This window comes from Bacillus cereus group sp. MG1 (assembly GCF_040460035.1).
GTDB classification, from domain to species: Bacteria; Bacillota; Bacilli; order Bacillales; family Bacillaceae_G; genus Bacillus_A; species Bacillus_A cereus.
This window is the reverse complement of sequence record NZ_JARVGY010000003.1, coordinates 227,631-285,301: the sequence shown is the minus strand read 5'-3', so window position 1 is coordinate 285,301 and position 57,671 is coordinate 227,631. Positions and strand designations below refer to the sequence as shown.

The following is a 57,671-nucleotide window of genomic DNA, read 5'->3' as shown; positions in this document are numbered from 1 at the left end:
CTTCTAAAGCAGCAAAGCAACGAGCTACAATCTCTTCATCTCGCTCCATACCTTCTACTTTACCCTCAGCAATCAACTCTCTAACAGCCGCAACCGGCTTCCCTGAAGCTTCTCCAAAATTCCGTTCAACAAATCGCTCATCTAATAAAATCGATTGTAATCCAACTGCCGTTGCGATTTCATTAGCCGTTTCTTGCGCTCTAATTAACGGGCTACTTATAATGATATCCCACGTTTCTTCTTGTAAAGCAGCTGCACTTTGACTCGCTTGCTTCTTACCAACTTCATTAAGCGGAATATCTTCTCGCCCCTGAATAATTTCTTGAAAATTCCAATCAGTTTGTCCATGTCGTACTAAACAAATTTCCGTCATGCTGCAACTCCTTTTTAAATAATCAACTTCTATTGTAACAAAAGTTCTGCATGACGGACATATTTTTCACTTCCAATTAGGTTGCGTTTTGTTGCTTCATATACTGAAACATATCAATCATGATCGAAGCAACGGCCAATTGATTTTGAAACTTTTCCACTTTATCTGGTATCGTTTTTTTGAAATGTTGCATCGCCGCTAACTCAAAAGCCTCTTTTTCTTCAGGATTTCGTGTTAATTTTCTATACCAGTACGGTTGCTCTCTAATATAACGAGATAAATCCTCATCAGCCTTTATAAACTCCATAATTTCTGCTCTCATCATCTTTCCCCCTAATCCTTTTGAAAGAAAAACGGGTTATTTTCTGAAGTACTTTGCTCTTGCTGCGTACGGTTACCTTGAAATTGCTGAATAACTTGTTGCACGCTCCCAATTGCACTCGTCACATTGGCTAAATGGTTCTGCATTTGTTCCACGTCCAACTTTTTAAAAAAAGAAAGCATTTGCCCCATCACATCAGCAGTTTTTTCCTCTTCAGTTCGATTATCTTTTTCTTTTTTATTTTCTTTTACCGAAGAAAACGCAGGCGCTCCATCCGGTCTATAAGTTGCCCATATTGGATCTTCTTCACCAAGTAAGTACCATTCTTCATAAAATTGTTGCCATGTTTTGTGACCACTTCTAACCTCATGAACCATTTTAGGGTGATGGTTTACAAATTCTTTAAACTGTTGAACCGATGGATGTAACGGTCCTTTTGTTGTTGGCATAATCCTCACCTCTCCATGTATATCTACTATATAGTAAGAAAAAAAAGGCGCATGGTTCGCCTATTTTTAGACGATTCATGCACCTTTTTTTCTGCTATTTGCATACGGTCAGATTCCCACCTACAATTCAGTGAATACGAAGTAACTAATTAGGTGATGTAACACCCCACCGCTTACAGTTTCGCTTTATTTTCGAATAAAGTTTTGTGTATAAAATTTATCGTATACACCAACACCTAATCCTGTAAATTGTTCATTTAATAAATTCTTTCTATGCCCCTCACTATTTAACCAACCTTGCACTGCCGCAATTCCATCACTATGTTGCGCCGCTATGTTCTCACCAGCAAGTTGAAATCCTACTTTCCCGCGCTGCAAACGATCTCCTAGTGTACCTAATGTAGGTGAGTCATGAGAAAAATAATTATTGTCTTTCATATCTTTACTGTGACCAACAGCAACATCTGCTGTTTCCTGATCCCATGTTAATAATGGTAATTTATGACGACTTCGAATGATATTTGTTAAATCAAAAATTTGTTGCATATTCCCATTTTCTACTTGTTTTATTTTTTCTGGAGTCAATGGTTGTTCTGCTATTAATTCACCTGAATAAACGAGCTGATACGGTCTTTGGCGTAATAAAGTTTCATCATCCATATAACGAACACCAACAAGCTCATGTGTAAATTGATCAAAATACAATTGCGCCCATCCATCTTCTACAGGTATTAACGGTTGTTCCATGACTTCGGTATCAGATAGCTCAAATTGATAACTATTTTTCCCTCTTTTTAATGAAATTTCATGCGAAAGCGGACTTTTTTTATATACTTCTTCATATTTTTCATTTATATAATAAGGTGGAACCTTAACTTGTTCACCAGCTGCGTATGCCGTTACAACTTTACGTTCAGAAACTCCAAATTGAACATACTGAGTTAAATCCTGGTTGTATACCCACCATTCATATCCGTATGCAGATGGCTCTATTCGAGAGGGTTCTCCCCACTTCGCTAATAGGTTTTCAGAGTCTTCACCAATCATATTTAAAACAGTGTCTGAGGAGTCTTCCTTAATTTGCTTTTTCTTTTTCACAATTTTATTTTCTTGCTTTGATTGAGATGGGGTTAATATATATTGTGAAACGAGTAATTTCCCGTATAAATCAACAGCTAAAATTAAAAATGTAATCATTACGATACGCAATAATTTCTTCAAACGATATACCTCCTGAACAAAACATAAAATTGAGATATACACAAATCCTTTTCTTTCTTTTTGTGTGTACCGTACTCTTTTCACTATATCATATTTTTGTGAAAAAAGTCTGGATTATCCCTTTTCTCTCAATATGAATTGCACTTTCTTATTATTCATACTATTATAAAAATAATGGTGTAACATTAAAAAAGGAGGTATTATATGCAATTTACAAATACGAAATTTAATGGAGCCGTCGTTGAATTAACTCTTTTAACTGAAATCATGGAAAACAACCACTTCGTACTTGCCGGACAGTGGGATTATGAACGAGTTACATACGATTATAAATTTGAAATATTAAAGGATGTTTATTATTTACGAGTGCAAGGAGTTGCTGTTGAAGGTGACATTGGCAGTAGACACGCTGAAGTAAAACTACTCCCCCCCTTATTAGGAAAACATTATTATCCTCACGGCGTTGAATATGGTGATGATGAGACTTTCCCAACGAATGTACTTCAAAAAAGCGAACAACTCCTACAAAATGTCGAAAAAGAGTTAAAAGAATTTCAAATTATTGATTAACAAAAACAAGCGCATCAATATGATGCGCTTGTTTTATTTCCCTTCCCTAAGAATGAATCGTTTTTTTTACTGGATATCCATAAATAGATCCATCTTTTACTTTAATCTCATCTTCCCAGGGGACCTTATATTTACCTTCAGCTAAATCTTTTACAAACGTATATGGATTTTCTTTCACCCCACCAGGAGTTGCTACATATCCTCTTGAACCTAAATTATATATATTATTTTCCAATCCCCATCCTAATCTAGCCTGATCTGCTAGTTCTGGATATACTTCAGCAGTAACAATCTCCCAAGGATTTCGATGACCCTGTACTAAAGTAGTCCCATCAAAATTACATACTTGTCCTTCACCAAAGTAATAAAATACACCATCATAACCCGCTAAGTTTACCGACAATGTATACATTAAATTTTGCCATGCATTTGAACGATTCGTTAGCATCCATTGTTCACTAACTTGTGTACTATATCCAGAAATACGAATTAAGACATTTGCACCTTTATAGGCCGCTTCACGAGCTACTTCAGGGAACATGCCATCATGACAAATACAAACAGCTAATTTACTTCCTCCAGGTCCATCACAAACAGGTAAGCCTAAATCTCCAGCTTTCCAAGGCTCGACTGGCACCCAAGGATTTAGCTTACGATACTTCAAAATCATTTCACCTTGTGGATCAATAATAACTGCTGTATTATATGGCTCTCCACCATCAGGATTTTTCTCCATTATTGAAAAAACACCATATACTTTAGATTCTTTACATGCCTCAGCAAATAAGTCTGTTTCTGGCCCAGGCACTGTGCATAAAAATTCTTCTGTAGTCCATTTTTTTGTATTGAGCCCTTGTGTACTATATTCAGGAAATACTATCAATTCTAAACCAGGGTAACCTGATTTGGTCGAATGAATTGTTTTTATGATTTGTTGAATTTGTTTATCAATGTCTGCACGCGATTCTACTACTGGTACTGGATATTGAATTAGTGCTGTCAAAAAACCACTAATCGGCTTTACCATACTTCCACTACTACCCATTTAAACTCCCCCTTAAAATAGTTCGTGTTTATTAAAGATAACAATATATATTTGTAACTCTCTAAAAAACTTGCACTACATATGGAATTATTACGCATGAAAGCTAGTAGTAAATTTTATCTCCACTTTTAGTACACGCCTACACTAACTTAACATAAAAAGTTAGAAAATTCAATCTTTTTAAGGTAGCTAAAAAAGAAAAAGCGCATGGAATCCCATACACTTTTTTACTTAATCTGTAAATACGGCGGCAATTGTTGCAACTGCTCCTTATCCTTTTCACGTTCTCTACGTGCCCATCTAAAGAATACATAGCCTATAATTGTACCGTACACTATTTCCTGGACAATTTTCATTATGATACCACCAGTTTGCTGATCTTGTACGACTGGCATCCAGTGCAAAAATTCTGGTCCCGTTATATTTAAATCTGATAAAGTGCCCGCTGGTACACATAGTTCCATCGCTTTCATCCAAGCAGCCGGATCCGTATACGTTGCAAATAACGGGGCTGTCGCAAAAATGATTAACGCACATGCAGGCGTTAATAATATGCCGTTAGCAAACATATAACCAAGTTTCTTTATATCACTTAACGTTTGATATTCTGGTAATGGATTTAACATCGGCCACCACATCATGATTGCTGTAAAAAACAATATAGCGAGACAAATAGGATGAGCTATTTGACTTTGTTTTACTGTATCAAAAACAACTGGTAAATGATAAAAAGAAAACAGGCCGTTAAATACAAACAACGCAATAAGTGGTTTAGCAAATGCCTTTAATATAATTTGAACGAACTTAAAAGAAGTAATGTAACGATATAACCAAATTGGTATACCAAGCAACAGTAACGGTGGAACTGCAATATACATGACTGCCATTTCAAACATATGAGCACTAAATATAATATGGCCAATTAAATCAATAGGCCCTCCCTTTACAAAATATAAAAGAACAATACCAGTCGTAAAATAAAAAATTTGCTTCTTACTTACCTTCGTCGCATTTTCAAATCGCATTCTATATGGTCCAATAATTAAGAAGTACCCAATAAGAATCGAAAGCATAAATAATAAAAAGATTGGACTCCATAAAGCCTGAAAACCAAATATCCACAAGTTACTCATTTTCACACCTGCCTTCGTAAGGTTATCTCATAATATGAAGAGGGAGCTGTGACAACACAAGCTCCCTTATTTTTCACTTTTCAAATCCACACAATTGTCATAAAAGCTAAAATTGTAATTAACCCTATTAGCAGACCAGAGTAAAGAAAGAAACTTGCTGCTTCATGTCCTTTATGACTCATATGCATAAAATAATACAATTGAAAAATTACTTGTACCACTGCTAATAGTAAAATAAACGGTACAGAGAAAATCGGACTAAAAGTTTTTGGATACGCTACTGCTACAAATGCAACTAATGTTAAAAAAATCATTAATGCAAACGTAATAACTTGATGCCTCATTTCCTCCGCACTTTTTCTCTTCCGATAAACAAGATCAACTTTAGGATTATTCGTTTGCTTTATCGCCATTGTTTATCCCACCATTCCCATTAAATATACTACAGTGAAAATAAACACCCAAACTACGTCAATAAAGTGCCAATAAATCGATGCAACATAAAACTTCGGTGCATTGTATAAATTTAGACCTCTCTTCGCATTTCTAAAGATTAATGTTAAAATCCAACATAACCCAAACAATACGTGGAGTCCATGTGTACCAACAAGAGCATAAAACGCAGAGCCAAAGGCACTACTTCTCATAGTATGCTTAAATTCATGTGTATAATGATAAAACTCATATATCTCAAATCCTAAAAACCCTAAACCTAGCAATACTGTTACTAGTAACCAAAGCTGCATTTTCTTAAAGTTAAAGTTTTTCATGTGATACATCGCATATACACTCGTTAAGCTACTCGTTAATAAAAGCATCGTCATAATGAAAACGAGTGGCATTTGGAACATCTCTTGAGATGTTGGTCCACCATTTGTAGAATTCTTTAACGCTAAATATGTTCCGAATAAGGAAGCGAACAACACTGTTTCGCCTCCAAGAAATAGCCAAAAACCGACAAACTTATTTTTCCCTTCAAGGGTTGCTTTTTCAGGCTCTGCTGGAAATGTTTCATTCGTTAATTTTTCATCTACATGCATTATGCCTTGCCCCCCTTATCCTCTAAATCTTCTTTATGAATATGATACCCATGATCATCAATTACTGAACGTAGGAACATTGTGCCAAATGTAATGATTAAACCAATAATTGCTACTAATAACCAGAACTTATCTTTTCCGCCCTGCATATACATCGCACCAAATGCCGCTATAAACAATCCGAAAGAAATGACAAATGGTGAAAACGAAGGATTTGGCATATGAATATCACCAACTGGTTCCGCTGCTGTCATTTCTTTATTACCTTCACGTTTTTCAATCCAAAACGGATCTAATCCGCGAACAAATGGTAATTGTTTAAAGTTATATTCTGGTGTCGGTGCTGGCATTGTCCATTCTAATGTACGTGCATCCCACGGATCACGACCAGCTTTTTCTTTTGATACTGTTGTTTTAATTACATTGAATAGAAGAACAATCGTTCCAAGAGCCATAAACACCGCTCCGATGGAACTAATCATATTCCCCATTTCCAACCCTTGCCCTTCAAGATATGTGTAGTAACGGCGTGGCATACCAATCAAGCCAAGGAAATGCTGAATAAAGAAAGTTAAATGGAAGCCGATAAAGAATAGCCAAAACGTTATCTTTCCTAATGTTTCATTTAATACTTTATTAAACATCAGTGGCCAATAATAATGAGCTCCTGCAAGTAAACCAAATACAACACCGCCAACGATTACATAATGAAAATGTGCTACTACGAAATAGTTATCATGAAATTGATAATCAGCTGGTGCAGATGCTAGCATAACCCCTGTAACTCCACCCATTACGAATGATGGAATGAAAGCTACTGCCCACATCATTGGTGTCGTAAAACGAATACTTCCGCCCCACATTGTAAAGAGCCAGTTGAATATTTTGATACCAGTCGGAACCGCAATCGCCATTGTTGCAACTGAGAAAATAGCATTAGCAACTGGACCAAGTCCAACAGTAAACATATGGTGCGCCCATACCATAAATCCTAAAAATCCAATTAATACAGTCGCAAACACCATCGATGAATAACCAAACAATCGTTTTTTCGAAAATGTTGCGAAGATTTCTGAGAATATTCCGAAAGCTGGGAGTATAAGAATGTATACTTCTGGATGACCGAAAATCCAGAATAAATGCTCCCATATAATTGTATTCCCGCCCAATGCCGGATTAAAGAAACTTGTTCCAAATAAACGATCTAACATTAAAAGTCCTAATCCTACAGTTAACGGCGGAAAAGCGAATAATATAAGCGAAGATGTTACAAATGTTGTCCATGTAAACATCGGCATACGCATATACGTCATTCCTGGAGCGCGCATATTAATAATGGTTACAAGGAAGTTAATTCCTCCAATTAATGTACCAATACCTGAGATTTGCAAGCCGAGTACATAGAAATCAACACCATGACCTTTAGAGGCTAAAGCTAAAGATGCATAAGATGTCCATCCTGCATCAGGTGCTCCACCTAAAAACCAACTTAAATTTAAAAATACTCCACCAAAGAAAAATAACCAAAATCCGAGTGAATTCAAAAACGGGAACGCTACATCACGTGCACCAATTTGAAGTGGTACAGCGGCGTTCATAAATGCAAACACGAGTGGCATAGCTGCGAGGAAAATCATTGTTGTACCGTGCATCGTTAATACTTGATTATAAGCATCCCCAACAAGAAAAGCGTTGTTAGGAATCGCTAATTGAAGGCGAATAAATAGAGCTTCTATTCCGCCTATTACAAAAAACAATCCACCTGCAATTAAATAGAGAATGGCAATCTTTTTATGGTCTACTGTCGTTAAATAATCCCATATGACAGCACCCATCCCCTGTTTTTTTGCTACAGAACTCACGTTTTCAACCTCCCCTTCGCGAATAGTCCCTCTTTACTTTTCAACTTTTAACGTTTGTAAGTATGCATTTAATGCATCAATTTGATCATCCGTTAAGTTGCCATATTTGCCAGTCATTTTGTTTCCTGGCTTCATATTTTCAGGATCTTTCAGCCATTTTTTTAAGTTTTCTTCATTGTTTTCGGCAATACCGGCAACCATATCGCGATCCGCAAAGTTTGCTAAGTTTGGTGCGATACGAGCGGAAGGTGGTCTACTATCATTAGATCCAACTGCGTGACAACCAATACAGCTTTTATTAAATATTTCTTGGCCCTCTTGCGCCTTTGTTGAAGCTACTTCTTTCTTCCCATCAATCTTCTTCATATCAGCAAGCCATTTTTTGTACTCGCTTTCATCTAAAGCTTTCACTTTAAATTGCATTAAAGAATGTGATGGGCCGCAAAATTCTGTACAAAAACCATTATAAGTGCCCGATTTATCTGCCTTTAACCACATTTTGTTCACATTGTCTGTATTTGTATCCATTTTCCCTGCTAAAGATGGAACCCAAAATGAGTGTTTAATATCGGCACCCTTCAAATTTAAATACACTTTCTTACCTGTGGGGATGACCAAATCTTGCGAAGTTACTATCTTTTCTGATTTATAAGAAAATTCCCACCAATAAAGATTCGCTGTTACATCAACAACGATAGTATCTTTATCAATATTCTTTTTCTCCATCGCACTTACATCAGCAAGTTTGAATGTATATGTAACTGTTGGAACAGCTAAGATTAGTAAAAGAATAATCGGAATAACTGTCCATATAATTTCTAGCTTGTGATTCCCTTCAACTTGCTCTGGAATATAATCTTCCTGACCTTTCTTTTGTCGGAAACGCACAATTACATATAAGAAAATAATAGTAACTACTAGTACTACTCCTACCATGATTGCACTCGCCAGTAGAAGTAAATCATATTGCATTTTTGCTACTTCTCCTTGCGGAATTAAAGTAGATTGAAAGGCTTTACCGCATCCCCCTAACAGTAAAGCCAGCAGTGAAACGAACGAAAGCAGTCGCCACTGTTTCTTCATACAAACAACCCCCACTTTCCTTGTGAATTAGATTGTACTTTATAGTTAAGTAAAGTAAATCTCAACGTAAAGAAATCCAATTATGTCGTTGTCTTAGAAGAATGTAACTACAATCATTGATACAAATAAGATTGTTAAATAATTTAGGGAATAAACAAACATTTGCACGGACCATTTGATGTCATCTTTCTTACGGAAGCCATAAAATCCTAAAACGATCCATCCGATGTTAAGCAGTGTTGCAATTACCATAAATGTTATCCCTAGTCCACTCATATAAAATGGTAGTGGTAATAAACATACTGTCCAAATCATAATTTGGCGTTTCGTAATTTCAAATCCATGAACTACAGGAAGCATTGGAATTCCTGCATTTCGATATTCATCAACACGTTTCATTGCTAATGCAAGGAAATGTGGGATTTGCCAAATAAACATAATTAAAAATAACATCCAAGCAATTGGATGGCCTAAAGATGGATCGATTGCTGCCCATCCAATTAAAGGAGGAACTGCACCAGATATACTACCTACAACAGTATTTAGTGTATACTTTCTCTTTGTCCATAAACTATATAGAACAACATATGTGAAAGCACCAATAAATCCCATTAAGACTGCCATTGGTGTTGTTAATAATAAAAATACAAAACCAAGAAGTAATATGACTAGTCCAAATGTAAGTGCAAATCCTGGTTTATACTTTCCAGTAACCGTTGGACGGGTCTTTGTTCTTTCCATTAATGGATCGATGTCTCGATCAATGTAGTTGTTTAAACAACATACCCCTGCCATAATTAATCCTGAACCAACGATTGTAAAGAATAACTTATCCAGATTGTCCATTACACTTAATCCATTAAAGTGTAATGCCAACCAAAATCCTGTAAATACAGTAAGTGTATTTGAGTTTACAATCCCCATTTTAACGAGTGCTTTTAAATCTTGTAACCGAGTTGTTTCCGGTACACTTGTAACAGCGGACTCATCATGCAGCTCACTTGTTGCATGGTTCATCACTCTAACCCCCTCTTAAAACTTTCATCTTTCTTTTTGCGCCTATTTCAAATGAAATAATTCGCTTCTATATAGCAATATTATTACAGTAGAAACATTGTTAACCCATTCTACTACTAATCTACGCCCATACTCCAATATATTAAATCATATTTCCCGAACATTTTGTGAAGAAAACATGAACTTTTTGTGTCGAATATAAAAAACTTCATTCTGACTTGTCCTTATCATAACATGATGTTACCTTCTATAATAAACTATTTTGTCCTATTTAACACGTATTCTCCCCATTTCTTTTCAAAATAGCCTATTTTTCACCCAAAATTTTCCTTGCGAACCCTGTTTTTACACCTATTTTCTCTCCCTTTCCTTCCCCCTCCATTTCTTTGCTATTTTATTATTTTTTATATATCATAGGAACTAGCGCGTTTTATTCTATACATAATGGAATGAAAATATTTCGCAATAACTTCATAGCAGAAAGATGGTGAAAGAGATTGCAACGCTTTATTAAATGGTTAGCAGTCATTACAAGCCTTGATTTATTAATAGTTTTATTAGGAGGCGCTTTAGTTACAAAAACAGGTTCTGGTCAAGGTTGTGGTAAATCATGGCCACTTTGTAACGGTGAATTTGTTCCATCTAATTTATCAATGGAAACTATTATTGAACTTAGCCACCGATTAACATCAGGATCAGCTGGAATTCTTGTCACTCTACTTTGTATTTTGTCCTGGAAATATTATAAACATGTGCGTGAAACAAAAACGTTAGCAATTTTATCCTTCGTATTTTTAGTTGCACAAGCATTAATGGGAGCAGCAGCAGTTGTTTGGGGACAAATGCCAGCTGTACTTGCTATCCATTTCGGTATTTCCTTAATTTCATTTGCTTCTGTCATTTTATTAACGTGTCTTATCTTTGAAATTGACCAAAAATTTGATGCACGTTCACTTATTATGGACAAAAAAATGAAATTTCATATTTATGGTGTAACAATTTACAGTTATATCGTCGTCTACACAGGTGCTTTAGTACGTCACGAACGAGCTAGCTTAGCCTGTCCAGACTTTCCTTTATGTAGCAAAAACAGACCTATGCCAACTCAACTACATGAATGGGTTCAAATGGGCCATAGAGTTGCAGCGATGTTAATTTTCGCTTGGATACTATACGCGATGATTCTCGCTATTCGCCATTACAAGCAGCAATCTGTAGTATATTGGGGATGGATTATTTCATTTATCCTTGTTACACTTCAAGCTGTAGTAGGAGTTTTAGTTGTATTTACAAACGCTAGTTTAGCAATGGCATTGTTACATTCTCTATTCATTTCTTGCTTGTTTGCCGTACTATGCTATTTAGTTATGCTGGGAACAAGAAGTAAAGTGAATGCCAAAGAAGCCGAATCAACTTCTAAACAAACAAAATAATTTAAAACTAAAATCCCTTGCCAATTCGGCAAGGGATTTTTTGCAATAAGAAAAGAGCTGTATTTACACAGCTCTTTTCTTATTTTAGTGATCTAATTCAATAAGTAAATCACCCGTTTGAATCGCATCACCATCGTTAACATATACTTTCTTCACTTTACCATTGAACGGCGCTTGAACTGTCGTTTCCATTTTCATCGCTTCTGTAATTGCCATAGAATCGCCTTTTTTCACTTCGTCGCCTTCTTTTACAACTACTTTAATTACCGTTCCTGGCATCGTTGCACTAATATGATTTGGATTCTCACGGTTTCCTTTCACACGTTGTGCAACTGTTGCTTTTACACTCTCGTCTTTCACGATAATTTCACGTGGTTGACCGTTAAATTCCAAGTAAAGAACACGGTTTCCATCCGACTGAGGTTCTCCAATTGATACTAGTTTAACCATCAATGTTTTACCCTGTTCAATTTCTACATCAATTTCTTCACCTAGTCTCATACCATAGAAGAACGTCGGTGTATCAAGTACAGATACATTTCCATAAAGCTCAGCAACTTTTTCATAATCCATAAATACTTTTGGATATAAAGCATATGCTACTACATCAAAAATCGTTACTTCGCGTCCAAGTTTATGGAATAATTCTTCTTTTAACGCTTCGAAATCTACTGGCTCTAGTAATTCACCTGGTCTTACTGTTAATGGCTCTTTCCCTTTTAAAATAATCTTTTGTAATTCTTTCGGGAAACCACCGTACGGTTGACCTAAATCACCAGAGAACATTTCAACAACAGACCCTGGGAAGTCCATCGCATGTCCACGCTCTAAAACATCTTGTTCTGTTAGATGGTTTTGAACCATAAATAATGCCATATCACCAACAACTTTTGATGATGGTGTTACTTTTACAATATCTCCAAACATGTCATTCACACGGCGGTACATTACTTTCACTTCATCGAAGCGATCTCCTAAACCAACCGCCTTCGCTTGTTGCTGAAGATTACTATACTGCCCACCCGGCATTTCATGCATATATACCTCTGTATGAGGCGCATTCATACCACTTTCAAACGGTGCATAGTATTTGCGTACATCTTCCCAATAGTGAGATAGTTTTTCTAAAGAATCTATATTAACATCTGGTTGTCTTTCGTTTCCGCCTAACGCATAGTATAGCGTGTTCGCACTTGGTTGTGACGTTTGACCAGCCATAGAACTCACTGCTACATCGACGATATCAACACCTGCTTCAATTGCCTTCGTATACGTTAATATACCATTTCCACTCGTATCGTGCGTGTGCAGATGAATTGGAATCGACACTGTCTCTTTTAATGCAGAAACTAAATCATATGCTGCATTTGGTTTTAGTAAGCCCGCCATATCTTTAATACCTAAAATGTGAGCTCCTGATGCTTCTAACTCTTTTGCTAAATTTTTATAATAATTTAAATCATATTTACTACGCAGTGGATCATGAATATCCCCTGTGTAGCACATTGTTGCTTCTGCAATTTTACCAGTGTCTCGTACAGCGTCAATTGCAACTCTCATGCCTTCCACCCAGTTTAAACTATCAAAAATACGGAATACATCAATGCCTGCTTGAGCAGAACATTCCACAAATTTTTGAATTAAATTATCTGGATAGTTTTTGTATCCAACTGCGTTTGAAGAACGAAGTAACATTTGGAATAACACGTTCGGCATTTTTTCACGAAGATCTAGTAATCGTTCCCATGGATCTTCTTTTAAGAAACGATACGCAACATCAAACGTTGCACCGCCCCACATTTCCGCTGAGAATAGGTTCGGTAACATTCTCGCTGTTGGCTCCGCAATTTGATGTAAATCTTTTGTACGAATACGAGTTGCAAGTAATGACTGGTGTGCATCACGGAATGTTGTATCCGTTAAAAGTACACGTTTTTGATCCTGTACCCATTTTACTAATCCGTCCGCTCCACGCTCGTCCAAAATTTGTTTCGTTCCATTTTGGATTGGCTCTGAATGTTTTAAACATGGAATACGAGCATCTGGGAATATTGGTTTTTCTTTTTTCCCTACTCCTGGGAAACCATTTACTGTTACTGTACCAATGTAATTTAACATTTTCGTTCCACGGTCTTTACGTTTCGGGAACAAGAACAATTCAGGTGACGCATCGATAAATGAAGTATCATATTCTCCTGATAAGAAGTTTTTATGCTTTACTACATTCTCTAGGAATGGAATATTTGTTTTAATACCACGAATACGGAATTCTTTTAAGTTACGTTCCATTTTTGCAGCAGCTTGCTCAAAAGTAAGTGCCCAAGTTGTAACTTTTACAAGTAAAGAATCGTAGTACGGTGTAATAACTGCACCTTGGAAGCTATTTCCTGTATCAAGACGCACACCAAAACCACCACCTGATCGATACGCCATAATTTTTCCTGTATCCGGCATAAAATTATTTAGCGGATCTTCAGTTGTTACACGAGATTGAATTGCAAATCCATGTACAACTACTTCCTCTTGCTTCGGAACACCTACCATTTTGCTATGTAATGAATGTCCATCCGCTATTAAAATTTGTGATTGAACAATATCTACTCCCGTAATCATTTCTGTAATCGTATGTTCTACTTGAACACGTGGATTTACTTCAATAAAGTAAAACTCATCATCTTTTACAAGGAATTCTACTGTTCCTGCATTTAAATAGTTTACATTTTTCGTTAACTTCACAGCAGCATCACAAATACGCTGACGCAGATCATCTGAAAGTGATACACTCGGTGCAATTTCTACAACTTTTTGATGACGACGTTGTACAGAACAGTCACGCTCGTATAAATGAACAACATTGCCTTCTTCATCTGCTAAAATTTGTACTTCTATATGTTTAGGTTTTTCAACGAATTTTTCGACGTAAACTTCATCATTACCAAAAGCTGCTTTCGCTTCTGATTTCGCTCGATTATATGATTCTCCTAATTCCTCACTAGTACGCACAATACGCATACCACGACCGCCACCCCCAAGGGATGCTTTAATAATAATCGGGTAATCATACTTTTCAGCAAATTTTTCGACTTCTTCTAATGAATTTACTGGACCATCACTACCAGGTATAACTGGAATTTGTGCTAGCTGCGCTTGTGTTCTTGCTTTCACTTTATCTCCAAACATATCTAAATGCTTACTTTTCGGACCGATAAAGATAATTCCTTCTTCTTCACAACGTTTAGCGAATTGAATATTTTCTGACAAGAAACCATATCCAGGGTGGATTGCATCTACATGATTACTTTTTGCAATCTCAATAATGCCTTCAATATCTAGATAAGCATCAATTGGTTTTTTTCCTTCCCCAACTAAATAGGACTCATCGGCTTTATAGCGATGATAAGAACCACTATCCTCTTTAGAATAGATTGCAACTGTTTTTAATCCAAGTTCCGAACAAGCTCGAAACACACGAATTGCAATCTCTCCACGGTTAGCTACCAATACTTTTTGAATACGTTGCAGCTTTGTCATGATTTTCCCCCTCTACTTTCCTACCACTCTAGAGATAAAATATATACACACCTTAAAAAGCGTGAAGTTCTTCACTTTCCACATTATATTATACTTAGAAAGCTTCACTTTATTTTTATCCATCATACCTTATTTTCTAACAAATGATAAGTTTTCTGTGCAATTTGTTTCACAAAAATAGTATAGCATACCTCTTCCTTTTCTAACAACTTAATTGTATATCACATTTAACTTAATGTGATATACCTTTTAACTGAAAGAGAAATTAGTACATCATATTTAAAACTACTTAAAAATAAAAAACACATCATGCTCTAAAGCACAATGTGTTTTTATTTTACAACTACAAGATGTGGTCCATTTTGTTCTCTTTCTTTCATTACACCATTCTGTTGTTTCTCTTGTCGTTTCACGTGACTAGCAATATTAAGTAGTATTCCCATTGCAAGTAGATTAGCTATTAAAGAACTTCCACCATAACTAATAAACGGTAAAGGCACTCCAGTAAGCGGTATTAATCCAGACATACCACCAACATTAACAAAAGTTTGTACTCCTATTAAACTTGCAATTCCGATTGCAATTAAACTTCCAAAAGGATCGTTACATTTTTGAGCAATCCTGAATGAACGAATAATAATAAGTAGCAAGCAAATTAAAATAATAGCTACACCAATAAAACCTAATTCTTCAGATATAATAGCCATAATAAAATCTGTTTGAGGTTCTGGTAAATAACCATATTTTTGCACACTATTTCCTAATCCTCGACCATTTAGCCCTCCTGAAGCAATTCCAATAAAAGAATTTACTAATTGGAATCCATCATTCTGAGGATCATTGAATGGATCAAGAAAAACTGAAAAACGTGCCTTTTGATATCCACTTAATTTATAATTAGCCAAAAAATATAGAGCTGGAATCCATACTATAGAAGTTAAAACAATTCGTTTAATCCATAAATTAATCCTTACTCCTGAACAAAGAAACATAATCCCTACTGTTCCTGCAATTAACAAATCGGTACCTAAATCATTTTGCTTTAAAATTAAAAACATTGCCATTCCAACAAAACCAAGTGTAAGTCCCGACCCTTTAAAAACAGGTGTATTTGTTTCTTGTCTCCTTGCAAAAAAGCGAGCTAATATAATAATAATCGATAATTTAACAAATTCAGCGGGCTGTATACCTAATATCCAACCTTTTGCACCATTTATTTCCTTACCAAAAATCAAGGCTGCTGCTAGTAAAGCAATACTCCCTAGCCCCATCGCCGATAAAATTATTCGTTTTCTCCAAAACTTATAAGGTAACAAAGCTACAATTACTAACAATACCGTTCCAATAGCTAAAGTTATTAATTGTTTTTTAAAAAAGTAATTTGCCGGCCAGTTATGCCTCGAAATCGCAACAATGGAACTAGAACTATATACCATTATTACTCCCAGCACACATAAGATAACAAGAGGAAGTAATAATGAATAATCCATTGATTTCCATACTTTTTTCATTTCATTTCCTCTTTCTGTTTCAATTTAATTATTGTTGTATTCCATATGTACATTGATTCTTCCTGCTTTATTATACAAATAAAAAGCTCAAACTAATTTAGTTTGAGCCCCCTTATTTGAACCCGTTATTGTTGTTTGTTTGTAAATGCTTCATGAAGTGCAGATAACTCACGTTCGAGCTCACCTAACATTGCTTTCCCTTGTTCTTCTGCAATAAGACCAAGGCGAACCGCAAAATCGACCTCGCGGGATAGTCCAAACATTTGTGTGTCTAACACTTCTTCATATAATGGACATTGCGGCATTGTAAGATGGTCCATTTGCACCTTAATAAGTCTTAAAATCTTCTCTGCATCCGCTTGTAGAAGGGCTAGTGCCTTTTCCTGATGATTTGCTACTGTCTCAGACGCCAAATTGATTCCCTCCGTTTCCGTCCTACTCTCCTCTATCCTATCTATTAATATTAGCGATAGTTTTAATAAATTGCAATAGAAACATTTTTTGTGACAACAGTGTCTAATACTATTATACTGAAAAGTGGGAGTATAACACAAATGGGGGAACAACAATGAGCGAAATTTTATTTATTAACGGAAAAGTACGTTTTCCAATCACTATTGATCCAACTGTTTGGATCTTTGATGATCGAAAAGTAGATTTGACAACTTACTTTGATGAAACTAGAGAAAACACGTCTGAACTAGAAACTTATTTAAAAAACACTTCAGAACATTGGGATCGCGAAATCCGTGATGGTGCCGCTTTTCCTCCAATACAACAAAGTGTGAAGAAATATAAAAAAGAACAGCTGATTACTGGAACATTTGGTATACCATTTCATCCATTTCTTGCTAACGCTGAAATTTTAGAGGACGCTAGGCAAGTTGAAATTGAAACGGTAGATCATACAATGACACTTCCATTAGAAACTGTCAAAAATGCTATACTAGGCTTTTCAAAAGAAGGAAAACCATTAAAAGAAGACGGGCCTGTTCATCTCTATTTCAATGATGGATCTAATCAACAAAATCCAATCCGTAACATCCGTAAATTTACAATTATTTAAAGAAAAGGAGTGAGCTTAAGCTCACTCCTTTTTACAATAAATCTGCTGCTAGTTGAGCTAAATTAGATCGCTCCCCTTTAACAAACTTCACATGACCACTAATACGCTGTTCTTTAAACTTCTCTACAACATATGTTAAGCCATTATTATATTCATCTAAATATGGGTGATCAATTTGCTGAGGATCTCCCATCAATACAATCTTACTCTTTTCCCCTACCCTAGTTAATATCGTTTTCACTTCATGCTTTGTTAAATTTTGTGCTTCGTCAATGATAATGAACTGATCTGGAATACTTCTCCCGCGTATATAAGTAAGGGCTTCTACTTCAATCGAACCCATTCCAGCTAAAATAGCATCTAACTCTCCTGGCTTTTTCGTATTAAATAAATACTCTAGGTTATCAAAAATTGGCTGCATCCATGGTCTTAACTTTTCTTCTTTTTCTCCTGGTAAATAACCGATATCTTTTCCGACTGGAACAATTGGTCTTGCCACAAGTAATTTTTTATATAACCCTAAGTCTTCTGTTTGCATAAGTCCCGAAGCTAACGCAAGTAACGTTTTTCCTGTGCCGGCTTTCCCCGTTAACGTTACAAGCGGAATATCTTCACGAAGCAACAATTCTAATCCCATAATTTGCTGCACATTTCGTGGTCGTATCCCCCACACTTGTTCATTGTGAAAAATAAGTTTCTTTACCTTCTTACCTAAGTGATCCACAATGCCAAGAGCAGAACTAGAGCCCCCTAATGCATCTTTCATCACTACAAACTGATTTGGGTAAAAAGGATGATTCGCAATTTCAGATAGAGGCAATTCACCTTTCTCATAAAAATAATCCAATTGTTCTTTTGATATATATCCTTCTAAAAAGCCAGAATATATATTTTCTACTTCAATTACGCGATCACTTAAATAATCTTCAGCCTTCAAACCAATTGCATCAGCTTTTACCCTTACGAGCACATCTTTACTTACCAAAATAACAGACTTCCCGTCCTCTTTTTCCTGTTCTTCTAAAGATAGATTTTTTGCTACAGCTAAAATTCGATTATCATTTGTTTTTTCTACAAAAATATCTTGTAGTTGCACGAATGAACGATGGTTCAATTCAATACGAAATGTTCCGCCGTTTTCTAGCGGGATACTTTCATGCAGCTTTCCTATTTCACGAAATTTATCTATTAACTTAGATACATAACGAGCGTTTCGTCCTACTTCATCCATATAACGTTTTTTCGAATCAACCTCTTCTAATACAACTGCTGGAATCACTACTTCATTGGTTTCAAATGAAAAAATAGATAAAGGATCCTGCAAAAGTACATTCGTATCTAACACATAAATTTTATCCAACCTGTTACCCCCTGACTCCACTTTTAAATTTGTAGAACAAGGGTTTCATCCATACAATATGGACGAACCATTGTTATAATTATATGTACCGTGTAAACGAGGTAGAATCGAAAATCATAGTCATTAAACCTTTTATTTATTCTTTATTCATTTCTATTCAATATATTACTTTTTATTATAATTATTAACGTTAAATCACAATAACCGATTACAAAAGTGAATAAACGAATTTCCTATTTAGCATCTTTATAATTCTCTTATCCCTACTAACACTTCATTATCCAGCTTTTTCGCTGCCCGAAGATCATATGTTTTTTCATATGTTGGTTCAATTGCAAGTTTCGCTCCATAAAACATAACATCACGCACTTCTTGCACATTTACTTCTATTACAGTTAATTTTAGAGAAATACCTTCCATTCTATCTGTCAAAATTTCACCTGCACCACTTATAGAAAATACGGATTCATTCGCCATTATAGTCAATACCACACCTGTATTATGCCGTATATTTTCCACAATACGTGAACGTTGATCTACTGCAAATCGAATACTAGTTTTACTCACTGCATACACCCAAGAAATAGCACTTACGTTAGGAACTTGCTTTTCGAAATCTGTCGTTGCTATCATAACAATACACTCTTTACGCAACGTTTGTACTAAATCCTCTGTTAAGGTAGGCTCTACTACATTCGCCATATTTTCACCTCCAAACATACTTGGTATATCCTTATCATAACTTATTTTTTGAATTGCGAAAATATTATTTTTTCCCACTATTATTCAAAAACATTATACTTCCATGATATACTTATACTGATAGAATTCGTATTGAGGTGACGAAATGAGAGTCAAATGTATGATTTGTGATAAAAAAGATATGTTAGATGATGAAAATCCTATGGCAAAAAAACTGCGTAATCGCCCTATTCATACATATATGTGCATGGAATGTTCGGAACGAATTGCAGAGCGTACAATGGAACGTCATGCAAGTGGTAATTTCCGATTATATCGTGATAAAAAAATCGAAGATGATTGGTAAAATGTAAATAAGTCCTTACTCATATAGATAAGGACTTATTTATATTTTTCTGGTTCACGATTCATCTGATCCAAAAAACAATCAATGGCTTCTAACGGAAACCTTGCAGATTTCCGTTCTCCATTCATTTCATATGTAATTAAATACATTTCCTCGTTCTTTTCGACTTCAACATTTCTTAATTTATGTTCTTCATATATCATATTTTGAAATAACAAATATGTTTCTTTTGCAGCACTATCATCTGGGCGTGCTTCCGCAACTGTTTTAATTGTTAACCAATTATATAGTGCATCTTGTACTGAACGCATGAAAACTCCCCTTCCTTATCCTGCTTTTTGTTGTTTCGCTTGACGCAAACGCAATCTATAAATTCCAAGTACAATTGCCGCTACAACAAGTCCTTCTCCAACAGGTAAAAACACAGCAAAAAAGGTTAATACTGTGCATCCAATTGCTAATGATATGTATATCACAATATTTTTTAGTACAGACAACTTTCTAGCAAACCCTAAATTATAAACGAGAGCACTTAATATAATAATCGTCCCATAAAGTAACCACATTCCTAACTCTGGATTTTCATCTACCTTACACAATTTTGCAAAAAAAGACATCCTTTCTAACACACTCTTCCCCCCTAGCAGTAAAATGCAATTTTCTTTATACACTTAATACAAGAGTAACTCGCAAAAAAAATACTGTCCACAAAAATGAGTAAATATTCTAAAAAATAAACAAAATAAAAAAACAACGCCCTTTATAAAGGGCGTTGTTTTTTTATTTTTACGCTTCGACAGATTTCTTTTTCTTAGCAGCTCTTTCGCGCTCACTCTTATCAAGAATCTTTTTACGTAGACGAATTGATTCTGGAGTTACTTCACAGAACTCGTCATCGTTTAAGTACTCTAATGATTCTTCTAAAGTCATTAGGCGTGGTTTCTTCATTGTTGAAGTTTGATCTTTCGTCGCAGAACGAATGTTAGTTTGTTGTTTCATTTTCACAACGTTAACTGTTAAGTCATTCTCACGAGTGTGTTCTCCTACAATCATACCAGCATATACTTCTGTACCTGGTTCAACGAAGATTACACCACGGTCTTCAACTTGCATAATACCGTATTGTGATGCTTTTCCTGTTTCAAGTGAAACTAGAACACCTTGACGACGTCCACCAACTTGTCCAGCGTGTACTGGTTGGTAGCAATCGAATGTATGGTTTAAAATACCGTAACCACGAGTTAATGTTAAGAATTCTGTTGTGTAACCAATTAAACCACGTGCTGGAACCATGAAAGTAAGGCGAACTTGACCGTTTCCGTTATTCACCATATCTAACATTTCACCTTTACGTGCACCCATAGATTCCATAATAGAACCAGTGTATTCTTCAGGTACATCGATTTGTACACGCTCTACAGGCTCACATCTTACGCCATCAACTTCTTTAATGATTACTTCTGGCTTAGATACTTGTAATTCATAACCTTCACGACGCATGTTTTCAATTAAGATAGATAAATGTAGTTCCCCACGTCCAGATACGATCCACGCATCAGGAGAATCTGTATTATCTACACGTAAACTTACATCTGTTTCTAATTGTGAACGAAGACGCTCTTCAATTTTACGAGATGTAATGTATTTACCTTCACGACCTGCAAATGGGCTGTTATTTACAAGGAACGTCATTTGTAGTGTTGGCTCATCAATACGTAATAATGGTAACGCATCTTGATGTTCAACTGGACATACTGTTTCACCTACGTTAATGTCTTCCATACCAGAAACGGCTACTAAGTCCCCTGCTTTTGCTTCTTCAATTTCTTGACGTTTTAATCCCATGTAACCGAATAATTTCGTTACGCGGAATTGCTTCACACTTCCGTCTACTTTCATTAAAGCAACTTGTTGTCCAACCTTCATTGTACCGCGGAATACGCGACCAACTCCAATACGTCCAACGTAGTCGTTGTAATCAAGAAGTGCTACTTGGAATTGAAGTGGCTCTTCGCTGTTATCAATTGGTGCTGGAATATGTTCGATAATTGTATCGAATAATGATTTCATATTCTCTTCTTGATTTGCTGGGTTTGAATCTAAGCTTGCTGTTCCGTTCATTGCTGATGCAAATACAACTGGGAACTCTAATTGATCTTCGTTTGCACCAAGCTCAATGAATAAGTCGATTACTTCATCAACTACTTCATCTGGACGAGCGAAGTCACGGTCAATTTTGTTTACAACTACGATTGGAGTTAAGTTTTGCTCAAGAGCTTTCTTTAAAACAAATCGTGTTTGTGGCATACAACCTTCATATGCATCAACAACAAGTAAAACACCATCAACCATTTTCATGATACGTTCTACTTCTCCACCGAAGTCAGCGTGACCAGGTGTATCTAAAATGTTAATTCTTTTATCTTCATAGTGAATCGCTGTATTTTTCGCTAAAATTGTAATACCGCGTTCTCTTTCTAGATCATTTGAATCCATTGCGCGTTCTTCAACGTGTTCGTTCGCACGGAAAGTCCCCGCTTGACGTAATAACTGGTCAACAAGTGTTGTTTTACCATGGTCAACGTGGGCAATAATTGCTATATTACGTAAATCTTGTCGTTTTTTCAACATGTCCAACTCCTAATGTCTTTTTAATCCTTCTCTATTATAAGAGCGAAGGGGATACAATAGCAATTAAAATAAAAGCAAGAATGAAAATATAGTTGTATTCTTACTTTTGTGAAAGTAAAATGAGATTGGAGGGTGAAGAAATGGAACACATTCAATATCGCTTTTTATTAACTGCAATTATCGGTGTTATTTTCTTAATCGGTATCGGCATTATGATTGCTGAAAATAGTCCAATCGGTATTATTATTTGCATTATCGGCACATTTGTTACAGTTGGATACGGTTTTGTAACAAAAAGAAAAATGCGCAAATCACAATAACGCTAAAAAGTAAGAAGCTTATACACAGCCTCTTACTTTTTTTGTTGCTCTCATATAAACGATAACACTTCTTCATACACTCCTGGTTTTGCAACTAACACACTGCTCTTCTCTATGATAGAAAGTGGCGCTCCAGAGAATGTCGTCACCTTACCTCCAACTTCTTCTACAATTATCTTTCCTCCGCCAAAATCCCATGGTGATAATCTCGGCGTTACATATGCATCTATTCTTCCTGTTGCAACGTATACCATCTCTAACGCTGCACAGCCATATGATCTTGTGCCTCTTGCTTTCTTAACAAGTGCCATCATACTTTCCATATTAAGCAATGGATTATCTGTAAGCCATATCGCATTTAAAGCTACAATACCTTGCTCTACAGTTCCTTTTTTCAGTGTAGGAATTGATATATCATTACAAAAAGCTCCATATCCCTTGACTGCATGATATAGTTCATCATGCACTGGATCATATATAAGTCCAATCTTTCCGATACCGTTCTCATAAATCCCAATTGAAATCGCAAAATTTCTTTTTTGATGAACAAAGTTCATCGTGCCGTCAATTGGATCAATTAACCAAACAACCCCGTCAGAAGACGTTATCTCGTCTCCATAACCCTCTTCTCCTAAAATATTATGATTCGGGAATGTTTCTTTAATTTTCCCAATTAAAAACTGTTCTATCTCTCGGTCCATATTTGTAACTAAGTCAGCTGCATTTGATTTTGTTTCTATAATAAGTGCTTTTTTCATTGATGCCATTAAATGCTCTCCTGCATCCCGAATCCACCGTTTGGCGTGTGCATCAATGTCTTTCCATACTTCTTGCATGTTTAAACACTCCGATCTATACTGTTCACAGAAAAAACGAACCCTTTATAAGGTTCGCACCAACTAATTTTTTATACATATACTATTATTACGCTTCTAAACGAATCATTTCAAGTCTTAACACTTCTAACTTTTGTACACACTCTTCTTTTTTCTGTTTGTCATCTTCCATCATCGCATCATATAAAGTTGCTAATTCATAATCTAGCTCCAAACGTAGCACCGGTATTCTCTTTTCAGCATCTGTTCTCTTTAACGCATTAATCACCTGTCTCATATTATTTGCCTCCTCCCAATATTCGTCTGCCCTCGGACTAGAATTAATTAAATTTTCTGATTTTTTTGTTTTATACTATACTATGTTGGATAAATCATCTATGCAACAAAATTATATTTTTTTATTTAAATTTTTTTGTGCTGTTTTTTTTATGAATAGTACAAGCTATGCTAAAATAAAAGCAAAATAGGAGTTGGAGGAACAATCATGACAATACAAACATTCAAGTCAACTGATTTTGATGTCTTTACAGTTGATGGTCTCGAAGAACGAATGAGTGCAATTAAAACGAACATTCATCCTAAGCTAGAAGCTTTAGGGGAACAATTTGCAGAATACTTATCCAAACAAACTGATGAGAACTTTTTTTATCATGTTGCAAAACACGCACGCCGCAAAGTCAATCCACCAAACGATACTTGGGTTGCTTTTTCAACAAATAAACGAGGATATAAAATGCTACCGCATTTCCAAATCGGCTTATGGGGTACTCATGCCTTCATATACTTTGGTTTAATCTATGAGTGTCCACAAAAAGTTGAGACGGCTCATGCCTTCTTAGAACATTTAAATGATTTAAAAACAAATATTCCAAATGACTTCGTTTGGTCCATTGACCATACTAAACCAAGTGTGAAATTACATAAAACACTTGAAACCGAAGACTTACAAAAGATGATTGAACGATTAGCTACTGTAAAAAAAGCAGAATTATTAGTTGGTATTCATATATCACCAGAGGAGTTTTCAGCAATGACCAACGAACAATTCCTTGCTAAGATTGAATCTACGATGCAATCACTCCTTCCTTTATATGCACTGTGTAATCGATAGTAGAAAACGGACAATTTATATTGTCCGTTTTTAGTTGTTATCACATTATATCACTTCAGTTTTTATTTTTCAAAATATTTTTTTACATTTTTACGAGCTTTTGTTCTTCGACTTCTTTTGCCCTTTGAATAGCACGATATATAGAGTATCCACTTACTTCTTGAAATTCTTTATCAATTTTCTTTTCTTCTGCTTTCGATGGAACAATCTCTTTAAAACGACGATATAAACCCATTAACTCTTCTCTTATAATCCCTTTTTCATAAGCTTTCTCAATCGCTTCATAAAACTTAACAATTGTAACCATTTCCTCATTTGACCAATCATAATCTAACGGATATTGATATTCCATTTCGCACCTCATTTATCATTTCTTCTTGTTTCATTATGCTATCTTAAAGAGAATATTTTATTCTTCATTATAGCCACTCTGCATTATACACTATTTATTCATTTTAATGGAATTGTCTTCCTCTATTCATTAGTTGAGGCTAACTATTAAACATACTCACCTTAAAAACATTTTTTTCTATACATCTATAATTATTGGTGATATAATGCTTTTGTTTTATAGAAAATAAAGTGAAGCTACCATCTCAAAAACGATTTTTTGAATGGCAGAAAAACAAGCCTTATTCTAAAAAAGGCTACACTTTTTTAGAGCAGGATTATATAAAACAAATTACACTAAATATTATGAAGAAGAAGGGGTGTATAGATTGTCCCAATACGAAACACCATTGTTTACCGCTTTAGTTGAGCACAGTAAGCGAAATCCAATTCAATTCCATATTCCTGGTCATAAAAAAGGACAGGGCATGGATCCTACATTTCGCGAATTTATTGGGCATAATGCATTAGCAATTGATTTAATTAATATTGCGCCACTCGATGATTTACATCATCCAAAAGGTATGATTAAAGAAGCACAGGATTTAGCAGCCGCTGCATTCGGTGCAGATCATACTTTCTTTTCTATTCAAGGTACAAGTGGCGCTATTATGACAATGGTGATGAGCGTTTGCGGTCCTGGTGACAAAATCCTAGTACCACGAAACGTGCATAAATCAGTAATGTCAGCTATTATTTTCTCAGGTGCAAAACCGATTTTCATGCATCCTGAAATCGATCCGAAGCTCGGTATTTCTCATGGAATCACAATTCAATCTGTCAAAAAAGCACTGGAAGAGCACTCAGATGCAAAGGGCTTACTTGTTATTAACCCAACGTACTTTGGGTTTGCTGCAGACTTAGAACAGATTGTACAATTAGCACATTCTTATAACATCCCTGTACTAGTCGACGAGGCTCATGGTGTTCATATTCATTTTCACGATGAATTACCTATGTCAGCGATGCAAGCTGGTGCGGATATGGCAGCAACAAGTGTTCACAAATTAGGAGGCTCTTTAACTCAAAGTTCTATTCTTAATGTGAAAGAAGGCTTAGTGAATGTAAAGCATGTCCAATCTATTATTAGCATGCTTACAACTACATCAACTTCTTACATCTTGTTAGCATCCCTTGATGTTGCGAGAAAACGTCTTGCTACAGAAGGAACAGCACTCATAGAACAAACAATACAATTAGCTGAGCATGTTCGTGATGCTATAAATTCTATTGAGCATCTTTACTGTCCTGGAAAAGAAATGTTAGGTACAGATGCTACCTTTAACTATGATCCTACAAAGATAATTGTATCTGTAAAAGATTTAGGTATTACCGGCCACCAAGCTGAAGTATGGCTTAGAGAGCAATATAACATTGAAGTAGAACTCTCAGATCTATACAACATACTATGTCTTATCACTTTGGGAGATACAGAAAGTGATACAAATACACTTATTGCAGCTTTACACGATTTAGCAGCAACATTTAGAAATAGGGCAGATAAAGGTGTTCAAGTACAAGTAGAGATTCCAGAAATTCCAGTGCTAGCACTTTCTCCTCGAGATGCTTTTTATTCGGAAACAGAAGTCATCCCATTTGAAAATGCAGCGGGTCGTATTATAGCTGATTTTGTTATGGTTTATCCGCCAGGGATTCCAATCTTTACTCCGGGGGAAATTATTACACAAGAAAACTTAGAGTATATTCGGAAAAACTTAGAAGCAGGTTTACCTGTACAAGGTCCTGAAGATATGACATTACAAACATTACGTGTTATTAAAGAGTACAAGCCTATCAGTTGATAGGCTTTTTTTTCACCTTTTTTCCTTTTCTTCATACGATACTTAAGAATGTAACGTATAGGTGGGGATACTATTATGATTGTAATAGGCCGTTCTATTGTACATCCTTATATTACAAATGAATATGAGCCATTTGCAGCAGAGAAACAACAAATTTTATCAATAATGGCAGGAAATCAAGAAGTTTATTCCTTCCGAACAGCTGATGAACTCAGCTTTGATCTCAATTTACGAGTTAATATTATTATCTCTGCACTAGAGCTTTTTCAAAGTGGATTTCAGTTTCGCACATTTCAACAATCCTTTTGCAACCCCCAGTATTGGAAAAGAACATCCCTTGGAGGATTCGAGCTTCTTCCAAACATACCATCTTCTATTGCCATACAAGATATTTTTAAAAATGGAAAACTATATGGAACTGAATGCGCAACCGCTATGATCATTATTTTTTATAAAGCTTTACTATCATTGTATGAGGAAGAAACTTTCAATCGTCTATTTGCAAATCTTTTACTTTATACATGGGACTACGATCAAGATCTAAGGCTCATAACAAAAAACGGTGGCGATCTTGTTCCAGGTGACCTCGTTTACTTTAAAAACCCACAAGTGAATCCAGCTACGATTGAGTGGCAAGGAGAAAACACAATCTATTTAGGAAATTTCTTTTTTTACGGACATGGCGTGGGTGTAAAAACAAAAGAAGAAATTATTTATTCATTAAATGAACGAAGAGTCCCTTACGCTTTTATTTCAGCTTTCTTGACCGATACTATTACCCGTATCGATAGCCGTATAATGAGCCAATATGCTTCTTCTAGTACACCACAGACATCCATAAGCTTTATTCCAATTAGAGATGATGCAATCGTTGCAACAGTTGGTCATACAACTACAATTTATTAAAAAAGCGCCTACACATGTAGGCGCTTTTTCTTATTATTAAGCTTTTGTATGTTCTTTATGGTCACATTCGCAATGAGATCCACATTTCCCGTATAGTACTGTTGATTTTTCATCTTCAAAATGTCCAATTGTTCCTTCACATACTTGGCATACGATTGTTCCCATTTTCATTTCCCCCTGAGTTTTAATAGTAATCTATTTATTTATCATTAAGCTTTCGCATTATCTTTTCTAGCACAGTCACAATTTGTTCCACATTTTCCGTAAAGTACCGTCGTTTTCTCGTCTTCAAAATGTCCGATTGTTCCTTCACATACTTGGCATACGATTGTTCCCATTTTCATTTCCCCCTAAGTTTATGGTCCTAAAAACTTTTAGCTGTCCATTTCCTATCAATTATTGGGCTTTTGTATGCTCTGTGTGATCACATCCGCAAGATCCACATTTCCCGTAAAGTACCGTTACTTTCTCATCTTCGAAGTGTGCAATTGTACCTTCACAATCTTGACATACGATTGTTCCCATTTTTCATTTCCCCCTAAGTTGATAATCCCAAAAACTTTTTGTAACCGCTTAACTTTCTGTCTTTATTTTAATATGTTATACTTTTTACGTCAATAGGTTTTTAGTATAACACATTAAATATTTTTAATTTAAATTAGTATGCGATATTAAAATAAAAAAACAGCCATATTTATAAGTACGACTGTTTCACATTAATTATTCTTCATATTCCGCATGTAAAGAAGTTGACGGAACTAGAAATTTGAAAAACTGAGCTAACTCCTTTGCTTCCTCTTCTGATCCTAATTTAAAAATCTCCTGTATATATTGAACATTCTCTACATCATCTCGTCCGAGTAAAGTAGACCTTCCTGTTTGCATACAAACAATGAGCGGCTTTCCAAAAAACATATTTGTATAAATAACACCAAAATCATAACGTGTATCATGTGTCATAAACCCTAAAAATCGTACCTTCACACTTTCATGCTCATCATACAATTTTTCAAACATTGGTTTCCACCTTTCTACATCACGTTTCATTAATAGTATATTAAACAAAACATGTAATACTCCTTTTAATTGTCAAAAAATTCAGTAGGATGTAGAATGATAGTATTCTACTAAGCTAGGGGGAACTTATATGCAACACGCCTTTATTACGCTTGTACCGAAATCCAACCAACAATCAGTTTCAATAGATGATATAAAACAACTTTTTCATTATTATAAAACAGTTACTTCTAAAACTGGTGCCCAAATTAATTACACGTATACAAATACCGCTTTTCCTTATGAAATTTTAGATACATCTACAACAACATTAAAACTTCAATCCACTCACGACCGGTATGACTCAATTTATATTGGTGTTGGTATAGAAAATGAACAATCTTTCATCCAAGTTTCTTTACCACCTAATGCAACATTTGGTGACAAAGGGAAAGCAAATGAATTTTGCCGTTTTTTAGCGAAGAAATTAGAAGGAGAGTTACAATTATTTAATGGAAGAACAATGTATTTTTATAAACGCTAATTTAAAAAATAGATAATATGATTAAAAATAATATACAATTCGAACATGTAAGAAATAAAGCTTGCTTTCTTACGTGCAATACAAAATATGCTATTACATAGGCTAAATATAGAAATACGAAAAAAAGAATAACTTTATAATGAAACTTATCACCATTCGATAATGTTAATACAGTGGAAAAGCCACTCCATAGTAGTAAATGATAAAATATAACATGTAATATTTTCATGGAACCTTCTCCTTTGACATGCTCTATTTTATTAATATATGGGGGTAAGTTTGAATCAATTACATATTATAGGATGATATATATTACCTTCGAAGTAAGTTAAGCCTGAATCATTTGTTAAAGTATTATATATTCATTCGACAAGTACGTTTAAAGACCTTGCAAGTCATTTGATGAAAATAAAAATAGCCCCTCTCTTACAATAAGAGAAGGGCTATTTACATTACTTAAATTATTTTACAATGTGAATTGGCATTCCAAGAGCAACTTCAGCTGCTTCCATTGTGATTTCACCTAATGTTGGGTGAGCATGGATTGTTTGAGCGATATCTTCAGCTGTCATTCCAGCTTCGATAGCTAAACCAATCTCAGAAATAATATCAGAAGCACCTGCACCTGCAACTTGAGCACCTACAAGAAGACCATCTTCTTTACGTGTTACAAGTTGTAGGAAACCGTCAGTGCTGTTTAATGATAATGCACGACCGTTAGCAGCGAATGGGAACTTAGATACAGTTACAGTCATTCCAGCTTCTTCAGCTTGTTTTTTAGTGTAACCAACAGATGCTAGTTCTGGATCAGTGAAGCATACTGCAGGAATTCCGATGTAATCGATAGCTGATGCATGGCCACTAATTGCTTCTACAGCTACTTTACCTTCGTAAGAAGCTTTGTGAGCTAATGGTGGTCCAGGAACGATATCACCGATTGCATAGATGTTTGGTACATTTGTACGACATTGCTCATCGATTTCGATGATGCCGCGGTCAGTCATTTTAACTCCAACTTGCTCAAGACCGATTTCTTGAGTGTTTGGACGACGACCTACAGTTACTAATACGTAATCTGCTTCTACAGTTTGGATTTCACCTTTAACTTCAAAGCTAACTTTTACGCCAGTTTCTGTTTCTTCAACGCCTTTAGCCATAGCTTTTGTATGGATATTTACGTTACCTTTTTTCTGTAGAGCACGTTTAACAACAGAGCTCATAGCTTTTTCGAAACCAGCTAAGATTTCGTCGCCAGCTTCTACTACAGTAACTTCTGTACCGAAGTTAGCATATGCAGTACCTAATTCCATACCGATGTAACCGCCGCCGATTACAACAAGTTTTTTAGGAATTTCAGGTAAGCTTAAAGCACCTGTAGAGTTGATAACACGTTTAGAGTATTTGAATCCTGGAATTTCGATTGGTGTAGAACCAGTTGCAAGAACAGCATTTTTAAACGTATAAGTTTGAGCTGCATCTTCAGTCATAACGCGTAATGTATTAGCATCTACGAAGTAAGCTTCACCGCGAATGATTTCAACTTTGTTACCTTTAAGAAGGCCTTCAACACCGCCAGTTAATTTCTTAACTACGCCGTTTTTCCATTCTTGAACTTTTGTAAAGTCAACTTTTACGTTTTCTGCAGTAATACCCATGTCATCAGAATGCATTGCATTCTCATAACGATGACCTGCATTGATTAACGCTTTTGAAGGAATACATCCAACGTTTAAGCATACGCCACCAAGGTTAGCTTTTTCAATGATTGCTACCTTTTGACCTAATTGTGCTGCACGAATTGCCGCAACGTATCCACCAGGACCTGCACCAACAACGACTGTATCTAATTCAATTGGGAAATCTCCTACTACCATTGTTATTACGCCTCCATTACTAATAATTGTGGGTCATTCAATAGACGTTTAATTTGGTTTAACGCTTTTTGAGCAGTTGCACCGTCAATTAAACGATGGTCAAAGCTTAGAGATAATGCTAATACTGGAGCTGCAACGATCTCACCGTTTTTCACAACTGGTTTTTCAGCGATACGGCCGATACCAAGGATTGCTACTTCTGGGTGGTTGATAACTGGAGTGAACCATTGTCCACCTGCAGAACCAATGTTTGTAATTGTGCAAGAAGCACCTTTCATTTCAGCTGGAGCTAGACGACCTTCACGTGCTTTACCAGCAAGATCATTGATCTCGTTAGAGATTGTGAAGATAGACTTACGATCTGTATCTTTAACAACTGGTACTAATAGACCTTTGTCTGTATCAGCTGCGATACCGATGTTGAAGTAATGTTTATGAACTACTTCTTGAGATGCATCGTCTAAAGAAGTGTTTAACATTGGGTATTCACGTAATGCAGATGTTAAAGCTTTAACAACGTACGGAAGGTAAGTTAATTTAATACCTTTGTCAGCTGCTACTGCTTTGAACTTCTTACGGTGAGCAACAAGTTCTGTTACATCTACTTCGTCCATTAATGTTACGTGAGGAGCTGTGTGTTTAGAGTTAACCATTGCTTTCGCAATCGCTTTACGGATACCACTCATTTTCTCACGAGTTTCTGGATATTCACCAGCTGGGATTGGTTGTGCTTTTGGTGCTTCTTCTTTCGCTGCTGCTGGAGTAGCTTCTACTGCTGCTGGAGCCTCAGTTGCTGCTACAGTTTGTCCACCATTTGCAAATGCATCGATGTCAGCTTTTACGATACGGCCATTCTTACCAGTACCAGCTACTTTATGAATGTCTACACCTTTTTCACGAGCGTATTTACGAACAGATGGCATAGCAATTACGCGCTCATTTACTACTTCTGCAGTTGCTGCTGGAGTAGCTTCCGCTGCTGGAGCTTCTACTGCTGCTTCTTCAGCTTTTGGAGCTTCATCATGATCGTCACCTTTAAATTTAAGGTTTTCGTATCCAGGAGCATCAAATTTAATTAATGTATCTCCTACGATTGCAACTGTTCCTTCTTCTACAAGTACTTCAAGTACTTTACCTTTAACAGGAGAAGGGATTTCTACTACTGCTTTATCATTTTGTACTTCAAGAAGTACATCGTCTTCGTTTACTTCATCGCCTGGTTTAATAAACCATTTTACGATTTCACCTTCGTGGATACCTTCACCGATATCTGGTAGTTTAAATTCAAATGCCACGGAATTCAGCCCCCTGATTCATTTCATTATTATGGAATATGTACAAAAGAAACCAGCATGTGCTGATTTCTTTTGCACATGAAAAGCTAAAAATTAGAAGTTCATTACTTTGTTTACAGCTTCAACAATATCTTTGTGGTTTGGTAACCATACGCTCTCTGCTTGAGAGAATGGGAATACTGTATCAGCAGCTGCAACACGTACAACTGGAGCTTCTAAGTTTAAGATTGCACGGTCGTTAATTTCCGCTACAACGTTAGCTGCAATACCAGCTTGTTTTTGAGCTTCTTGAACTACAACTACGCGACCTGTTTTTTCAACAGAAGCGATGATTGTTTCGATATCTAATGGTTGAACTGTACGTAAGTCAACAACCTCTAAAGAGATACCTTCTTTTTCAAGTTCTTCAGCAGCTTTTAATGCAGCGTGAACCATAGCACCGTAAGCGATAACAGATACATCTGTACCTTCACGTTTGATATCAGCTTTACCTAAATCAATTGTGTAATCACCTTCTGGTACCTCTTGACGGAATGAACGGTACAATTTCATATGCTCTAAGTAGATAACTGGATCGTTGTCACGAATCGCAGAGATTAAAAGACCTTTAGCATCGTATGGAGTAGATGGAATAACAACTTTTAGACCAGGTTGTTGAGCCACTAATCCTTCTAAGCTATCAGCATGTAGTTCAGGAGTATGAACACCACCACCGAATGGAGAACGAACTGTTACTGGAGCAGTCCAACGTCCACCAGAACGGTAACGCATACGAGCTAATTGACCAGAAATTGAATCCATTACTTCATAAACGAAACCGAAGAATTGGATTTCTGGAACTGGACGGAATCCTTCAAGTGCAAGACCAACTGCAAGTCCACCAATACCAGACTCTGCAAGTGGAGTATCCATTACACGATCTTCGCCAAATTCAGCTTGTAAACCTTCAGTAGCACGGAATACACCGCCGTTTACACCAACGTCTTCACCAAATACAAGTACGTTAGGGTCATTTTTCATTTCAACGCGTAAAGCATCAGTGATTGCTTGAATCATTGTCATTTGAGCCATGGCTTACTTCGACTCCTTTTCTTTGTAGATTTCATATTGTTCAGCTAAGTTGTAAGGCATTTTTTCGTACATGATTTCCATTAAATCAGTTACTTTTTGTTTTGGAGCTTGGTCAGCCTTAGCAATTGCTTGTTTGATATCTTCTTTTGCTTCTTCGATTACTGTCTCTTCAACTTCTTGAGACCATAGGCCTTTAGCTTCTAAGAACTTACGGAAGCGTACGATTGGGTCTTTTTGTTCCCATTCGTTTTCGATATCTTTTGTACGGTAACGAGTTGGGTCATCACCAGCCATTGTATGTGGACCGTAACGGAATGTTAAAGTCTCGATTAAAGTAGGGCCTTCGCCATTTACTGCGCGCTCACGAGCAAAAGCAGTTGCTGCGTATACAGCTAATGGATCCATACCGTCTACTTGAATTCCGTAAATACCTGCTGCTACTGCTTTTTGTGCTACAGTTTTAGCTGCAGATTGCTTTTCTACTGGAGTAGAGATTGCATAACGGTTGTTTTGAACAACGAAGATTGCTGGAGCTTTGAATGCACCTGCAAAGTTCATACCTTCGTAGAAGTCACCTTGTGAAGCACCACCGTCACCAGTGTAAGTAATTGCAACAGATTTTTTACCACGTAGTTTCATACCTAACGCAACACCAGCAGTTTGGATGATTTGCGCACCGATAATAATCTGTGGAGCTAATGCATTTACATTCTCAGGCATTTGGTTACCCATGAAGTGTCCACGAGAGAATAAGAATGCTTGGTATAATGGTAATCCGTGCCATACTAATTGTGGTACATCACGGTATCCTGGTAAGATGAAGTCTTCTGCTTCAAGTGCGAAATGACTTGCTAATTGAGAAGCTTCTTGTCCAGCTGTAGGTGCGTAGAAACCTAAACGTCCTTGACGGTTTAAAGAAATAGAACGTTGATCTAATACGCGAGTATACACCATACGACGCATTAATTCTTTTAATTGATCATCAGATAATTCAGGCATAGCTGCTTCATTCACAACTTCACCGTTTTCATTTAAAATTTGTAATGTTTCAAATTGAGCTGCGATAGCTTTCATTTGCTCATCAACATTAAATAGGGTCTTTTTTGTTTTAGTACCCATTCCGTTCACCTCTTCCTCTCTTGAACCATATTCTGAAACGCTTTCACTGGCTATTTTCCAGTTTAAAAAGCGCAACGATGTAAACCAACATGTTTGTATGTCGGTTGATAATAATTTTGTGTACCTAACAATCTGTACTAATGTTTTTTCAGAAACATATTAATACAATCTTGATCACGTTTTTTAGTTTACAACTATTCTAATTACGATGTCAATTACTTTGAATACGTTTTTTTATAAATAATATGCAGGTTTCTACTACACAAACGTGTTTTTATTTTTTACATCTGTATTAGTAAGCATTGACCTACTGTTATATTATTCCCTTTTTCACTTATTTTTTCTCTTAGAATAATATGTAAACGATTTAATTCTCTTTAGTTTTTCTCTCTTCGTAACAAAAATATACAAACTACTCTTCCTTTTTTAGGTAAATACCTATACATTTCTACCCTCTCTTCCATACATTATAGTAACCGCAGTATTAGCGGGAAATGATAAAGGAGGTCATCTCATGTACGGATACTCATATTGCTATCCAACTTGTTCATATCCTTCCTACGGTTATGGCGGTTCTTGTGGCGGGTCTGGACGCGGCTTCGCCTTAATCGTTGTGTTGTTTATTCTTTTAATTATCGTTGGTGCTGCTTGCATTCGCTAATGTAAAACGAAACAACTATGGAAAGAAAAAGACGGCTTTGCTGTCTTTTTCTTTTTATCACATACATAACTACTCTATAATAGAACAATTTCCAAAATGCCTTCCCTTTCTTGCCGATGACTTTTTCCATCTCCTTTGGTAGACTAAAGAGGAAAGGAGAGATTACATATGCTTACAATGAAAGATGTTATTCGCGAAGGAGATCCTATTTTGCGCAACGTTGCAGAAGAGGTGTCATTACCGGCAAGCGAAGAAGATACAACTACCTTAAAAGAAATGATTGAATTCGTAATAAATAGCCAAGATCCTGAAATGGCTGAAAAATATAGTTTACGCCCTGGAATCGGATTAGCGGCTCCGCAAATCGGTGTTTCAAAAAAAATGATTGCAGTTCATGTAACCGATGCGGATGGTACATTATATAGCCATGCATTATTCAATCCAAAAATCATTAGCCATTCTGTTGAACGTACATATTTACAGGGTGGTGAAGGCTGTCTGTCTGTAGACCGCGAAGTACCTGGTTATGTTCCTCGTTATACAAGAATTACAGTAAAAGCAACTTCTATTAACGGAGAAGAAGTAAAATTACGTTTAAAAGGTTTACCAGCAATCGTATTCCAACACGAGATTGATCATTTAAATGGCGTTATGTTCTATGACCATATCAATAAAGAAAATCCTTTTGCCGCTCCTGATGATTCCAAACCTCTAGAGCGATAATAATAAAAAGGCGGAAGTTAATCTTCCGCCTTTTTATTATGAAATGGGTTCCATATTCACTTATAGCAATCCAGCCCACTTTAGTCCATGATATATACCGTCTTCATTAACATCCTTTGTCACATGATTTGCAAGTTTTTTCAAGTCTTCATGGCCATTTCCCATCACAATACCTGTGCCAACGGCTTCGATCATTTCTAAATCATTTAAGCCATCTCCAAATGCATACACTTGATCACGATTAAAACCTAACTTTTCAATGTATTTCTCAATTCCTTTTGCCTTAGAACCACCATTCGGAATGATATCCATTGAATATGCATGCCAACGAATAAAATGAAAATCTGGATAATGATTAATAAACTTTTCCTCTTCATTTACTTCACAAAAAAGTAGTGTTTGATAAATATTACGTTCCTCATAAAAATTAGGCTCATATGCTGGATGCTCAAAGTTTAAGCTTCCAAAGCCTTCTTTCACATAATCATGATATTCCACTGATGCTCTCATATCTTGATGGTCAAGATATACAAGTGGATATCCTTCTTGTTTTGCAAACTGAGTAAACCTATGTAAAGCATCTGGATGTAACGGATTATTAAATATTACCTCATCTTCAAAGACAACATATTGTCCATTAAAACTAACATAATTATGTATATTAAGTTCCCTGCGAATATCTTCAAACATAAATGGCGCGCGCCCTGTCGCAATTGCTACATGTACACCTTTTTCTTGTAACTGTTTTACTGCATCTCGTGTAGATTGCGGAATTTTTTTATCATGATCTAATAATGTTCCATCAATATCAAAAAAGACAATTTTATCATTCATTTGTCAAAATCCTTTCTGGGACTCTATATTCCTATTTTGAATATCACTTTTCAAATTCTAAAAAAAAGTATAACATATTAAACATCTGTGAAGAAAGCGTTCCCTTTCTGACCTTATTTGTAAACTTTGCATATATATATTAGTAAAACATGTAGATACTTGTTCGGATGAATTTTCTTTTCCATTCTTCCTCATACTATACCTATAACTAACGGCTACTGATCGTTACTATAGAATAACTTTCACTGTATGGGAAAGGACAAGATTCACCATTCACTTTTGTCCTATCTCTTATATCAGAGATAGAGTTTTCACTAGTAATAGGCATGTTTAAAATAAGGAAAGGAAGGAGTAATCATGCTGAAGAAGCTGAAGAAAAAGCTCAAGCGTTATTTAAACGGTCTAGTCCGTAAAAAGACAATCGCTTAAATTGTGCCCATTTCGGGCTTTTTCTTCATTCTCATTCGAAAAAACATGAAAATCGTGACTGTTTGCTTTATAATAAGTAACAGATAATGCAAAACATAGACAAGGAGAGGTTTTCCAAATGATTTTTAAAGTATTTTATCAAGAAAAATTAACTGAGGTTCCAGTACGTGAAAATACAAAAGTTTTATATTTAGAGGCTACGTCTGAAAAGGATGTTCGTACAAAGTTAAATAAGTTCGCATATAATATCGAGTTTGTTCAGTCTGTTACTGGCGCTCATCTTGAATATGAAAAAGAAAACGCTGATTTAACATTAGCGGAAATCGTATAGCGATATGAAATTTCTAAAAAACGACCAAGTTGCTGTATTTGCTCTCGGTGGGCTTGGTGAAATCGGTAAAAATACATACGCTGTTCAATTTCAAGATGAAATTATTATAATTGATGCTGGAATTAAATTTCCAGAGGACGAACTTCTCGGGATCGATTATGTAATACCAGACTACACTTATTTTGTGCGAAACGAAGATAAAATTAAAGGGTTATTCATTACACATGGTCACGAAGATCATATCGGCGGAATCCCTTACCTATTACGTCAAGTGAACATTCCGATTTACGGCGGAAAATTAGCAATTGCACTCATCAAAAACAAATTAGAAGAACACGGCTTACTTCGTAAAGCAAAACTTTACGAGATTCAAGAAGATGACGTTATTAAATTCAAAAAAACGTCTGTATCCTTCTTCCGTACAACTCACAGTATTCCAGATTCGTACGGCGTTGTTGTGAAAACACCTCAAGGTCAAGTTGTTCATACAGGTGACTTCAAATTTGACTTCACACCAGTTGGTGAACCAGCTGATTTAACAAAAATGGCTGAAATCGGTAAAGATGGCGTACTATGTCTATTATCTGATAGTACGAACAGTGAAGTTCCAAACTTTACTATGTCTGAGCGTCGCGTTGGTGATAGCATTCAAGACATTTTCCGTAAAGTAGAAGGACGGATTATATTCGCAACCTTTGCATCAAATATCCACCGCTTACAACAAGTTGTTGAAGCTGCTGTTGAAAACAACCGTAAAGTAGCTGTGTTTGGTCGAAGTATGGAAGCAGCGATTGAAATTGGACAAAACCTTGGTTATATTCGTTGCCCGAAAGATACATTCATAGATGCATCTCAACTAAACCGCTTACCAGCTAATAAAGTTGTTATTTTATGTACAGGTAGTCAAGGTGAACCGATGGCAGCACTTTCACGTATTGCAAATGGTACACACCGCCAAATTCAAATTATTCCTGGAGATACAGTTGTTTTCTCTTCTTCACCAATTCCAGGAAATACAATTAGCGTAAGTCGTACAATTAACATGTTGTACCGCGCTGGCGCTGATGTAATTCACGGGAAACTTTCAAATATCCATACAAGTGGACACGGTGGACAAGAAGAACAAAAGTTAATGTTACGTCTAATTAAACCGAAGTACTTCATGCCAATTCATGGTGAATATCGTATGCAGCGTATGCACATGAACATAGCAAATGATTGTGGCATCCCTGAAGAAAATTGCTTCATTATGGATAATGGCGATGTTCTTGCTTTACGTTCGGATGAAGCTAGCGTAGCTGGAAAAATCCCATCTGGTTCGGTCTACATTGATGGAAACGGTATTGGAGATATTGGCAATATCGTATTACGCGATCGTCGTATCCTTTCTGAAGAAGGACTTGTAATTGTAGTTGTAAGCATTGATATGAAAGAATTTAAAGTTGCAGCAGGACCTGATATCATCTCACGCGGTTTCGTTTACATGCGTGAAAGCAGCGATTTAATCAATGATGCACAAACATTAATTACAACTCATTTAGAAAAAGTAATGGAGCGTAAAACAACACAATGGTCTGAAATTAAAAATGAAATTACAGACACATTAGCCCCATTCCTATATGAGAAAACGAAACGTCGTCCAATGATTTTACCAATCATTATGGAAATATAAGAAAAAGGACAATGCCATGAAGGCATTGTCCTTTTCTTTTCTCTTATCTTAAAAAGTGTTTAAATCGATCCACTTCATCGTCATGACCAATGACAATTAATATATCTCCTGCTTGAATATTCTCCGTAGCTCGAGGGGATACGATAACTTCTTTGCCTCGTTTAATTGCTACAATATTCAATCCAAACTTCGCACGAATATCTAATTCAATTAAAGAGTGCCCATCAATTTTTTTATTCGCAATAATCTCTACAATACTATGCTCATCTGAAAGCTCAAGGTAGTCTAGCACATTGCTTGATGCAATATTATTAGCAATCCTTTTTCCCATATCACGTTCTGGATGCACAATATGATCTGCACCTATTTTACTTAACACTTTTTCATGATAATCATTTTGAGCTTTTACAGTAATATTTTTTACACCCAACTCTTTCAAAATCAAAGTCGTTAAAATACTTGAATTTAAATTATCTCCAATAGCAACGACTACGTGATCAAAATTTCGAATACCAAGGCTTTTTAATACCATCTCATCTGTTGAATCTGCAATTACAGCATGCGAAGCTATATTTGCAAATTCATTAATTTTATCCTCATCTGAATCGATTGCCATTACTTCCATACCTAATTGAGCTAGTTCTCGGCAAATACTTCCACCAAAGCGACCAAGTCCAATGACAGCAAATTCTTTTTCTTTCTCACCCACAAGAATTCCTCCAATAACTTCAAGTACTATTTATTTTCAGTGTAACACACTTTATATGCGTCACAAAAACTATGATTAGCTCTTATTTTTGTTTTTGTATATAAAAATATTGTTGCAAGTAAAAAGCGATACCAACAAGTAGCATAGCAAATACAAATATATTTCCAAAAGAACTAAATGTTTCAAAAACGAATAATAATGTTTCTTGACCAAAAAAGGCAAATAGAAGCTGTGTGAATGCAAATAACAACGCCCATATGTAATGATGTTGATGGAATAAATAATGCGTTGCACCTAAAAAAGCAATAAACGAAAAGATAAAGATCCACCAATTTTCTAAAAATAGTTGCCAATTAGAAAATTGATATCCATTTACTAATATCGCAATAAGCGCGATAACTGCCATCGTCGGCACACTCCAAAATAATGCCCGTCCTCTAAAGAAACGAGTGCCTTTAACATCTCCTTTTTCATGTGCAATATATGTTAGTACTACTGTGCTTATATACAAAACAGAAAGAATTGTTAAAACGATAATAAGCCAAAAATGTAATTGATAATATTCATGCTCTATATTTGTCACGATTGCAGCTAACATGCACGGAATTAACATTCCCGTCCAACCATCTACTTTTCTTTCATCCCAAAAGACCGTATTACCAATCCTTATTCCTAACAACATAAAAATAATGATACCCAATACAAATAACGTAGTTTTATTCCCTACTAAACTCGTTGAGAAAGCAATTAATCCAATAAATAAAAAGAGCACAAACCCATTCATAATTTCTAGTACAGGTGATAAATATCTCTTCACCCATTTGTATGTTTCGTCATATTCATTATTATCTACTAGACGATAGGCATAAAAACTTATCCCAAAATAAACCGCCGCAATAATAACATACGCATATAAGACGAAACATAAAATCGCACTGCTAATTTGCACGTAATTCCCCACCCTTTTTTCTATGTTTCACATTGATTTTACACACTTTTCATACTAAAAGTAAACATATATAAGTTAGTCAAATAATTAATAATGAGCAGTGGCTAAACCCCCTGCTCATTATTAAAACAGTACAATTAACTTTAATTCTTCCATTTGTATGTAAATGTCTAAAATCAATCTATACGAGCGTTACTTACACCTCAGAACAAAAAGTTTTTTGGAACCTTCAAGAGAGCGGAAGTTTTATTTTCTATTCCCTTTCCACTTTACATATTGGCTTAAAAATGTGATTGCCTTTTCAATCACTTCTTCGTCTGGTTTTAATTTTGCATGATGTAAACCATATTCTGAATTTACTCCAAGCCAAAACATAAATCCAGGGATTTCTCGAAGCATATAACCAAAATCTTCACCCGTCATTGCCTCAGTACATGTAATAACATTCATATCAGTTTGTTTATGTACAAATTCCATAAACTCTCTCGTTAACTCTTCATGGTTATATACTTGATGATACATTGCTCCGTAATCTATAATCGCCTCACACTGGAAAGAAGCTTCGATACCTGCAACAATTGACTCAATTCTGCTTTTCACACGCTTCATTGATTCCACTGATAATGTTCGAATCGTTCCTTCTAAACGAGATTTTTCTGCAATAATATTTTGAACCGTACCACCTGTAATTTTCCCGATTGTAATTACTGCACTATCAAGTGGATTCACATTGCGACTAATAACGGATTGAAGCTGTGTAACAAGGTGGCTCGCTGCAACAATCATGTCATTTGCAGTATGCGGATAGGCAGCATGGCCACCTTTCCCTTTTAAATCAATATATAATTCTGAAGTATTGGCAAATAACAGTCCTTCTTTCGTTGCAATTGTCCCCACAGCGTATTCTGGTGCAATATGAAGACCAAGAATTATATTTGGTTTCCATTCTTTTAACTCTTCACTTTCTAACATAGGAAGAGCACCGCCTGGTCCTTCTTCTGCTGGCTGGAATAGAAATACAAGGTCATCATCTATTCTTTCGCTCACAGCTTTCGTTAGAAGGCCTAAACCGATTGTTGTATGTACATCATGGCCACATGCATGCATCATTCCTTCATGAATAGAAGCAAACTCGTATCCAGTTTCCTCTGTAATTGGTAAACCGTCTATATCTGCACGATAACCTATTATTTTTTCGGGATTTTTTCCATTTACTTTAACGATTACACCCGTTTTCCATGTCTTCACTTCCACAAATTCATGAGAAAGTGTTCCTATATAATCTAAAATATACTGTTGTGTTTTCCATTCCTTAAATCCGATTTCTGGAATTCTATGTAAATCTCTACGAATTTGGATAAATTTGCTTACTGTCATTTTTGCACCTCTATCTATAAAAAGCGTAAGAGCCCATTTACGCTCTTACGCTTTTTTTACTTTTTATTTCTCTGGGTTTAATTGACGAAGCTCTTGTTTAATTTCTGTTTTTGCTTTTGTCTTCTCATCAATTTCTTTAATTACACGTGCTGGAGTACCTGCAACAACTGTGTATGGAGGCACATCTTCTGTTACAACAGCTCCTGCTGCTACGACTGCACCTTTCCCTACTGTAACACCCTCTAAAACAACCACGTTTGCACCGATTACTACATCATCTTCAACGATAACTGGTTTTGCAGAAGGTGGCTCAATAACACCTGCAAGTACAGCACCTGCACCTACGTGACAGTTTTTACCGACTGTTGCACGTCCACCAAGTACTGCATTCATGTCGATCATAGAACCTTCACCAATTACAGCACCAATGTTAATTGTTGCATTCATCATAATTACAGCGTTGTCACCAATTTCAACATGGTCACGAATAATAGCACCTGGCTCGATGCGAGCTTTAATACCTTTTAAATCAAGCATCGGGATTGCAGAATTACGACGATCGTTTTCTACAACGTAGTCAACGATGTGCTTATTATTCTCATCAAGAATTGTCTTAATTTCAGACCATTCTCCGAATAATACACCTGACTTTTTATTCACAAATGCTTGTACTGTTTCAGGGAATGTTACTTCTTTTAAATCCCCTTTTATGTATACCTTTACAGGAGTTTTCTTTTCACTTTTTTGAATAAACGAAATAATTTCGTTAGCGTCCATCATTTTCATTCTTGTTGCCTCCTAAATCCATTTATAATGTTACTCTACCAAACGAAAGAGCGAGTAGCAAGATAATAATCTTATTTTTCCCTTTGAATTTCTTCTATAATTTCTAAAAATGCTTGTACTTGCTTCAACTGCCTTGCCGAGTCACTTGTTAACAACCATGTTTCTCTCGTCAGTTGAACAGGTGTTTTATACATATTTTCCTGTACTTCCTTTAAAACAGTAGAAGGTAAAAGGGCATAACCTATACCATTTAAAACAAGTTGTTTACATGTTTCAATTTGGTCAACTACAATCGTTCGCTTAGGCGGATTAGAAAATAAACCATACCACCAATTTTGTATTTGTCCATAATAAGTCGAATCACTTTTAAATTGAATGAACGGCCTATTTGTTTCTTTTAACATCGAAATATCTTTTATTTCTTTATCAACTAAATACAGTTCATCTTCAAATAATTGTTGCTTCTGACCTTTATATTCTTGTGTTCCCCTCAGTATAGCAACATGAACGTCTCCTTCATAAAACTGCTTTTGCACTTCACTACTCCATCCAGTAAACAGCGATATCTTGACAGAAGGATATTTATGCACAAACTTTTTCAAAACAGGAGGGAGCCAATATTGACCAATAACTGATGCAACAGCTATTTTTAACGTTCCATGAGTTTCCGTTCTGAAAACAGCTAGCTCACTTTTTATATCTTCTTCCCTTTGCAACATTTCTTTAGCATAATTTGCAACTTTTTCCCCTTCAGGTGTAATTGTCAATCCTTTTTGTGAGCGAATAAAAAACTTCATTCCCCATTGTTTCTCCATAGATTGTAATCGTTGACTCAGCGCAGGTTGGGAAACAAATAAACGTTCCGCCGCTTTTCTCATATTTGATTCCTGAGCTAACACAACCATCATTTGAAAATCATCAATTTGCAACTTTCTCCCTCTTTCCTTAGCTTCCATACACCTTATTTCAATAAGCTTTTCATCCTTAATTTACCCGAATGCTTTCATTCAGAAAATACAATTGTCCAGCGCAAACTTTCCTTATGTTTTATGTCTTTTTAAATATAATACATACACAAGTGATATGCACGAAAAAAAAAGTGACTTCTTCGTTTCTATGAAGTCACTTTTCTTACGTTATCGATTATGTTGCCTTACTTTCTTATTCAACAATTTTAAAATAGCCCGACGTGTTAAAATCCCCTCAAAATAGCCTTCTTCATTAACAGCGCAAATAAAAGGATGATCAATTGTCATTTCTAAAGCTTTTGCAAATGAATCGTCTAATTTAAGAACAGGTATATCTTCTTTCATCACCTGCTCTACTTTCATATCATCGAGTCTTTCAAACTCAATACGTTCTAATCCTAACATACCATCTAATATCATGGCAGTACTAATCAAACCATGTAGTTTATACATTGGATCTAAGACAGGTATCGCCGAATATCCAGATTTCACAAGAACGAGTAAAGCATGTTCTAAACTATTTCCAATTTGGACATGAGCTACTTTTTCCGATGAAATCATTAAATCCTTCACAAGAATTTGTTGAAATTCGTCTTTCGGAATACTAATCATATTACATCCCCCATTTTCCCTTTTTCCTGCTTATGTTCACAACTCTATTCACATTTTATGACAGCGTTTTCATATTATTATTTTGTCCTAAATTTATTTCAATAAAAATACAATCACACAGCTATTTTAGCATACAGCACAAAAAAAAGACTACCATTCCGGTAGCGCTTAATACCCTTTATTTTTTAATCTGTAAAATAACCTTGTGATTTTTTTATATTGCATCACATCTGTCTGTTTCAAACCATTCTCAATATCTGTAAGTTCCACAGCTAAAATTTCACTTGCGTAATTTTGCTGAAATAAAATATCTAGTAGTAAACTTTCTTCTTCCTTCGTTAAAACAACTTCCCTTTGCATATACCCCTCTCCTTACACTCGCATCGTTACTCTTATTATATAAAAAATTCAACCTATTTAATAGATGTAATATTCAGTTTTTATTAAAAGATATGTAGCAATCGTATACATACAAAAAAAATCATTTCGTATATCGATTTGCATAGCTAAACGCCGCATAAGCATCTGGCTTAATTTTTGCAGTTAATCCCATCGCTCGAATTTTTTCTGTCATATCTAAAATAAATTCTTTTGTTAAACCATCATTCCCAATGTCTAAATGAATTTCCATTATGAATCCAGCCCCATCTTGAGCATAAGGATGCAATAACTCCCATATTGTTTGTATATGAGTAGGCGTAAATAGACATGCGATTTCTTGACTAAACTGCGTTTCTAAATATATTTTCTCACGTAAGGTTGCCGGCTTATCTTTTACTGATCTATGGTGTAAACAGCCCCAGGCACCTTTTCCAACACGATGAATATGGATTGCTGTAATAAACCTCGTATCCTTTTGATGCGCTTGTGAGTCTGTCCCAATGGATAATCGATATAAATTTCGCGGATCCTTTTCAATGAAACTACAAATACGGTTAAAGACCATATCAAAATTTAAATGTCTCTCTGAAACATTGTAAAATTTATGTGCACCGTCCACAGAGTCACGTCCTTTCAATTAGACAGACTTTTCGTATTCTCATTGTATGGGACAAAAACTAAAATTATAACTTCCTATCCTTTATTCGTTTCAATATTTCGAATTACAAAGTGACAAACTTGGCACGTATAAATTACATTTTGATTAGATTGAGCCGTTAATACATGAATAATCTCAGCAGAACTTTGACAATTAGGACAAATCACAACTGGTAAACGTTCCATACGATAACCTCCTAGTTATATTTCTCCCGCTATTTGCAGAACCCAGCGATTGTGAGAAGTTTAGCTTCACATATTCACCCGGTTGACGGGACTCATTTTCCACATGGATAAGCAAACTTGCACGGATTAAAATTTCATTTTAATACCATTGTAGGAAAAATAAAAAACTTCTATACATTCCACTAGAAAGTAATAGAACTAAAAAAGGTACTGCCACATGGCAGTACCTTTTTTATATGTATCAAGAAATGATATCGTAAATCTCAATTGCAACCATGTCGATATTATCGAATTGATACACTTGAGGTTTTTCACCTTGTTGATACACTTCTAACTCATACATTTCACTTTTATCGAAAAATTTCACGCTACATTTGCGCTCACCGTTCACTTCAAAATAGCGTTGTGCTACTTCACCGCTTTCAGCTTGTTCTTGTAGACTAACAAGTCGAGTTAAAATTCCTTGGAGTAGAGACATGAAATCTCTCCTTTCTCTGATCTTCCTACCAATAGGTTTTACAGCTATACTCATTCTATCCGTCATAACAGAAAAAATGTTCCACACTCTAGGATAAAGGTTATTGGCCAGAAACTCAACTAAAAATTTGTCGAAATGCGAAGGAAAAAACAGAAAGAACATATTTCCCCTTCTTTATTGCGGTTTTTATACTGGAAGAATATAATAAAAAACAGAAAAAAGGAGGAATAACAATGAAAAAAATTGAGGTTTATACACAACCCGATTGTCCGCCCTGTGTTATTGTGAAAGAATTTTTGAAGCATAATAACGTTGCATATGAAGAATTTGACGTAAAAAAAGACGCTGCTGCTCGCAATCGTCTTTTATACGACTATGATTCTTATTCAACTCCAACAGTCGTAATTGATGGCGAAGTAGTTGCAGGGTTTCAAATTGAAAAGTTACAACAACTACTCAATATAGAATAGGAATAGGTAAATACCTATTCCTATTCTTATCCCGCTATTTGTGGGTAGTAAAACTCCTACCCCAAATTTAGCTACAGCAAAGAAGTTAGATGGAAGAGTAATCCCTCCCACTGATTAAAAGTTTCACTTTATAATTGTTGCAACCTTTTTATTTCAGTTAAAAGTTCCTGACTTTCATGATATCCTGCTAGCTTCCATTTATCTTGATCCCTTTTCAATGTTACAATTTGATACTGTCCACTTTTTGTCCGCTCATATACATATAAATTTTTATGTTCTTCATCATACGACATTTTCGTTTCTGAATTAAAAGAAAACGGTGCTTCTTTTGCCGGAAGTAAATATTCACCACTTTGTTTATCACTTCTGCTATTTTCATCTGTAAATACTTGAAGGAAATTATCTGTAAAATACGGTGATAACGTCTCTATCATCTTATTCATCGGCAAATGCTTCCCACGAATTGAAAACTGGGTTTCATAGCCTTTTTGTATCGTTGTAAATACTTCTTTCCGATCGACTTCCACTTCCTCTTTTCCTAAAACAGTCGTAACACTATAACCAACTAGAAAGGCAACACATACAAATAGAACAAGCCATATTCCATATTTCCTCATTTTTTCACCTTCCTTTTAAAAGAACTTGTCTTTGTAGTATTCATTGTAACAATGATTATGCAAAGACAGGACAGATTTCGTTCGTAAAATCTTTACAACGATAGACAGCATTTTCATCACCATTTTCACTATTACCAATTTATGATAAAAACAAACAAAAAATGCACGAATCTCTTCGTGCATTAAAATAAAACATCTTCTTCATATAAATATTCATAAGATAAATCTATAAATAAAAAGTTGTCATCATCAATCGGGAAAGAAAATGTTCGTACCATTTCTCCCGTTTCAATATCTGCATATAAATCTGAAAGCCTCGCCTTATTCTCAAAACGCATTTTCATGATATTCTCGAGAAAATACGGGCGCCAACTCCAGTTCTTCATATAATAATCCGGCATCACAATCCATTCTCCATCTTTTTTCATAACATTTCCTGATTGTTGGAAACCATCTTCATTACAAATAAATATACGAAAACTACACTGTGATACACTTTGACTAAATTGTAATAACCAATCATTTATATCTTCATTCTTTTTTTGTTTTGATAAAACATCGCCAATGCGATCGCGTAACATCTCTGTTAAATTATAAATTTTTTGTAACTTCTTCTTTTCATGCTGAATAAACTGATGACATTCATTACCTAGTCGCTCTTTCAAAACATTCGTTTCAATAAAATCAGGTAAACATTCTTTCAAATAATTACCTTGATAATATCTTCCGCCGTTCTTCCAAGCATATTGCAGTTGATAAAAAGCATCTATTTCTTCATATAACAAAGTTGCACCAATTCTTCTAGCAAGTAATGATAAAGAATATAAAATATCTTGATAAGATTGTAAAAGTGCTGTTTGCCTTAAGTTCGTTAAATCTACTTTTAAAATATCAGGTGCTAACACGCTAATACGCTCTAAATTACTTGTGCCCGTTCCGACTTTATTAATCGAAATTTGAATACCATATGTACGATAATACATAAGCAAATGATTAAATTGCTCTATATCTTCTTTACATTCATGCTCTGTAATCTCTAAAACAATTTGTTTTAAATTTAAACCTTGTTCTTCATACCTCAATAAAAGTTGAAGCAAGCTTTCATCATCATCATTCATTAATACATTAGCATTCCGATGTATAAATAATAATAATTTTTGATCGCTTTCTAAATAACGATTTAAAGCTTTTTCTACTATAATATTATCCGCTTCCAGTTGAAATTCACTTGGAATCGAATCATCGTGAAAGAAAGAAGCTAAACTTTGTATGCCCTCTTCTGTTTGAATACGTCCTACTACTTCGTATCCAATTACAGTATGCTCATCAGCACTAAAAATAGCTTGATAATAAGGAAGGACTTTATCCAAGTTACTCATTACATCTAATGCATCTATCAACGTGCTTCCCTCCCTTTACTTTTCAAAAATTATAACATGATATTTACGGAAAAATAATAAAAAATCCCTTCAGTTTTCCTGAAGGGATTAGAGGGGTAAAATGCTAAGGGGAATTAGCAATTCTACTATGAAGAAAAAAGAGGTCTTAAATATAACGTATATATGACCTCTTGTAAACACTTTTCTTTCATATGTCACAATTCCGTCACATTTAACCATAAAAAAATGAATCAAACATTCATTTTTTATCCCTTTTAAAATGGATATTGATGTAAATGTTGTCCTCCATCCATTGTCATGCAAGTTCCATTTATGTACGCAGCTTCATCTGAACATAAATAATAAGCTAGACCAGCGATTTCTTCTGGCGTACCCAGCCTTCCAAGCGGAACACTTTGTATCGTCCGTTTAGCCATTTCTTCTGAAATCCATAATTTATCAGCACCGCCCGTACGTTCAATTGGTCCTGGCGCGATAGCGTTAACTCGTATTCCATATTTACGTCCCCACTCAACAGCGAGCGTCTTCGTCATCGCTAATACTCCTGCCTTCGCTGCAGCCGAATGAATAACTCCTGGACCAGCATCCCATGCATATGTTGCTACCATGTTAATGATATTCCCTTTTATACCTTTTTCAATCCAATATTTTCCGACAGCATGGCTACAGTAAAATGTACCGTTTAATACAATATTAATGACTGAATTCCAGCCATTCACAGATAAATCTTCTGCTGGACAAATAAAGTTTCCAGCTGCATTATTTATTAAAACATCAATTCTACCAAACTTCTCATCAATCTGTTCAATCATTTTCTGAATGTCATCCGTATTTCTTACATCCATTTGTACAGGTAATACTTGCCCTGGAAATTGTTCAATTTCCAACTTTGTTTCCTCTAGTTTTTCCTTTGTACGTCCTGTAATAACAACTCGTGCCCCTTCTTTTGCAAAACGAGTCGCCATTCCTTTTCCCATTCCACTCGATCCACCTGTTATAATAACTACCTTTTCTTTCACATACATCCCCTCCAAAAAATGAATACACATTCATTTTATCACTTTATTTAATAGAAATCTTTATATTTTTAAACTTTTCTGATATTTTAACGTAAAGAACTTTCTTTTTATTCATTTTTTTCGTAATCTATACTACTTTTTATTATGTAAAGTATATTTTAAATAAACTGAAAGGAGATTTGAGTAGCCTATAAATGGAATGAAAACATTGAGGTATACTCATATTTTTATGAAGCACATTACAAGAAGAAATTTTTTAAAAATTGGTATGCGCACTTGTCTCTATTCATTTATAACCAGTAGCATCGGATACTACTATGCTAAATATATAGAGCCCCATTTCATTTCTTTTACACAGCACACATTAAAATCACAACTCATCCCAAAAAGTTTTCATGGTATGAAAATTCTTCAATTCAGCGATTTACATCTCGGATACTATTTCTCGCTTCAACATTTATCTAAAGTTGTTTCTAAAATTAATGCTGTAAATCCAGATATTGTCCTTTTTACCGGAGATCTCATTGATAATTATCAAACGTATACTGACACTCCTTTCGTTGCATCCATTTTAAAAAATATACAAGCCCCCTTTGGTAAATTCGCTATTTATGGTAACCATGATCACGGTGGATATGGAACTGAATACTATGAGCACATCATGCGTGAATCAGGATTTGAGCTATTGCTCAATAGTGAAAAAAGAATTCGTCTAATGGATAATAGTGAAATTTCTATTTTCGGTCTCGATGATATACTATTAGGCAAACCAAAAATAGAGAAAACATTAGAGCATGCACGGCAAAGTACTTATAACATTGTTCTTGTTCACGAACCAGATATCGCGCCCCAAGTTTCTAAATATCCAATCAACTTGCAACTTTCTGGTCATAGTCACGGCGGACAAGTACAAATTCCTTTTTTAGGAGCTATTATTACACCTTCACTCGCCAAAGACTATATTGAAGGCTTCTATACAATTCAGGATTTAACTCTCTATGTCAATCGAGGCCTGGGAAGAACACGTGTCCCATTTCGCTTTATGTCAAAACCTGAAATCACAATTTTCACACTCCAACATTCGTAATAATTCGCCTATTTTCTTACATATCCTTTCTTGTACGCGCTCATCCACGTTTTGTTTACCATATGATAAAAGTGAGTCCAATAAAGGAGGTATGTTCATGTATCCATATTATCAACCAATTCCAGTCCGTTCAGCACCTATTGGTCCAGTAGGCGACTCACGCTTCTTCCCGTTTTTTGGCGTTCCCTTTCTAGCTGGAATTGCTGGTGGATTGCTCGGCGGAGCATTAGCTTTCGGCCCTCGACCATTTTATCCACCTTATCCACCACCTTTCCCGCCGCCAGCACCTTATCCTTGTTACGGTGGACCATGTCAGCAACCATACTATTACTAAGTTAAAATAACGATTCTTTCAAATATTATTCTCTCAACGAGCCATCTCATTACACGCTTATAATAAAACTATTGTTTCTACTCATTCTTCCATTTTTGGAGCATATGAGTAGAAAAAAGTAAAAACCTCTTATTGACATAAGAGGTTTTTACTTTTTTCATTATTCAGCGTCTGTATTTTGATATGCCATCTTAAACAACTTCACTTGGCTATCAATTTCTTCTGTACTACTATTAATAACATAATAGTAATCACCATCTTTATTTTGTTCACGTGTTTTCACATTATCAGCTAATGTAAGCTGTAAAATCGCCTTAATTCGTGCCTTCATTTCAATATCTAATATCGGGAAAGATATTTCCACTCGCTTCTCCATATTTCGCGTCATCAAATCAGCTGAAGATAAATATATTTTCTCCTCCCCATTATGATGGAAATAATAAATACGGCTATGCTCTAAGTATCTTCCAACAACACTAACTACACGAATATTTTCACTTACATTTGGAATGCCAGGTCTTAAACAACATGTCCCTCGAACAATAAGCTCTACCTTTACTCCAGCTTGTGATGCTTCGTACATTTTTTTAATTAATGGTTTATCTGTTAATGAATTCATCTTAGCGATAATATATCCATTTCCATATTGCCTATGATAACGGATTTCTTCATCTATTAAATCTATAAATTGCTCTCTTATATCAAATGGAGCAACCGATAAATGATGAAAATGTGGCTTTGTTGTATAACCACTTAAATAATTAAAGAAATTGGTTGCATCAACCCCAAAGTCTTTTCTTGATGTAATATATCCAAAATCAGTATATAACTTCGCTGTTGCATCATTATAGTTTCCAGTTCCGAGATGTACGAACCTTTCGATTTTTCCGTTTTTTCTTCTTACAACTAATGTAATTTTACTATGTGTTTTCAAGTGACTTACACCGTAAATAACATGACAGCCTGCCTGTTCCAATTCTTTAGCCCAATGAACATTGTTTTCTTCATCAAATCTTGCCTTTAATTCAACTAATACTGTCACTTGTTTTCCCTTTTCAGCCGCTATCTTTAACGCCTGAATAATCGGTGAATCACCACTTACACGATATAACGTTTGTTTAATCGCAAGTACATTCGGATCGTCCGCCGCATCACGGACAAAATCAACTACCGGCTGAAATGATTCAAAAGGATGATGTAATAAAATATCATGCTCAATTGCTTTTTCAAATACATCTTCTTCATCACCTAAATCTTGAGGTGGTTGCGGAATAAGAGCCGGATATACAAGATGTTCATATAAAGGAGCTAGTTTTTTATATAAAGAAAACAAACATGTTAAATCTAATGGACCATCCATTATATATACATCTTCATCTTTTACTTCCAGAACCTCATATAATAACGCTAGTACTCTTTCATCAATGTGTTCTTTCCCAACTTCTAAACGAACAGCAGCCCCCCACTTACGCTTTTTTAATTCTTTTTCAATTACCTTTAATAAATCTCTCGCACCTTCTTCATGAATCGTTAAATCTGCATTGCGTGTAATACGGAAACGAGTAACAGATGATACTGTATATCCCGTAAATAATTTATGAGTAAAGCTACTAATTACGTCTTCTAATAAAATAAATTTATGCTTTTGCCCTTCGCTCGGTAAAATTATGAAGCGCTCAAGTAATGAAGGAACTTGCACAATTCCTAACTTCGTCCTGTTTTCCTCTTCCGCTTGCTTCTCATCATATAAAAGAGTAGCCAAATTCAAACTTTTGTTTAATAACATTGGAAATGGGCGATATGCATCTATAGCTACAGGAGTTAACACCGGAAAAATTTGCTCATCAAAATACTCTTCTATAAATTCTCGCTGCTCTTTCGTCAAATCATTGAATGTTAAACGTTCAATTCCCTCTAACTCAAGCGCTGGTAATACATAATTTTTAAATGTATCATATTGTACTGTCATTAGTGCATGGGCTTTCATCGCAATTTTATTTAATTGCTTTTTTGGTGTTAAGCCAGCTTTATTTTCTGGCTGATTAAATCCAGCACTCACTTGATCCTTTAATCCCGCTACACGTACCATAAAAAATTCATCTAAATTCGAACTAAAAATACTAATAAATTTCAATCTTTCCAAAAGTGGATTATTTGCATCTTGCGCTTCTTGTAAGACACGTTCATTAAATGCTAACCAACTTAACTCTCGATTATTGTAATAAGCTGTATCATTTAAATTTACTGCATTCCCCTTCAATAATTCCATTCTCTTCACACTTCCCCTTGAAACTTTTTTACTATAATTTAGTTACTTTTATTTTAGTAAATTACAATATTATAAAGTGTAAATTTTTTGTAAAGACATCCGTACAACCTAATGTTTTAGTTCAAATAACAAGTTAATATTCGTTTTTAATACTCTTTCTAACTGTTTTTTTTGTTTTTCAGCCTGCACTTTTTCCGCTAATGCCGATTTTTCACATAAAGCTTTAAATGTTAATCCTTCTTCGTTTTCTGTTATAGATATGGTATCAATAAGCGATCGTTGCCTTACATTTAAAGTAGCTGAAAATTGTAAAACAGCTCCTAACAGGCGTATTTTTTTTTGTTCGCTTTTATCAAACCAACCTTCAAATGGAGATAAATGTTGTTTAAATAACATTTTTGATTTATACGATGCAATAAGCGCTAGCCTTACTCGATCTTTATGCATCATGCCATCAATTGTCTTATTCGCTAATAAATAAAACGTATGTAAACGGCTTGCTTCTTCGTCTATATATTTGCCTATATTAAATACTTTCGCTGCTTGATGGAACACTTCCCAGTCTTTTACTGACATAGAAATAAGCCCTATTTCCTCAAGTTGTTTGCAAATTAGTCTTCCATGTTTAATAAGCTGAATAACAAATTCCATGTCCATTTCGTATTCATGTGATAGTAAATGCAGACTTTCTTCAACTACGTTCGGATAATATGAAATCCCCAAATCTTTTGTCAACTCTTCATAGAAAACACCTTCTCTTAACCCTTTTCTACTTAATACAAATGCCGGTGCCTCTATAACATTAACAAGTGTATGAAATACTTCAACCGCTGGAATAATCGTATCTGCTCGATCTTTTGCCAATCCTTCCAATTTCTGAAGTTCTATGAACGACAATTTTTCCAATTCATCTTTTACACTTTCAATATCTTCTTCTTTCATCTTGTATAAATGTAATCCTGCTATAGGATAACATATTAAATTTTGATGGATTTTCACTAAGTTCCTAGCACTACCACCAATTGCAATAAGAGGTAATTTCTTATTGATTAACCATGGTAACGTTCGAAATTGAAACTCTAAATACTGTTGCATTCCCTCTAACTCATCTTTAGTAGGAATATCCCCTTTAATAAATTGTTGCTTTAAAGAAAGTGCCCCAAATGGAAAACTATGGTACTCTAAAATCTCTCTATTTCTAAAGTATGTAACTTCTGTACTTCCCCCGCCGATATCTACCGTTATTCCTTCTGAAAACGATGTAGAATTCATAACCGCCAAGTATCCGTAACGCGCTTCCTCATACTCTGATAATACTCTAAGAGTAAAGTCCGTTTGTCCTTCAACAAGCTTTTTAATTTCCTCTTGATTCTCCGACTGTCTAATTGTTGCTGTTGCAACACAAAGTACATGATGCAACTGATGGAATCTTGTACTTTCTTGAAATTGAAATAATGTCTGTAATAATACTTCTATTCCCTCTTCATTCAACACACCATCAATTAAGTAATTCCTTAACCTAGCAACAACTTTCGTATTTTCAATCTCTTTATAAAAACCTCCATTTTGCTTTTCATAAATAACTAAACGCATTGTATTAGATCCAATATCTATAATGGCATACTGTTGTTTTAATATTTCTTTCAAACTTCTCACTCTTTCATTATCAAATTTAAAAAACATATTCTATTACTATTATACAAAATAGTTGTTTTTTGTAACAATATTGCTTTAATATTGAAAATATATACAATCACTTTTTGCGTATAATAAATACCTATTTTATTTATGGTATAATAATGAAAAATTGAAAGGAGATTCAATATGAAACCTTCACAACCACAATCTCAATTACAAAACCAACATTCTATTAATCGACTAGCTCAATCTATTTTCGTTGTGAATCGTCATGCTAAAGCAGCTACTAATCCTAAATATTTATACTGGTTAAAAAAGACAGCTTTAGAACGTTTGATTGCTGAAAAAAAAGCAATTAAAGAAGGATTACATTTTTCTAGAAACCCACGTTTTAGCCAACAACAATCTGATGTCCTTATACGTTTAGGCGATTATTTTTTCCACATCCCTCCTACGAAAGAAGATTTTCGAATTCTACCGCATCTTGGTCATCTTGAATCCTCCTATCGAAATCCGAAAACAACCTTATCTTTAACAGTGGCAAAAAAAACAATTCAAGATTATATTGGTCCTGAAGCATTAAAACAAGAAAAAAAATTAAGTGAACCTGTTCCATGGTATAGTCGTACTTATACAAAAAAATAAAACAGTTTGGCCAAGTGTAGGCCAAACTGTTTTATTTTTTCTCTTCTTTAATTTTAATATTTGCTTGTTTATAAAAAGCTACTTTTTCTGTATTATAAGACTTTGTGAATTCATTAAATTTATCTTTTTCTGACTCAATATCCTTATAAGATTGATTTACTACTTTTACTTTTTCACTAATATCTTTTAATTTAGTACCTTTATCTTGTAACATTGTATATAACTCTTTTTCTTGTTTTAAAGATTTGTCATAGCTGTCATACATTTTATTAAATGAATCGTGTCGTTTCTCATACGTGCTTTTCACTTTATCAGCTTGATCTTTCAATTTCTTATCTTCAATTTTCTTCACATACTTATCAGCTGACTTCACTTCTTCTTGCGCTTTATTTAAAACTTCTTTTTCTTTTGCAAGCACTTTTTCTCGTTCAGTTGTATTTTTCACTGCTTGATTCAGTTTTTCTTTAACAGTTTGATTATTATCTTTTCCTTCTTGAACAATCTGGTTATATAATTCTTGTCCTTCTTTCTCTAAAGTCTCAAGTTTTTTTGCATCTTCAAACATTGTTTTTTCTTGTTTAGCAGCGTTTTCAAACGCTACATATAATTCTTCTTCTGGTTTCGGACCGAAACAACCGGCTAATAAAATCATTGATAATGCAGTTACAATTGCTAATTTACTATATTTCAACATCTCTTCCTCCTACTTATAAACGACCATCGTGTAATATAAAAAAGTTATAAAATATGTAATTGTTCTATACACTCGCATCTTTTTTACGAAGATCATTAATATTGTTTGTACAAATTATTACTTGATATTACATTATTCTTTTTGAATTATTTAGCAATTCCATATCCATCTTTAAGTATACTACTTCGTGTTTTTTAAGGCCTGTTCACACTATGTATTACTTTAATGTCCACGGAATTTCACCTCAGTCTTAATAAGACTATAATAGTTCACCTGATAAAAGGTGATCGCTCCGCTCTCACGTCTATCATTCCCTTTCCAGCTTTCTATCAATTAATCTCTTTGTTCATTTTACACAGTACAATCGATATCTCGCAACAACTTACAAATATTCTTTTCATTTCCTAAAAAGGAAAAGTGTAGAGCTTGCTTTCCTCTACACTTTTAAAATAAAACACACTGTGCAAATTGCATTGACACTACCATCATAATTATATGCTTATTTCATATATTTTTAAAGACTTTTATTACAAACGTGGCGTTTTTTTGTAATAAAAGTCAAAAAAATGTTACAAATAAAACATCTTCCTATCATATATCTTCAAATCAAAGCTTCACTCATTTTCTTGCAAATTTCTATACTGGTACAATTGATTTTGCGAATTTCTCAACAGTTCTTCAAACGTTTTTCCTTCTACTGGATAGCTAGCTGCTCCAAATAAAAGAGTGACACTGAGTAAATCACCTTCTATTTCACTTTCAATATTTTTCATTAATCGTTTTGTT

The 57,671-nt window shown here is 35.1% G+C and carries 66 protein-coding genes (2 of these 66 cut by a window edge); 17 read left to right on the top strand and 49 right to left on the bottom strand.

The features are described 5' to 3' along the window. From QCI79_RS31425 to QCI79_RS31410, 4 genes are all read right to left on the bottom strand, one after another. Positions 1–373 carry the 5' portion of a histidine phosphatase family protein gene (locus QCI79_RS31425; RefSeq protein ID WP_000134947.1) on the bottom strand. 200 nt of this gene lie to the left of the window's left edge, so only the first 373 of its 573 coding nucleotides appear in the window; the start codon lies at positions 371–373; its stop codon lies off the left edge, out of view. A gap of 76 nt (positions 374–449) precedes the next feature. Then, positions 450–695 (bottom strand): YlbE-like family protein, encoded by a 246-nt coding sequence (locus QCI79_RS31420; protein WP_001200990.1) that lies wholly within the window; start codon positions 693–695, stop codon positions 450–452. 11 nt (positions 696–706) lie between these two features. Beyond that, the gene (locus QCI79_RS31415; protein WP_001143346.1) at positions 707–1,144 is read right to left on the bottom strand and encodes a YlbD family protein; all 438 of its coding nucleotides are present in this window, start codon (positions 1,142–1,144) and stop codon (positions 707–709) included. A 186-nt stretch (positions 1,145–1,330) separates the two neighbouring features. Further along, complete coding sequence (locus QCI79_RS31410) at positions 1,331–2,365, bottom strand: CAP domain-containing protein (RefSeq protein WP_000735378.1); 1,035 nt, start codon at positions 2,363–2,365, stop codon at positions 1,331–1,333. Positions 2,366–2,569: 204 nt separating this feature from the next. Here QCI79_RS31410 and QCI79_RS31405 point away from each other — a divergent pair, with 204 nt between their 5' ends. Next, positions 2,570–2,935 (top strand): YugN family protein, encoded by a 366-nt coding sequence (locus tag QCI79_RS31405; RefSeq protein ID WP_001160947.1) that lies wholly within the window; start codon positions 2,570–2,572, stop codon positions 2,933–2,935. Positions 2,936–2,981: 46 nt separating this feature from the next. Here the strand turns inward: QCI79_RS31405 and QCI79_RS31400 are convergent, their stop codons facing one another. From QCI79_RS31400 to ctaB, 7 genes are all read right to left on the bottom strand, one after another. Then, positions 2,982–3,980, bottom strand: coding sequence for a formamidase (locus QCI79_RS31400; RefSeq protein ID WP_000535802.1), 999 nt, complete (start codon positions 3,978–3,980; stop codon positions 2,982–2,984). A 227-nt stretch (positions 3,981–4,207) separates the two neighbouring features. Further along, positions 4,208–5,113 (bottom strand): cytochrome c oxidase assembly factor CtaG, encoded by a 906-nt coding sequence (ctaG, locus tag QCI79_RS31395; protein WP_000069022.1) that lies wholly within the window; start codon positions 5,111–5,113, stop codon positions 4,208–4,210. An 80-nt stretch (positions 5,114–5,193) separates the two neighbouring features. Continuing rightward, a complete protein-coding gene (ctaF, locus tag QCI79_RS31390) occupies positions 5,194–5,526 on the bottom strand; it encodes a cytochrome c oxidase subunit IVB (RefSeq protein ID WP_000985706.1) in 333 nt (110 codons plus the stop codon). 3 nt (positions 5,527–5,529) lie between these two features. Next, the gene (gene ctaE / locus QCI79_RS31385) at positions 5,530–6,153 is read right to left on the bottom strand and encodes a cytochrome c oxidase subunit III (protein ID WP_000557861.1); all 624 of its coding nucleotides are present in this window, start codon (positions 6,151–6,153) and stop codon (positions 5,530–5,532) included. Continuing rightward, complete coding sequence (ctaD, locus tag QCI79_RS31380) at positions 6,153–7,988, bottom strand: cytochrome c oxidase subunit I (RefSeq protein WP_153578907.1); 1,836 nt, start codon at positions 7,986–7,988, stop codon at positions 6,153–6,155. Before ctaD ends, ctaE begins: the two co-directional genes overlap by 1 nt. Positions 7,989–8,048: 60 nt before the next feature. Next, positions 8,049–9,098 carry a cytochrome c oxidase subunit II gene (coxB, locus tag QCI79_RS31375; protein ID WP_000745268.1) on the bottom strand — a complete coding sequence of 350 codons (1,050 nt, stop codon included), beginning with the start codon at positions 9,096–9,098 and terminating at the stop codon, positions 8,049–8,051. 93 nt (positions 9,099–9,191) lie between these two features. Further along, positions 9,192–10,115 carry a protoheme IX farnesyltransferase gene (gene ctaB / locus QCI79_RS31370; protein ID WP_001015056.1) on the bottom strand — a complete coding sequence of 308 codons (924 nt, stop codon included), beginning with the start codon at positions 10,113–10,115 and terminating at the stop codon, positions 9,192–9,194. 497 nt (positions 10,116–10,612) lie between these two features. On the opposite strand from ctaB, the gene ctaA reads away from it, so the two are divergent. Next, on the top strand, positions 10,613–11,548 hold the full coding sequence (ctaA, locus tag QCI79_RS31365; RefSeq protein WP_001188747.1) for a heme A synthase: 936 nt from the start codon (positions 10,613–10,615) through the stop codon (positions 11,546–11,548). An 84-nt stretch (positions 11,549–11,632) separates the two neighbouring features. Here ctaA and pyc read toward each other — a convergent pair whose 3' ends face one another. The 3 genes from pyc to QCI79_RS31350 all read right to left on the bottom strand — a co-directional run bounded on the left by pyc (position 11,633) and on the right by QCI79_RS31350 (position 17,003). Beyond that, positions 11,633–15,079: a pyruvate carboxylase gene (pyc, locus tag QCI79_RS31360; RefSeq protein WP_000164088.1), complete on the bottom strand. Its 3,447-nt coding sequence runs from the start codon at positions 15,077–15,079 to the stop codon at positions 11,633–11,635. Positions 15,080–15,411: 332 nt separating this feature from the next. Continuing rightward, a complete protein-coding gene (locus QCI79_RS31355; RefSeq protein WP_021727667.1) occupies positions 15,412–16,590 on the bottom strand; it encodes an FtsW/RodA/SpoVE family cell cycle protein in 1,179 nt (392 codons plus the stop codon). A gap of 125 nt (positions 16,591–16,715) precedes the next feature. Further along, a complete protein-coding gene (locus QCI79_RS31350) occupies positions 16,716–17,003 on the bottom strand; it encodes an Fpa/YlaN family protein (protein ID WP_000135694.1) in 288 nt (95 codons plus the stop codon). A 155-nt stretch (positions 17,004–17,158) separates the two neighbouring features. On the opposite strand from QCI79_RS31350, the gene QCI79_RS31345 reads away from it, so the two are divergent. Beyond that, positions 17,159–17,656 (top strand): molybdopterin-binding protein, encoded by a 498-nt coding sequence (locus tag QCI79_RS31345; protein WP_001289807.1) that lies wholly within the window; start codon positions 17,159–17,161, stop codon positions 17,654–17,656. 31 nt (positions 17,657–17,687) lie between these two features. Here the strand turns inward: QCI79_RS31345 and QCI79_RS31340 are convergent, their stop codons facing one another. Both QCI79_RS31340 and QCI79_RS31335 read right to left on the bottom strand, forming a co-directional pair. Further along, entirely contained in the window at positions 17,688–19,016 is a 1,329-nt protein-coding gene (locus QCI79_RS31340) for a PhoH family protein (RefSeq protein ID WP_000358083.1), read from the bottom strand. A gap of 246 nt (positions 19,017–19,262) precedes the next feature. Beyond that, positions 19,263–19,718, bottom strand: coding sequence for a pyridoxamine 5'-phosphate oxidase family protein (locus QCI79_RS31335; RefSeq protein WP_000024597.1), 456 nt, complete (start codon positions 19,716–19,718; stop codon positions 19,263–19,265). Between the two features lie 145 nt (positions 19,719–19,863). Here QCI79_RS31335 and QCI79_RS31330 point away from each other — a divergent pair, with 145 nt between their 5' ends. Continuing rightward, a complete protein-coding gene (locus QCI79_RS31330; protein ID WP_002082250.1) occupies positions 19,864–20,064 on the top strand; it encodes a YlaI family protein in 201 nt (66 codons plus the stop codon). A 35-nt stretch (positions 20,065–20,099) separates the two neighbouring features. On the opposite strand, the gene QCI79_RS31325 is transcribed toward QCI79_RS31330, so the two are convergent. The 3 genes from QCI79_RS31325 to typA all read right to left on the bottom strand — a co-directional run bounded on the left by QCI79_RS31325 (position 20,100) and on the right by typA (position 22,695). Continuing rightward, entirely contained in the window at positions 20,100–20,375 is a 276-nt protein-coding gene (locus QCI79_RS31325; protein ID WP_001258147.1) for a hypothetical protein, read from the bottom strand. A 15-nt stretch (positions 20,376–20,390) separates the two neighbouring features. Further along, entirely contained in the window at positions 20,391–20,693 is a 303-nt protein-coding gene (locus QCI79_RS31320) for a YlaH-like family protein (protein WP_000893662.1), read from the bottom strand. Positions 20,694–20,850: 157 nt separating this feature from the next. Then, entirely contained in the window at positions 20,851–22,695 is a 1,845-nt protein-coding gene (gene typA / locus QCI79_RS31315; protein WP_000914762.1) for a translational GTPase TypA, read from the bottom strand. 140 nt (positions 22,696–22,835) lie between these two features. On the opposite strand from typA, the gene QCI79_RS31310 reads away from it, so the two are divergent. After that, complete coding sequence (locus tag QCI79_RS31310) at positions 22,836–23,015, top strand: DUF5325 family protein (protein WP_000400127.1); 180 nt, start codon at positions 22,836–22,838, stop codon at positions 23,013–23,015. 50 nt (positions 23,016–23,065) lie between these two features. Here the strand turns inward: QCI79_RS31310 and QCI79_RS31305 are convergent, their stop codons facing one another. Together QCI79_RS31305 and QCI79_RS31300 are read right to left on the bottom strand one after the other, a co-directional pair. Further along, positions 23,066–23,851, bottom strand: a complete 786-nt coding sequence (locus QCI79_RS31305) for an inositol monophosphatase family protein (RefSeq protein ID WP_001158705.1) — start codon at positions 23,849–23,851, stop codon at positions 23,066–23,068. Between the two features lie 88 nt (positions 23,852–23,939). Next, positions 23,940–24,128 carry a hypothetical protein gene (locus QCI79_RS31300; RefSeq protein ID WP_001250164.1) on the bottom strand — a complete coding sequence of 63 codons (189 nt, stop codon included), beginning with the start codon at positions 24,126–24,128 and terminating at the stop codon, positions 23,940–23,942. 207 nt (positions 24,129–24,335) lie between these two features. Between QCI79_RS31300 and QCI79_RS31295 the strand changes: the two genes are divergently transcribed. Next, positions 24,336–24,962, top strand: a complete 627-nt coding sequence (locus QCI79_RS31295; protein WP_000155317.1) for a YktB family protein — start codon at positions 24,336–24,338, stop codon at positions 24,960–24,962. 82 nt (positions 24,963–25,044) lie between these two features. On the opposite strand, the gene QCI79_RS31290 is transcribed toward QCI79_RS31295, so the two are convergent. After that, on the bottom strand, positions 25,045–25,314 hold the full coding sequence (locus QCI79_RS31290) for a UPF0223 family protein (RefSeq protein ID WP_000456552.1): 270 nt from the start codon (positions 25,312–25,314) through the stop codon (positions 25,045–25,047). A 367-nt stretch (positions 25,315–25,681) separates the two neighbouring features. Between QCI79_RS31290 and speA the strand changes: the two genes are divergently transcribed. Both speA and QCI79_RS31280 read left to right on the top strand, forming a co-directional pair. Beyond that, positions 25,682–27,154, top strand: a complete 1,473-nt coding sequence (gene speA, locus QCI79_RS31285; protein ID WP_000084904.1) for an arginine decarboxylase — start codon at positions 25,682–25,684, stop codon at positions 27,152–27,154. 75 nt (positions 27,155–27,229) lie between these two features. Beyond that, on the top strand, positions 27,230–28,060 hold the full coding sequence (locus tag QCI79_RS31280) for a protein-glutamine gamma-glutamyltransferase (RefSeq protein WP_000635342.1): 831 nt from the start codon (positions 27,230–27,232) through the stop codon (positions 28,058–28,060). Between the two features lie 36 nt (positions 28,061–28,096). Here QCI79_RS31280 and QCI79_RS31275 read toward each other — a convergent pair whose 3' ends face one another. From QCI79_RS31275 to QCI79_RS31260, 4 genes are all read right to left on the bottom strand, one after another. After that, positions 28,097–28,225, bottom strand: a complete 129-nt coding sequence (locus tag QCI79_RS31275; protein WP_000536796.1) for a GapA-binding peptide SR1P — start codon at positions 28,223–28,225, stop codon at positions 28,097–28,099. A gap of 44 nt (positions 28,226–28,269) precedes the next feature. Further along, positions 28,270–28,398 (bottom strand): GapA-binding peptide SR1P, encoded by a 129-nt coding sequence (locus tag QCI79_RS31270; protein ID WP_000536803.1) that lies wholly within the window; start codon positions 28,396–28,398, stop codon positions 28,270–28,272. Between the two features lie 58 nt (positions 28,399–28,456). Then, the gene (locus QCI79_RS31265; protein WP_000536778.1) at positions 28,457–28,585 is read right to left on the bottom strand and encodes a GapA-binding peptide SR1P; all 129 of its coding nucleotides are present in this window, start codon (positions 28,583–28,585) and stop codon (positions 28,457–28,459) included. Positions 28,586–28,780: 195 nt separating this feature from the next. Then, the gene (locus QCI79_RS31260; protein ID WP_000462038.1) at positions 28,781–29,077 is read right to left on the bottom strand and encodes a DUF3055 domain-containing protein; all 297 of its coding nucleotides are present in this window, start codon (positions 29,075–29,077) and stop codon (positions 28,781–28,783) included. Positions 29,078–29,207: 130 nt separating this feature from the next. On the opposite strand from QCI79_RS31260, the gene QCI79_RS31255 reads away from it, so the two are divergent. Further along, positions 29,208–29,600, top strand: a complete 393-nt coding sequence (locus QCI79_RS31255; RefSeq protein ID WP_001163302.1) for a DUF1885 family protein — start codon at positions 29,208–29,210, stop codon at positions 29,598–29,600. A gap of 1 nt (position 29,601) precedes the next feature. Here the strand turns inward: QCI79_RS31255 and QCI79_RS31250 are convergent, their stop codons facing one another. The 5 genes from QCI79_RS31250 to pdhA all read right to left on the bottom strand — a co-directional run bounded on the left by QCI79_RS31250 (position 29,602) and on the right by pdhA (position 34,959). Further along, on the bottom strand, positions 29,602–29,829 hold the full coding sequence (locus tag QCI79_RS31250) for a hypothetical protein (RefSeq protein ID WP_000697469.1): 228 nt from the start codon (positions 29,827–29,829) through the stop codon (positions 29,602–29,604). Between the two features lie 232 nt (positions 29,830–30,061). Further along, positions 30,062–31,474, bottom strand: a complete 1,413-nt coding sequence (gene lpdA / locus QCI79_RS31245) for a dihydrolipoyl dehydrogenase (RefSeq protein WP_000260104.1) — start codon at positions 31,472–31,474, stop codon at positions 30,062–30,064. A gap of 5 nt (positions 31,475–31,479) precedes the next feature. Continuing rightward, positions 31,480–32,769 (bottom strand): pyruvate dehydrogenase complex dihydrolipoyllysine-residue acetyltransferase, encoded by a 1,290-nt coding sequence (gene pdhC, locus QCI79_RS31240; RefSeq protein WP_000863419.1) that lies wholly within the window; start codon positions 32,767–32,769, stop codon positions 31,480–31,482. Positions 32,770–32,862: 93 nt separating this feature from the next. After that, on the bottom strand, positions 32,863–33,840 hold the full coding sequence (gene pdhB, locus QCI79_RS31235) for a pyruvate dehydrogenase complex E1 component subunit beta (protein WP_000068168.1): 978 nt from the start codon (positions 33,838–33,840) through the stop codon (positions 32,863–32,865). 3 nt (positions 33,841–33,843) lie between these two features. Further along, the gene (gene pdhA, locus QCI79_RS31230) at positions 33,844–34,959 is read right to left on the bottom strand and encodes a pyruvate dehydrogenase E1 component subunit alpha (protein WP_000536895.1); all 1,116 of its coding nucleotides are present in this window, start codon (positions 34,957–34,959) and stop codon (positions 33,844–33,846) included. Between the two features lie 514 nt (positions 34,960–35,473). On the opposite strand from pdhA, the gene QCI79_RS31225 reads away from it, so the two are divergent. Both QCI79_RS31225 and def read left to right on the top strand, forming a co-directional pair. Beyond that, positions 35,474–35,620 carry a YjcZ family sporulation protein gene (locus QCI79_RS31225; protein ID WP_000274562.1) on the top strand — a complete coding sequence of 49 codons (147 nt, stop codon included), beginning with the start codon at positions 35,474–35,476 and terminating at the stop codon, positions 35,618–35,620. Between the two features lie 168 nt (positions 35,621–35,788). Beyond that, positions 35,789–36,343: a peptide deformylase gene (gene def / locus QCI79_RS31220; RefSeq protein ID WP_000957048.1), complete on the top strand. Its 555-nt coding sequence runs from the start codon at positions 35,789–35,791 to the stop codon at positions 36,341–36,343. Positions 36,344–36,403: 60 nt separating this feature from the next. On the opposite strand, the gene QCI79_RS31215 is transcribed toward def, so the two are convergent. Continuing rightward, positions 36,404–37,177 (bottom strand): Cof-type HAD-IIB family hydrolase, encoded by a 774-nt coding sequence (locus QCI79_RS31215; RefSeq protein WP_000998279.1) that lies wholly within the window; start codon positions 37,175–37,177, stop codon positions 36,404–36,406. 547 nt (positions 37,178–37,724) lie between these two features. Here QCI79_RS31215 and QCI79_RS31210 point away from each other — a divergent pair. Both QCI79_RS31210 and rnjA read left to right on the top strand, forming a co-directional pair. Further along, positions 37,725–37,937 (top strand): DNA-dependent RNA polymerase subunit epsilon, encoded by a 213-nt coding sequence (locus QCI79_RS31210; protein ID WP_000576435.1) that lies wholly within the window; start codon positions 37,725–37,727, stop codon positions 37,935–37,937. Between the two features lie 4 nt (positions 37,938–37,941). Beyond that, positions 37,942–39,609 (top strand): ribonuclease J1, encoded by a 1,668-nt coding sequence (rnjA, locus tag QCI79_RS31205; RefSeq protein ID WP_000670377.1) that lies wholly within the window; start codon positions 37,942–37,944, stop codon positions 39,607–39,609. Between the two features lie 43 nt (positions 39,610–39,652). On the opposite strand, the gene QCI79_RS31200 is transcribed toward rnjA, so the two are convergent. The 10 genes from QCI79_RS31200 to QCI79_RS31155 all read right to left on the bottom strand — a co-directional run bounded on the left by QCI79_RS31200 (position 39,653) and on the right by QCI79_RS31155 (position 46,712). After that, positions 39,653–40,318, bottom strand: a complete 666-nt coding sequence (locus QCI79_RS31200) for a potassium channel family protein (RefSeq protein WP_000504032.1) — start codon at positions 40,316–40,318, stop codon at positions 39,653–39,655. A gap of 82 nt (positions 40,319–40,400) precedes the next feature. Then, a complete protein-coding gene (locus tag QCI79_RS31195; RefSeq protein ID WP_001167317.1) occupies positions 40,401–41,267 on the bottom strand; it encodes a cytochrome c oxidase assembly protein in 867 nt (288 codons plus the stop codon). A 246-nt stretch (positions 41,268–41,513) separates the two neighbouring features. Then, on the bottom strand, positions 41,514–42,644 hold the full coding sequence (locus QCI79_RS31190; RefSeq protein WP_000218663.1) for an N-acetyldiaminopimelate deacetylase: 1,131 nt from the start codon (positions 42,642–42,644) through the stop codon (positions 41,514–41,516). Positions 42,645–42,707: 63 nt separating this feature from the next. Next, positions 42,708–43,430, bottom strand: coding sequence for a 2,3,4,5-tetrahydropyridine-2,6-dicarboxylate N-acetyltransferase (gene dapD, locus QCI79_RS31185; RefSeq protein ID WP_000783241.1), 723 nt, complete (start codon positions 43,428–43,430; stop codon positions 42,708–42,710). 71 nt (positions 43,431–43,501) lie between these two features. Then, positions 43,502–44,386, bottom strand: a complete 885-nt coding sequence (locus QCI79_RS31180) for a transcriptional regulator CcpC (protein ID WP_001987174.1) — start codon at positions 44,384–44,386, stop codon at positions 43,502–43,504. 180 nt (positions 44,387–44,566) lie between these two features. Continuing rightward, entirely contained in the window at positions 44,567–45,010 is a 444-nt protein-coding gene (gene cbpB, locus QCI79_RS31175) for a cyclic-di-AMP-binding protein CbpB (RefSeq protein ID WP_000623579.1), read from the bottom strand. A gap of 168 nt (positions 45,011–45,178) precedes the next feature. Then, entirely contained in the window at positions 45,179–45,370 is a 192-nt protein-coding gene (gene abbA / locus QCI79_RS31170; protein WP_001188692.1) for an antirepressor AbbA, read from the bottom strand. Between the two features lie 121 nt (positions 45,371–45,491). Next, positions 45,492–46,010, bottom strand: a complete 519-nt coding sequence (locus QCI79_RS31165) for a ribonuclease H-like YkuK family protein (protein ID WP_000348489.1) — start codon at positions 46,008–46,010, stop codon at positions 45,492–45,494. A gap of 74 nt (positions 46,011–46,084) precedes the next feature. Then, positions 46,085–46,234: a hypothetical protein gene (locus tag QCI79_RS31160; RefSeq protein WP_000440540.1), complete on the bottom strand. Its 150-nt coding sequence runs from the start codon at positions 46,232–46,234 to the stop codon at positions 46,085–46,087. A gap of 241 nt (positions 46,235–46,475) precedes the next feature. After that, on the bottom strand, positions 46,476–46,712 hold the full coding sequence (locus QCI79_RS31155; protein WP_000055151.1) for a YkuJ family protein: 237 nt from the start codon (positions 46,710–46,712) through the stop codon (positions 46,476–46,478). A gap of 233 nt (positions 46,713–46,945) precedes the next feature. Here QCI79_RS31155 and QCI79_RS31150 point away from each other — a divergent pair, with 233 nt between their 5' ends. Next, positions 46,946–47,182, top strand: a complete 237-nt coding sequence (locus tag QCI79_RS31150; RefSeq protein WP_000717875.1) for a glutaredoxin family protein — start codon at positions 46,946–46,948, stop codon at positions 47,180–47,182. A gap of 128 nt (positions 47,183–47,310) precedes the next feature. Here QCI79_RS31150 and QCI79_RS31145 read toward each other — a convergent pair whose 3' ends face one another. The 3 genes from QCI79_RS31145 to fadH all read right to left on the bottom strand — a co-directional run bounded on the left by QCI79_RS31145 (position 47,311) and on the right by fadH (position 50,218). After that, complete coding sequence (locus QCI79_RS31145; protein ID WP_001233804.1) at positions 47,311–47,799, bottom strand: DUF3993 domain-containing protein; 489 nt, start codon at positions 47,797–47,799, stop codon at positions 47,311–47,313. Positions 47,800–47,981: 182 nt separating this feature from the next. Beyond that, a complete protein-coding gene (locus QCI79_RS31140; protein ID WP_000564306.1) occupies positions 47,982–49,199 on the bottom strand; it encodes an EAL domain-containing protein in 1,218 nt (405 codons plus the stop codon). Between the two features lie 254 nt (positions 49,200–49,453). Further along, a complete protein-coding gene (fadH, locus tag QCI79_RS31135; protein WP_000660913.1) occupies positions 49,454–50,218 on the bottom strand; it encodes a 2,4-dienoyl-CoA reductase in 765 nt (254 codons plus the stop codon). A gap of 229 nt (positions 50,219–50,447) precedes the next feature. Between fadH and QCI79_RS31130 the strand changes: the two genes are divergently transcribed. After that, a complete protein-coding gene (locus QCI79_RS31130) occupies positions 50,448–51,305 on the top strand; it encodes a metallophosphoesterase (protein ID WP_021727656.1) in 858 nt (285 codons plus the stop codon). A gap of 97 nt (positions 51,306–51,402) precedes the next feature. Next, positions 51,403–51,639, top strand: a complete 237-nt coding sequence (locus tag QCI79_RS31125; RefSeq protein ID WP_000283738.1) for a hypothetical protein — start codon at positions 51,403–51,405, stop codon at positions 51,637–51,639. Positions 51,640–51,799: 160 nt separating this feature from the next. Here QCI79_RS31125 and QCI79_RS31120 read toward each other — a convergent pair whose 3' ends face one another. Beyond that, a complete protein-coding gene (locus tag QCI79_RS31120) occupies positions 51,800–53,908 on the bottom strand; it encodes a polyphosphate kinase (protein ID WP_000421682.1) in 2,109 nt (702 codons plus the stop codon). A gap of 108 nt (positions 53,909–54,016) precedes the next feature. Continuing rightward, entirely contained in the window at positions 54,017–55,591 is a 1,575-nt protein-coding gene (locus tag QCI79_RS31115) for a Ppx/GppA family phosphatase (RefSeq protein WP_003285197.1), read from the bottom strand. 141 nt (positions 55,592–55,732) lie between these two features. On the opposite strand from QCI79_RS31115, the gene QCI79_RS31110 reads away from it, so the two are divergent. Then, on the top strand, positions 55,733–56,191 hold the full coding sequence (locus QCI79_RS31110) for a YkyB family protein (protein ID WP_000804862.1): 459 nt from the start codon (positions 55,733–55,735) through the stop codon (positions 56,189–56,191). Between the two features lie 31 nt (positions 56,192–56,222). On the opposite strand, the gene QCI79_RS31105 is transcribed toward QCI79_RS31110, so the two are convergent. Continuing rightward, the gene (locus tag QCI79_RS31105) at positions 56,223–56,885 is read right to left on the bottom strand and encodes a YkyA family protein (RefSeq protein WP_000922482.1); all 663 of its coding nucleotides are present in this window, start codon (positions 56,883–56,885) and stop codon (positions 56,223–56,225) included. A gap of 614 nt (positions 56,886–57,499) precedes the next feature. After that, a protein-coding gene (locus QCI79_RS31100) for a diguanylate cyclase domain-containing protein (protein WP_021727655.1) crosses the window boundary here: on the bottom strand, positions 57,500–57,671 show its end. It continues 482 nt past the right edge of the window; 172 of the gene's 654 nt are visible here — the last part of the coding sequence; the start codon falls outside the window, past its right edge — the gene reads right to left on this strand; the stop codon is at positions 57,500–57,502.

Coding starts and splice junctions, on each gene's coding strand:
- QCI79_RS31420 (WP_001200990.1), bottom strand. CDS start 695: ATGAGAGCAGAAATTATGGAGTTTATAAAGGCTGATGAGGATTTATCT.
- QCI79_RS31415 (WP_001143346.1), bottom strand. CDS start 1,144: ATGCCAACAACAAAAGGACCGTTACATCCATCGGTTCAACAGTTTAAA.
- QCI79_RS31405 (WP_001160947.1), top strand. CDS start 2,570: ATGCAATTTACAAATACGAAATTTAATGGAGCCGTCGTTGAATTAACT.
- QCI79_RS31400 (WP_000535802.1), bottom strand. CDS start 3,980: ATGGGTAGTAGTGGAAGTATGGTAAAGCCGATTAGTGGTTTTTTGACA.
- ctaG (WP_000069022.1), bottom strand. CDS start 5,113: ATGAGTAACTTGTGGATATTTGGTTTTCAGGCTTTATGGAGTCCAATC.
- ctaF (WP_000985706.1), bottom strand. CDS start 5,526: ATGGCGATAAAGCAAACGAATAATCCTAAAGTTGATCTTGTTTATCGG.
- ctaE (WP_000557861.1), bottom strand. CDS start 6,153: ATGCATGTAGATGAAAAATTAACGAATGAAACATTTCCAGCAGAGCCT.
- ctaD (WP_153578907.1), bottom strand. CDS start 7,988: ATGGGTGCTGTCATATGGGATTATTTAACGACAGTAGACCATAAAAAG.
- coxB (WP_000745268.1), bottom strand. CDS start 9,098: ATGAAGAAACAGTGGCGACTGCTTTCGTTCGTTTCACTGCTGGCTTTA.
- ctaB (WP_001015056.1), bottom strand. CDS start 10,115: ATGAACCATGCAACAAGTGAGCTGCATGATGAGTCCGCTGTTACAAGT.
- pyc (WP_000164088.1), bottom strand. CDS start 15,079: ATGACAAAGCTGCAACGTATTCAAAAAGTATTGGTAGCTAACCGTGGA.
- QCI79_RS31355 (WP_021727667.1), bottom strand. CDS start 16,590: ATGAAAAAAGTATGGAAATCAATGGATTATTCATTATTACTTCCTCTT.
- QCI79_RS31345 (WP_001289807.1), top strand. CDS start 17,159: ATGAGCGAAATTTTATTTATTAACGGAAAAGTACGTTTTCCAATCACT.
- QCI79_RS31335 (WP_000024597.1), bottom strand. CDS start 19,718: ATGGCGAATGTAGTAGAGCCTACCTTAACAGAGGATTTAGTACAAACG.
- QCI79_RS31330 (WP_002082250.1), top strand. CDS start 19,864: ATGAGAGTCAAATGTATGATTTGTGATAAAAAAGATATGTTAGATGAT.
- QCI79_RS31325 (WP_001258147.1), bottom strand. CDS start 20,375: ATGCGTTCAGTACAAGATGCACTATATAATTGGTTAACAATTAAAACA.
- typA (WP_000914762.1), bottom strand. CDS start 22,695: ATGTTGAAAAAACGACAAGATTTACGTAATATAGCAATTATTGCCCAC.
- QCI79_RS31310 (WP_000400127.1), top strand. CDS start 22,836: ATGGAACACATTCAATATCGCTTTTTATTAACTGCAATTATCGGTGTT.
- QCI79_RS31305 (WP_001158705.1), bottom strand. CDS start 23,851: ATGCAAGAAGTATGGAAAGACATTGATGCACACGCCAAACGGTGGATT.
- QCI79_RS31300 (WP_001250164.1), bottom strand. CDS start 24,128: ATGAGACAGGTGATTAATGCGTTAAAGAGAACAGATGCTGAAAAGAGA.
- QCI79_RS31295 (WP_000155317.1), top strand. CDS start 24,336: ATGACAATACAAACATTCAAGTCAACTGATTTTGATGTCTTTACAGTT.
- QCI79_RS31290 (WP_000456552.1), bottom strand. CDS start 25,314: ATGGAATATCAATATCCGTTAGATTATGATTGGTCAAATGAGGAAATG.
- QCI79_RS31280 (WP_000635342.1), top strand. CDS start 27,230: ATGATTGTAATAGGCCGTTCTATTGTACATCCTTATATTACAAATGAA.
- QCI79_RS31275 (WP_000536796.1), bottom strand. CDS start 28,225: ATGGGAACAATCGTATGCCAAGTATGTGAAGGAACAATTGGACATTTT.
- QCI79_RS31270 (WP_000536803.1), bottom strand. CDS start 28,398: ATGGGAACAATCGTATGCCAAGTATGTGAAGGAACAATCGGACATTTT.
- QCI79_RS31265 (WP_000536778.1), bottom strand. CDS start 28,585: ATGGGAACAATCGTATGTCAAGATTGTGAAGGTACAATTGCACACTTC.
- QCI79_RS31260 (WP_000462038.1), bottom strand. CDS start 29,077: ATGTTTGAAAAATTGTATGATGAGCATGAAAGTGTGAAGGTACGATTT.
- QCI79_RS31255 (WP_001163302.1), top strand. CDS start 29,208: ATGCAACACGCCTTTATTACGCTTGTACCGAAATCCAACCAACAATCA.
- QCI79_RS31250 (WP_000697469.1), bottom strand. CDS start 29,829: ATGAAAATATTACATGTTATATTTTATCATTTACTACTATGGAGTGGC.
- lpdA (WP_000260104.1), bottom strand. CDS start 31,474: ATGGTAGTAGGAGATTTCCCAATTGAATTAGATACAGTCGTTGTTGGT.
- pdhB (WP_000068168.1), bottom strand. CDS start 33,840: ATGGCTCAAATGACAATGATTCAAGCAATCACTGATGCTTTACGCGTT.
- pdhA (WP_000536895.1), bottom strand. CDS start 34,959: ATGGGTACTAAAACAAAAAAGACCCTATTTAATGTTGATGAGCAAATG.
- QCI79_RS31225 (WP_000274562.1), top strand. CDS start 35,474: ATGTACGGATACTCATATTGCTATCCAACTTGTTCATATCCTTCCTAC.
- def (WP_000957048.1), top strand. CDS start 35,789: ATGCTTACAATGAAAGATGTTATTCGCGAAGGAGATCCTATTTTGCGC.
- QCI79_RS31215 (WP_000998279.1), bottom strand. CDS start 37,177: ATGAATGATAAAATTGTCTTTTTTGATATTGATGGAACATTATTAGAT.
- QCI79_RS31210 (WP_000576435.1), top strand. CDS start 37,725: ATGATTTTTAAAGTATTTTATCAAGAAAAATTAACTGAGGTTCCAGTA.
- rnjA (WP_000670377.1), top strand. CDS start 37,942: ATGAAATTTCTAAAAAACGACCAAGTTGCTGTATTTGCTCTCGGTGGG.
- QCI79_RS31190 (WP_000218663.1), bottom strand. CDS start 42,644: ATGACAGTAAGCAAATTTATCCAAATTCGTAGAGATTTACATAGAATT.
- dapD (WP_000783241.1), bottom strand. CDS start 43,430: ATGAAAATGATGGACGCTAACGAAATTATTTCGTTTATTCAAAAAAGT.
- QCI79_RS31180 (WP_001987174.1), bottom strand. CDS start 44,386: ATGGAAGCTAAGGAAAGAGGGAGAAAGTTGCAAATTGATGATTTTCAA.
- cbpB (WP_000623579.1), bottom strand. CDS start 45,010: ATGATTAGTATTCCGAAAGACGAATTTCAACAAATTCTTGTGAAGGAT.
- abbA (WP_001188692.1), bottom strand. CDS start 45,370: ATGCAAAGGGAAGTTGTTTTAACGAAGGAAGAAGAAAGTTTACTACTA.
- QCI79_RS31160 (WP_000440540.1), bottom strand. CDS start 46,234: ATGGAACGTTTACCAGTTGTGATTTGTCCTAATTGTCAAAGTTCTGCT.
- QCI79_RS31155 (WP_000055151.1), bottom strand. CDS start 46,712: ATGTCTCTACTCCAAGGAATTTTAACTCGACTTGTTAGTCTACAAGAA.
- QCI79_RS31150 (WP_000717875.1), top strand. CDS start 46,946: ATGAAAAAAATTGAGGTTTATACACAACCCGATTGTCCGCCCTGTGTT.
- QCI79_RS31145 (WP_001233804.1), bottom strand. CDS start 47,799: ATGAGGAAATATGGAATATGGCTTGTTCTATTTGTATGTGTTGCCTTT.
- QCI79_RS31130 (WP_021727656.1), top strand. CDS start 50,448: ATGAAGCACATTACAAGAAGAAATTTTTTAAAAATTGGTATGCGCACT.
- QCI79_RS31125 (WP_000283738.1), top strand. CDS start 51,403: ATGTATCCATATTATCAACCAATTCCAGTCCGTTCAGCACCTATTGGT.
- QCI79_RS31120 (WP_000421682.1), bottom strand. CDS start 53,908: ATGGAATTATTGAAGGGGAATGCAGTAAATTTAAATGATACAGCTTAT.
- QCI79_RS31115 (WP_003285197.1), bottom strand. CDS start 55,591: ATGTTTTTTAAATTTGATAATGAAAGAGTGAGAAGTTTGAAAGAAATA.
- QCI79_RS31110 (WP_000804862.1), top strand. CDS start 55,733: ATGAAACCTTCACAACCACAATCTCAATTACAAAACCAACATTCTATT.
- QCI79_RS31105 (WP_000922482.1), bottom strand. CDS start 56,885: ATGTTGAAATATAGTAAATTAGCAATTGTAACTGCATTATCAATGATT.